Annotated in this window: 61 protein-coding genes, 1 tRNA gene and 1 pseudogene (2 of these 63 only partly in view); 35 read left to right on the forward strand and 28 right to left on the reverse strand. The window is 58.7% G+C overall.

What is annotated here, in order from left to right; all coding sequences use genetic code 11:
- A protein-coding gene (locus tag A7317_RS31385) for an alpha/beta hydrolase (RefSeq protein ID WP_420492574.1) crosses the window boundary here: on the reverse strand, positions 1-81 show its beginning. It extends 225 nt beyond the left edge of the window; the window shows 81 of its 306 coding nt (coding positions 1-81); its start codon is at positions 79-81; its stop codon lies off the left edge, out of view.
- A gap of 28 nt (positions 82-109) precedes the next feature.
- Between A7317_RS31385 and A7317_RS19715 the strand changes: the two genes are divergently transcribed.
- Positions 110-778 (forward strand): HAD-IA family hydrolase, encoded by a 669-nt coding sequence (locus A7317_RS19715; RefSeq protein ID WP_024076486.1) that lies wholly within the window; start codon positions 110-112, stop codon positions 776-778.
- A 36-nt stretch (positions 779-814) separates the two neighbouring features.
- On the opposite strand, the gene A7317_RS19720 is transcribed toward A7317_RS19715, so the two are convergent.
- The 3 genes from A7317_RS19720 to csrA form a co-directional block, all read right to left on the reverse strand.
- Positions 815-1,099, reverse strand: a complete 285-nt coding sequence (locus A7317_RS19720; protein WP_024076485.1) for a hypothetical protein — start codon at positions 1,097-1,099, stop codon at positions 815-817.
- A gap of 95 nt (positions 1,100-1,194) precedes the next feature.
- On the reverse strand, positions 1,195-1,458 hold the full coding sequence (locus A7317_RS19725; RefSeq protein WP_024076484.1) for a hypothetical protein: 264 nt from the start codon (positions 1,456-1,458) through the stop codon (positions 1,195-1,197).
- 205 nt (positions 1,459-1,663) lie between these two features.
- On the reverse strand, positions 1,664-1,858 hold the full coding sequence (gene csrA / locus A7317_RS19730) for a carbon storage regulator CsrA (protein ID WP_003192511.1): 195 nt from the start codon (positions 1,856-1,858) through the stop codon (positions 1,664-1,666).
- A 263-nt stretch (positions 1,859-2,121) separates the two neighbouring features.
- On the opposite strand from csrA, the gene A7317_RS19735 reads away from it, so the two are divergent.
- Positions 2,122-2,487, forward strand: a complete 366-nt coding sequence (locus A7317_RS19735; protein WP_069076650.1) for an SPOR domain-containing protein — start codon at positions 2,122-2,124, stop codon at positions 2,485-2,487.
- Between the two features lie 43 nt (positions 2,488-2,530).
- Here A7317_RS19735 and A7317_RS19740 read toward each other — a convergent pair whose 3' ends face one another.
- The 3 genes from A7317_RS19740 to A7317_RS19750 form a co-directional block, all read right to left on the reverse strand.
- Complete coding sequence (locus tag A7317_RS19740) at positions 2,531-3,220, reverse strand: endonuclease (RefSeq protein WP_024076482.1); 690 nt, start codon at positions 3,218-3,220, stop codon at positions 2,531-2,533.
- Positions 3,221-3,224: 4 nt separating this feature from the next.
- Positions 3,225-3,476, reverse strand: coding sequence for a DUF1654 domain-containing protein (locus A7317_RS19745; protein WP_172831355.1), 252 nt, complete (start codon positions 3,474-3,476; stop codon positions 3,225-3,227).
- Positions 3,477-3,725: 249 nt separating this feature from the next.
- Positions 3,726-4,814, reverse strand: a complete 1,089-nt coding sequence (locus tag A7317_RS19750) for an asparaginase (protein ID WP_024076480.1) — start codon at positions 4,812-4,814, stop codon at positions 3,726-3,728.
- Positions 4,815-5,379: 565 nt separating this feature from the next.
- Between A7317_RS19750 and A7317_RS19755 the strand changes: the two genes are divergently transcribed.
- Genes A7317_RS19755 through A7317_RS19785 form a run of 7 tightly spaced genes read left to right on the forward strand, consistent with a single transcriptional unit; the run spans position 5,380 to position 12,346 of the window.
- Positions 5,380-6,339, forward strand: coding sequence for a sugar ABC transporter substrate-binding protein (locus A7317_RS19755; protein ID WP_024076479.1), 960 nt, complete (start codon positions 5,380-5,382; stop codon positions 6,337-6,339).
- A gap of 56 nt (positions 6,340-6,395) precedes the next feature.
- Positions 6,396-7,949 (forward strand): sugar ABC transporter ATP-binding protein, encoded by a 1,554-nt coding sequence (locus A7317_RS19760; protein ID WP_024076478.1) that lies wholly within the window; start codon positions 6,396-6,398, stop codon positions 7,947-7,949.
- A complete protein-coding gene (locus tag A7317_RS19765) occupies positions 7,946-8,923 on the forward strand; it encodes an ABC transporter permease (protein ID WP_069076652.1) in 978 nt (325 codons plus the stop codon). Before A7317_RS19760 ends, A7317_RS19765 begins: the two co-directional genes overlap by 4 nt.
- A 3-nt stretch (positions 8,924-8,926) precedes the next feature.
- On the forward strand, positions 8,927-9,949 hold the full coding sequence (locus A7317_RS19770; RefSeq protein ID WP_024076476.1) for a LacI family DNA-binding transcriptional regulator: 1,023 nt from the start codon (positions 8,927-8,929) through the stop codon (positions 9,947-9,949).
- A gap of 23 nt (positions 9,950-9,972) precedes the next feature.
- Entirely contained in the window at positions 9,973-10,890 is a 918-nt protein-coding gene (gene rbsK / locus A7317_RS19775) for a ribokinase (protein ID WP_069076653.1), read from the forward strand.
- The gene (gene rbsD, locus A7317_RS19780) at positions 10,887-11,291 is read left to right on the forward strand and encodes a D-ribose pyranase (protein ID WP_024076474.1); all 405 of its coding nucleotides are present in this window, start codon (positions 10,887-10,889) and stop codon (positions 11,289-11,291) included. The genes rbsK and rbsD overlap by 4 nt, the downstream gene beginning before the upstream one ends.
- Before the next feature lie 26 nt (positions 11,292-11,317).
- Positions 11,318-12,346 carry a nucleoside hydrolase gene (locus A7317_RS19785; RefSeq protein WP_069076654.1) on the forward strand — a complete coding sequence of 343 codons (1,029 nt, stop codon included), beginning with the start codon at positions 11,318-11,320 and terminating at the stop codon, positions 12,344-12,346.
- Positions 12,347-12,379: 33 nt separating this feature from the next.
- Here A7317_RS19785 and A7317_RS19790 read toward each other — a convergent pair whose 3' ends face one another.
- Positions 12,380-12,592 carry a hypothetical protein gene (locus tag A7317_RS19790; protein ID WP_024076472.1) on the reverse strand — a complete coding sequence of 71 codons (213 nt, stop codon included), beginning with the start codon at positions 12,590-12,592 and terminating at the stop codon, positions 12,380-12,382.
- Between the two features lie 157 nt (positions 12,593-12,749).
- On the opposite strand from A7317_RS19790, the gene A7317_RS19795 reads away from it, so the two are divergent.
- Positions 12,750-13,058: a hypothetical protein gene (locus tag A7317_RS19795; RefSeq protein ID WP_024076471.1), complete on the forward strand. Its 309-nt coding sequence runs from the start codon at positions 12,750-12,752 to the stop codon at positions 13,056-13,058.
- Positions 13,059-13,202: 144 nt separating this feature from the next.
- The gene (locus A7317_RS19800) at positions 13,203-13,523 is read left to right on the forward strand and encodes an I78 family peptidase inhibitor (RefSeq protein WP_069076655.1); all 321 of its coding nucleotides are present in this window, start codon (positions 13,203-13,205) and stop codon (positions 13,521-13,523) included.
- A gap of 73 nt (positions 13,524-13,596) precedes the next feature.
- Here A7317_RS19800 and A7317_RS19805 read toward each other — a convergent pair whose 3' ends face one another.
- Together A7317_RS19805 and A7317_RS19810 are read right to left on the reverse strand one after the other, a co-directional pair.
- Positions 13,597-13,809, reverse strand: a complete 213-nt coding sequence (locus A7317_RS19805; RefSeq protein WP_003234260.1) for a cold-shock protein — start codon at positions 13,807-13,809, stop codon at positions 13,597-13,599.
- 289 nt (positions 13,810-14,098) lie between these two features.
- On the reverse strand, positions 14,099-14,413 hold the full coding sequence (locus A7317_RS19810) for a hypothetical protein (protein ID WP_081329233.1): 315 nt from the start codon (positions 14,411-14,413) through the stop codon (positions 14,099-14,101).
- A gap of 365 nt (positions 14,414-14,778) precedes the next feature.
- On the opposite strand from A7317_RS19810, the gene thrS reads away from it, so the two are divergent.
- The 9 genes from thrS (at position 14,779) to A7317_RS19855 (ending at position 22,234) form a co-directional block, all read left to right on the forward strand.
- Positions 14,779-16,701 (forward strand): threonine--tRNA ligase, encoded by a 1,923-nt coding sequence (gene thrS, locus A7317_RS19815; protein WP_024076468.1) that lies wholly within the window; start codon positions 14,779-14,781, stop codon positions 16,699-16,701.
- Complete coding sequence (gene infC / locus A7317_RS19820) at positions 16,701-17,252, forward strand: translation initiation factor IF-3 (protein ID WP_169850653.1); 552 nt, start codon at positions 16,701-16,703, stop codon at positions 17,250-17,252. The genes thrS and infC overlap by 1 nt, the downstream gene beginning before the upstream one ends.
- Before the next feature lie 60 nt (positions 17,253-17,312).
- Positions 17,313-17,507: a 50S ribosomal protein L35 gene (gene rpmI, locus A7317_RS19825; RefSeq protein WP_002553160.1), complete on the forward strand. Its 195-nt coding sequence runs from the start codon at positions 17,313-17,315 to the stop codon at positions 17,505-17,507.
- 30 nt (positions 17,508-17,537) lie between these two features.
- A complete protein-coding gene (gene rplT / locus A7317_RS19830; protein WP_002553161.1) occupies positions 17,538-17,894 on the forward strand; it encodes a 50S ribosomal protein L20 in 357 nt (118 codons plus the stop codon).
- A gap of 108 nt (positions 17,895-18,002) precedes the next feature.
- Complete coding sequence (pheS, locus tag A7317_RS19835) at positions 18,003-19,019, forward strand: phenylalanine--tRNA ligase subunit alpha (RefSeq protein ID WP_069076656.1); 1,017 nt, start codon at positions 18,003-18,005, stop codon at positions 19,017-19,019.
- Between the two features lie 26 nt (positions 19,020-19,045).
- Positions 19,046-21,424, forward strand: a complete 2,379-nt coding sequence (pheT, locus tag A7317_RS19840; RefSeq protein ID WP_069076657.1) for a phenylalanine--tRNA ligase subunit beta — start codon at positions 19,046-19,048, stop codon at positions 21,422-21,424.
- A 3-nt stretch (positions 21,425-21,427) separates the two neighbouring features.
- Positions 21,428-21,730, forward strand: coding sequence for an integration host factor subunit alpha (gene ihfA, locus A7317_RS19845; protein WP_002553164.1), 303 nt, complete (start codon positions 21,428-21,430; stop codon positions 21,728-21,730).
- Positions 21,711-22,067, forward strand: a complete 357-nt coding sequence (locus tag A7317_RS19850; RefSeq protein WP_003174972.1) for a MerR family transcriptional regulator — start codon at positions 21,711-21,713, stop codon at positions 22,065-22,067. The genes ihfA and A7317_RS19850 overlap by 20 nt, the downstream gene beginning before the upstream one ends.
- A 90-nt stretch (positions 22,068-22,157) precedes the next feature.
- Positions 22,158-22,234 (forward strand) — tRNA-Pro (locus A7317_RS19855).
- Between the two features lie 78 nt (positions 22,235-22,312).
- On the opposite strand, the pseudogene A7317_RS31175 reads toward A7317_RS19855, so the two are convergent.
- Positions 22,313-22,564, reverse strand: a pseudogene (locus A7317_RS31175) (integrase); the annotation flags it as partial.
- A gap of 240 nt (positions 22,565-22,804) precedes the next feature.
- Here A7317_RS31175 and A7317_RS19860 point away from each other — a divergent pair.
- On the forward strand, positions 22,805-24,037 hold the full coding sequence (locus A7317_RS19860; protein ID WP_024076460.1) for an MFS transporter: 1,233 nt from the start codon (positions 22,805-22,807) through the stop codon (positions 24,035-24,037).
- A 13-nt stretch (positions 24,038-24,050) separates the two neighbouring features.
- Complete coding sequence (locus tag A7317_RS19865; protein WP_069076658.1) at positions 24,051-24,983, forward strand: LysR family transcriptional regulator; 933 nt, start codon at positions 24,051-24,053, stop codon at positions 24,981-24,983.
- 237 nt (positions 24,984-25,220) lie between these two features.
- Here A7317_RS19865 and A7317_RS19870 read toward each other — a convergent pair whose 3' ends face one another.
- The 3 genes from A7317_RS19870 to A7317_RS19880 are packed head-to-tail and all read right to left on the reverse strand — an operon-like array spanning position 25,221 to position 29,208.
- The gene (locus A7317_RS19870) at positions 25,221-27,476 is read right to left on the reverse strand and encodes a xanthine dehydrogenase family protein molybdopterin-binding subunit (RefSeq protein WP_069076659.1); all 2,256 of its coding nucleotides are present in this window, start codon (positions 27,474-27,476) and stop codon (positions 25,221-25,223) included.
- Positions 27,473-27,937, reverse strand: a complete 465-nt coding sequence (locus A7317_RS19875; RefSeq protein WP_024076457.1) for a (2Fe-2S)-binding protein — start codon at positions 27,935-27,937, stop codon at positions 27,473-27,475. Before A7317_RS19875 ends, A7317_RS19870 begins: the two co-directional genes overlap by 4 nt.
- Positions 27,934-29,208: a c-type cytochrome gene (locus tag A7317_RS19880; protein ID WP_069076660.1), complete on the reverse strand. Its 1,275-nt coding sequence runs from the start codon at positions 29,206-29,208 to the stop codon at positions 27,934-27,936. The genes A7317_RS19875 and A7317_RS19880 overlap by 4 nt, the downstream gene beginning before the upstream one ends.
- 350 nt (positions 29,209-29,558) lie before the next feature.
- On the opposite strand from A7317_RS19880, the gene A7317_RS19885 reads away from it, so the two are divergent.
- The 8 genes from A7317_RS19885 (at position 29,559) to A7317_RS19920 (ending at position 37,446) form a co-directional block, all read left to right on the forward strand.
- A complete protein-coding gene (locus tag A7317_RS19885) occupies positions 29,559-30,203 on the forward strand; it encodes a DsbA family oxidoreductase (RefSeq protein ID WP_024076455.1) in 645 nt (214 codons plus the stop codon).
- 37 nt (positions 30,204-30,240) lie between these two features.
- Positions 30,241-31,353, forward strand: a complete 1,113-nt coding sequence (locus A7317_RS19890) for an alkene reductase (protein WP_069076661.1) — start codon at positions 30,241-30,243, stop codon at positions 31,351-31,353.
- A 52-nt stretch (positions 31,354-31,405) separates the two neighbouring features.
- On the forward strand, positions 31,406-32,548 hold the full coding sequence (locus A7317_RS19895) for an FAD binding domain-containing protein (protein ID WP_069076662.1): 1,143 nt from the start codon (positions 31,406-31,408) through the stop codon (positions 32,546-32,548).
- A 207-nt stretch (positions 32,549-32,755) separates the two neighbouring features.
- Complete coding sequence (locus tag A7317_RS19900) at positions 32,756-33,655, forward strand: LysR family transcriptional regulator (RefSeq protein ID WP_024076452.1); 900 nt, start codon at positions 32,756-32,758, stop codon at positions 33,653-33,655.
- A 479-nt stretch (positions 33,656-34,134) separates the two neighbouring features.
- Positions 34,135-35,466, forward strand: coding sequence for an ABC transporter ATP-binding protein (locus A7317_RS19905; protein WP_069076663.1), 1,332 nt, complete (start codon positions 34,135-34,137; stop codon positions 35,464-35,466).
- 4 nt (positions 35,467-35,470) lie between these two features.
- On the forward strand, positions 35,471-36,181 hold the full coding sequence (locus A7317_RS19910) for a sulfotransferase family protein (RefSeq protein ID WP_069076664.1): 711 nt from the start codon (positions 35,471-35,473) through the stop codon (positions 36,179-36,181).
- Positions 36,182-36,438: 257 nt separating this feature from the next.
- A complete protein-coding gene (locus tag A7317_RS19915) occupies positions 36,439-37,002 on the forward strand; it encodes a hypothetical protein (RefSeq protein WP_069076665.1) in 564 nt (187 codons plus the stop codon).
- Positions 37,003-37,086: 84 nt separating this feature from the next.
- Positions 37,087-37,446, forward strand: coding sequence for an NADPH-dependent F420 reductase (locus A7317_RS19920; protein ID WP_227496815.1), 360 nt, complete (start codon positions 37,087-37,089; stop codon positions 37,444-37,446).
- 142 nt (positions 37,447-37,588) lie between these two features.
- Here A7317_RS19920 and A7317_RS19925 read toward each other — a convergent pair whose 3' ends face one another.
- Together A7317_RS19925 and A7317_RS19930 are read right to left on the reverse strand one after the other, a co-directional pair.
- On the reverse strand, positions 37,589-38,326 hold the full coding sequence (locus A7317_RS19925; RefSeq protein WP_069076666.1) for an anti-sigma factor family protein: 738 nt from the start codon (positions 38,324-38,326) through the stop codon (positions 37,589-37,591).
- Positions 38,319-38,831: a sigma-70 family RNA polymerase sigma factor gene (locus A7317_RS19930; RefSeq protein ID WP_069076667.1), complete on the reverse strand. Its 513-nt coding sequence runs from the start codon at positions 38,829-38,831 to the stop codon at positions 38,319-38,321. The genes A7317_RS19925 and A7317_RS19930 overlap by 8 nt, the downstream gene beginning before the upstream one ends.
- 153 nt (positions 38,832-38,984) lie before the next feature.
- Here A7317_RS19930 and A7317_RS19935 point away from each other — a divergent pair, with 153 nt between their 5' ends.
- Together A7317_RS19935 and A7317_RS19940 are read left to right on the forward strand one after the other, a co-directional pair.
- Entirely contained in the window at positions 38,985-39,953 is a 969-nt protein-coding gene (locus A7317_RS19935; protein ID WP_069076668.1) for a metallophosphoesterase family protein, read from the forward strand.
- Between the two features lie 12 nt (positions 39,954-39,965).
- The gene (locus A7317_RS19940; protein WP_069076669.1) at positions 39,966-40,274 is read left to right on the forward strand and encodes a plastocyanin/azurin family copper-binding protein; all 309 of its coding nucleotides are present in this window, start codon (positions 39,966-39,968) and stop codon (positions 40,272-40,274) included.
- Position 40,275: 1 nt separating this feature from the next.
- On the opposite strand, the gene A7317_RS19945 is transcribed toward A7317_RS19940, so the two are convergent.
- The 12 genes from A7317_RS19945 to urtA form a co-directional block, all read right to left on the reverse strand.
- On the reverse strand, positions 40,276-40,563 hold the full coding sequence (locus A7317_RS19945) for a hypothetical protein (protein WP_219730552.1): 288 nt from the start codon (positions 40,561-40,563) through the stop codon (positions 40,276-40,278).
- A gap of 77 nt (positions 40,564-40,640) precedes the next feature.
- Positions 40,641-41,519 (reverse strand): urease accessory protein UreD, encoded by an 879-nt coding sequence (locus A7317_RS19950; RefSeq protein WP_081329234.1) that lies wholly within the window; start codon positions 41,517-41,519, stop codon positions 40,641-40,643.
- Positions 41,516-42,169 carry an urease accessory protein UreG gene (gene ureG, locus A7317_RS19955; RefSeq protein ID WP_069076670.1) on the reverse strand — a complete coding sequence of 218 codons (654 nt, stop codon included), beginning with the start codon at positions 42,167-42,169 and terminating at the stop codon, positions 41,516-41,518. The genes A7317_RS19950 and ureG overlap by 4 nt, the downstream gene beginning before the upstream one ends.
- A gap of 26 nt (positions 42,170-42,195) precedes the next feature.
- The gene (gene ureC / locus A7317_RS19960; RefSeq protein WP_069076671.1) at positions 42,196-43,908 is read right to left on the reverse strand and encodes an urease subunit alpha; all 1,713 of its coding nucleotides are present in this window, start codon (positions 43,906-43,908) and stop codon (positions 42,196-42,198) included.
- Between the two features lie 3 nt (positions 43,909-43,911).
- Positions 43,912-44,607 carry an urease subunit beta gene (locus tag A7317_RS19965; protein ID WP_069076672.1) on the reverse strand — a complete coding sequence of 232 codons (696 nt, stop codon included), beginning with the start codon at positions 44,605-44,607 and terminating at the stop codon, positions 43,912-43,914.
- Positions 44,608-44,652: 45 nt separating this feature from the next.
- Positions 44,653-45,408 carry an urease accessory protein UreF gene (locus A7317_RS19970; RefSeq protein WP_069076673.1) on the reverse strand — a complete coding sequence of 252 codons (756 nt, stop codon included), beginning with the start codon at positions 45,406-45,408 and terminating at the stop codon, positions 44,653-44,655.
- Positions 45,405-45,845, reverse strand: coding sequence for an urease accessory protein UreE (ureE, locus tag A7317_RS19975; protein ID WP_069076674.1), 441 nt, complete (start codon positions 45,843-45,845; stop codon positions 45,405-45,407). Before ureE ends, A7317_RS19970 begins: the two co-directional genes overlap by 4 nt.
- Positions 45,846-45,868: 23 nt before the next feature.
- Positions 45,869-46,558 (reverse strand): urea ABC transporter ATP-binding subunit UrtE, encoded by a 690-nt coding sequence (urtE, locus tag A7317_RS19980; RefSeq protein ID WP_069076675.1) that lies wholly within the window; start codon positions 46,556-46,558, stop codon positions 45,869-45,871.
- A 2-nt stretch (positions 46,559-46,560) separates the two neighbouring features.
- A complete protein-coding gene (gene urtD / locus A7317_RS19985; RefSeq protein ID WP_069076676.1) occupies positions 46,561-47,298 on the reverse strand; it encodes an urea ABC transporter ATP-binding protein UrtD in 738 nt (245 codons plus the stop codon).
- A complete protein-coding gene (gene urtC / locus A7317_RS19990; RefSeq protein ID WP_069076677.1) occupies positions 47,295-48,443 on the reverse strand; it encodes an urea ABC transporter permease subunit UrtC in 1,149 nt (382 codons plus the stop codon). The genes urtD and urtC overlap by 4 nt, the downstream gene beginning before the upstream one ends.
- 1 nt (position 48,444) lies before the next feature.
- Positions 48,445-49,347, reverse strand: a complete 903-nt coding sequence (gene urtB, locus A7317_RS19995; protein WP_069076678.1) for an urea ABC transporter permease subunit UrtB — start codon at positions 49,345-49,347, stop codon at positions 48,445-48,447.
- A 79-nt stretch (positions 49,348-49,426) separates the two neighbouring features.
- A complete protein-coding gene (gene urtA / locus A7317_RS20000) occupies positions 49,427-50,608 on the reverse strand; it encodes an urea ABC transporter substrate-binding protein (RefSeq protein ID WP_065926081.1) in 1,182 nt (393 codons plus the stop codon).
- Positions 50,609-51,261: 653 nt separating this feature from the next.
- Between urtA and A7317_RS20005 the strand changes: the two genes are divergently transcribed.
- The 3 genes from A7317_RS20005 to A7317_RS20015 all read left to right on the forward strand — a co-directional run.
- Positions 51,262-52,410 carry a transporter substrate-binding domain-containing protein gene (locus A7317_RS20005; RefSeq protein WP_069076679.1) on the forward strand — a complete coding sequence of 383 codons (1,149 nt, stop codon included), beginning with the start codon at positions 51,262-51,264 and terminating at the stop codon, positions 52,408-52,410.
- The gene (locus A7317_RS20010) at positions 52,407-53,039 is read left to right on the forward strand and encodes an ANTAR domain-containing response regulator (protein WP_069076680.1); all 633 of its coding nucleotides are present in this window, start codon (positions 52,407-52,409) and stop codon (positions 53,037-53,039) included. Before A7317_RS20005 ends, A7317_RS20010 begins: the two co-directional genes overlap by 4 nt.
- Positions 53,040-53,252: 213 nt before the next feature.
- Positions 53,253-54,300 carry the 5' portion of an amidase gene (locus tag A7317_RS20015; RefSeq protein ID WP_069076681.1) on the forward strand. Its footprint extends 488 nt past the window's final position, so only the first 1,048 of its 1,536 coding nucleotides appear in the window; the start codon lies at positions 53,253-53,255; the stop codon falls past the right edge of the window.

Genomic DNA, 54,300 nt, shown 5'->3' on the forward strand with positions numbered 1-54,300 from the left:
GGAACCATGAAATCGCTGGAGTGCTTGTCCGCCGCGTTTACAACTGCAGAGCTGACCCGTAGATTGCAACGGGCTCATCATTTGTCACCGTCCAAGAGGAAGCCCAGCAGTGTCCATCCGCGTCTTTACCCGGCCTTACCGCGCCTTCCTGTTCGATATGGACGGGACCCTGCTCAACTCCATTGCTGCCGCCGAGCGGGTCTGGAGTATGTGGGCTGAACGTCACGGCTTGGACGTGAAGGCCTTCCTGACTACCATTCATGGCGCTCGGGCCATCGATACCATTACCCGCCAGGCGTTGCCTGGGGTTGATCCTGAGGTGGAGGCGCAATGGATTACCGAGGCGGAGTTGAATGATGTCGAAGGCGTCGTGGCGATTCCCGGTGCCGTTGAGTTTTTGAACCGTCTGCCTGGCGACCAATGGGCGCTGGTGACGTCTGCCCCCCGGGAGTTGGCGTTGCGCCGGCTACAAGCGGCCGGCATCACTCCGCCTGCGGTGCTGGTGACGGCTGAAGATGTGGCCAGTGGTAAGCCTGACCCTGCCTGTTATGTGCTGGGCGCACAGCGCCTGGGGGCGGCGGTACAGGACTGCCTGGTGTTCGAAGATGCGACGGTAGGTATTCGGGCAGGCGAGGCCGCTGGCGCGGATGTGATGGTCGTGACCTCGACTCACCTGACGACCATGCACACTGCGCATGCCACCACCGATGGGTATGAACACTTGCACGTCGAGCACGACGGTGGCGGTTTGCTGCGCTTGCGGCGCCTGGCAGGTTGATGCGAAAAAGCCGAGCCCGGTTTGGCGGTCTCGGTCCTATTCGCAGGATGTATGACCAGGCGGCACCTGTTGCAGTCGGCTGCTTCTCATGCCCTGGCGTGACAGCACCATTTCCCTGAGGATTTCATTGGCCAGGCGGGCAATCGCTTCAGTCCCGCGATAATGCGCGCGCACAATGCCGGTAATCGCGAAGTGGTCGGTTTCCGGGCCGCTGAGGATGGCGGAGAGGGTGCCGTCGGCATGCAACGTGCAATTGACGGTATAGCTGGGCAGGCGGCTTGCCAGGGCAGATTCGATTTGGGATTTGCTGAGGGTGTCCATCTGCGTAAGCACCTTTCACTGATCGTGCAAGCCCAAGCATAGATCCTGTTGGAAGACTGTAAACACCGGTGATCTATTAGCGAAACTGCGACCTATCAACCCGCGTTTTTTGGGTGGGCGCGGTGGGTGGCTCGCTGGCACAACTTGCGCTGGATGGCCTTCTGGATCGGTTTGAGACAGAACATGAACAGGTAGCCGCACAAAAACAAAGCCAGATCCAGCCATGAAGGGGCGTCGGTGGCGTCTGTCCTTTCAATTTCGAACCTCAAACCATATTCCAGGCCGGCAAAGGCCAACCCGATCAGCACGGCGATCGCCCAGGAATAGGTGATAAAGCGTTGTGTTGAGGTGCGCCTCATCGGCGTGCTCCTGAGTGTGCTCAGATGTCGGCAGAGTGAGTCAGGAGTTTCGGCTGCGAATCGCGCGACAAGTTCCAGGGATGAAGACAGTTTCATCTGCCAATGCAGATGCAAGGGCAGTGCGCGGGACAAGAATAAGGCGCGAGCAGGTCTAGGCAGTTTTCGCCAGCCGTTACAGAGCGAAAAGGCTGGCTACTGGAGTGCTTCAAGGAGTCTGGTTTTTGTCCGGAGCTGTCAGGCCAGCCTGGATGCGCTGGTAGATCTCCTCGCGATGCACGGCAACGTCCTTGGGTGCGTTGATGCCGATTCGTACTTGCTGGCCGCTGACGCCCAGGATGGTGATCGTAATGTCATCACCGATGTTTATGCTTTCACCAACTTTGCGGGTGAGTATCAGCATGGACTTCTCCTTGATTACTTTTAAGGACACATGTTTCAGACAGGGCAGGTGTCGGATGTGTGTAGCTTACTGCTAAGCGCTTCCCTGTGACTGCCTCTTTTTAGGACGCATAGAGGCAACATTAATTCCCATGGCGGCATCATACAGGTCTGCGATACATCATTCGCATTGTTTAAGCCAACGTTTATGACGGCCAGAATAGACAGCGAATGATAAAGTTGCCTCTTTATCCTTTAAGGAGCAGGGCAGTGCGTAAAGTAGCGATGGCAATTGCGGTGTTGGCATTGGCCGGTTGCGGTGAAGGCAAACCTGTCGAAGCGCCCAAGGCCAAGCCTGCCGTGACTGAAAACCAGCCACAGACCGGCGCGATTGCTGCCCAGGAATGGGACGTTTGGGTAGGCCCGCCTGACCACAAGCTACAGGCGATCACCGACCTGACCGCGTGGTTGCTGGAGCATGGTTTCAATTTTTATATCGTGAAGGAAAACGGCAAGGACGAAGTGTACTTGGGGCCATTCGCAACCAAGGCCGATGCGGAAGCCAAGCAGGCCCTGCTCACGGAAAAGCTGGCCCGCGCCAAGAAAAGCGACACCGAATCGCAGGTTGTCGAGCACAAGACTGCGCAGTAACCGGCAGGTAGGGCGAGAGCACGCCGAGTGCTCCCGCCCGCGTTCAACCGCAGGCCTTGAGGTTCACCGGGCCGACAAACTCATTTCCACGCCCCATCACACAGGCCACGGTCTGGTTGCGCTGACGCTCCCAATGCTGCACAGGGTAGGTCTTGTCCCAGGCTTCATAAAGTTGCCGGTCCTGTTTCGACAGGCGCAAGCCGTATTGTTTGCTCATATAGAAATACGTCCGGGCAATCATTCCGCGTATGGACGGGCGCGGCATCACCTTCTTGGCCTTGAAGTCGACCTGGGTCAAGCATGAGCCGTACTGCCCGCTTTGCACCGGCAGCCAGCCAAAACTGAAGTTGTTACGATCGCCGTTGACCTCACCGATACTCGGCACCAGGTTGTGCAGGTCCGCCTCGGCACGCTTGAACACCTCATCATGGCGTGTGCAGTTCTTGCGTCCGCCATTCTGCCAGCACTGGCGCTGGTGCCCGATCTGCCAGGCCGGAACAATGTGTTCCCATTCGATGCGTGCAGCGCGGCTGGCGTTTTTACGAGGGATATAACCGCAGGCTTTCAAGTCCACGCGGTTACCGGTGTATTTGCAGCCGCAGTAGAACTCAGTGGATTGTGGGGCGTAGAGTTTCCAGGCGATTTTTTTGGCTTCGCTGAACGTTCGGGGCGCTTGGGCATGGGCGGTGACGGCAAAAAACAAGCAAAGCACAGCAATAAAACGGACACTCATTGAATCAGTCTTCCTTCGGCACAACCCAGAAAATCTGCACGCCACCGTCGTCCCGATAGGCGAGGGTAACGTTGTCGTTTTCTGCGATCTCTTCAAGCAAACGCGCCCACTCGTCCTCCGGCTCATCCGGCAAACGGAAGATCAAGGCCGCCTTGTTTTTTTGGGCATTGGTCGAATTGATGACTTTTTGCACGCGAACGGCCAGGCGTTGATAGGCATCGGGCAGGGTTGGTGCTGCGGAAGAGGACGTTGCCACGGAATATTCCTTAGTTAGCTGTACGTGCATACAGTATTTAACTGTAGGCAGTTTCGCAACTGCTTAAAGTTAAACAAGGCCGTCTGACAGTGATTTGGGATTTTTGTGTAGCGGCGGGGCGGGGGGCGAAGAGTTGTAGGGGCGGGCGTGCTCGCGAAAGACTTGAAGGCAATAGGTTAAGCCAGACGGACCGCGTCATCGTTAACCACTTTCGCGAGCAAGCTCGTCCCTACGGGGTATGGCTAGTAATCAGTATTCCCAGAACATCCGTTGCAGTTCCTTGCTGTCCTGGGTCTTGGTCAGTGCAACCATTGCCAGGATCCGCGCTTTCTGCGGGTTCAGGTCGTGGGCGGCGACCCAGTCATACTTGTCGTCAGGCTGTTCGGCATTGCGTAGTACGAAACCGCCGGCATTCACGTGGGACGAGCGAATGATTTGCACACCTTGCTTGCGCAGCTCCTGCAGGGCAGGAACAACCTTGGACGACACTGAGCCGTTGCCGGTACCGGCATAGATGATGGCTTTGGCGCCGGCCTGGGCCAGGGCCTTGGCGGCAGTGTCGCCTACGTTGCCGTAGCCGTAGGCGATTTCGACGTCGGGCAGGCTCTTGATGGTCTTGATATCGAATTCCGAATCCATGGTGTGACGCTTGGCCGGCAGGCGGAACCAGTAGGATTTACCCTCGACCACCATGCCCAGCGGACCCCATGGGCTCTTGAAGGCTTCGGTCTTGATGTTGACCATCTTGCTGACGTCGCGACCCGACTGGATCTCGTCATTCATGGTTACCAGCACGCCTTTGCCGCGGGCATCTTTGCTACCGGCAACGGCGACAGCGTTGTACAGGTTGAGCATGCCATCGGCTGACATGGCGGTGCCTGGACGCATGGAGCCGACGACCACGATAGGCTTGTCGGTTTTTTCCACCAGGTTCAGGAAGTAGGCGGTTTCCTCGAGGGTGTCGGTCCCGTGGGTGATCACGATGCCATCCACGTCCTTGCTGTCGGCCAGTTCGGCGACGCGGCGGCCCAGTTGCAGCAGGTTTTCGTTGTTGATGCTTTCCGATGCGATTTGCATCACTTGTTCGCCACGCACATTGGCAAGCTGGCTCAGTTCAGGAACACCGGCAATCAACTGCTCGATGCCGACCTTGGCTGCCTGGTAAGTAGCGCTGTTGGCCGTGCTGGCACCAGCGCCAGCAATGGTGCCACCGGTAGCGAGGATCACTACGTTGGAGAGTTTGGCCTTGGTTTCAACTTCCTTTGCCTGGGCGGCAACGGGGAACAGCAGCAGGAGGGCTAATGCGCCCGGAACAATGTTCTTCAATGCAGATTTCATTATTTTTCTCTCTGGTTTTTGATGAGTGCGGTAGCAAGTTCATCTAGAACACCCGGGCGGTTCTGAACGCCGCGAGGTGTTAGGGAAGAGCAGGATCTGTACCAGTCTGATTGTGGCCTTGTATATAAATTAAGCTATTGATTTAAAACGATTTATTTTCACTGTTTCGGACCGGTTGGCTGGCCCGTTGTCCGGCTTTCCGAACAACAGAGTGGGTTCGCGTTCGGTTGTCCGAAAGCAGTGACGAACTCTCCGGACACTCTGCGCGACGGAGGCGTCATGGCCTGTCGTTTTAGAGAACGACTGGGCGCAGGTGATGTTTACTGATCGGTGCGATCGAGCGGCAAGGCAGGGGATAGAGGGCCTGGATGAAAGGTTGTTTTCCAGCGTTGACAAATCTCGACAAGGTTCTCATAGTTTGAATAACGCAAACGTTTGCGAGATATTTCACGGGTGGCTCCCTGAGTCTCGTGAAAGCTCGTTTCAGCCACCCAGGTGGGAGGGCTGCCGAAGCGCTTTTCGGTGCAAGCGTTGCTCACAATAATCATAAGATCGGAGTGAACCCATGAAGCTGCCATTTGCTGGACGTCTTCTTGCTGTCGCTGTGCTTGCTGCCGCATCCGTCGCTTTACCACTCTCCTCTGCATTCGCTGACGATACTGCCGCCAAACCCAAGGTCGGCCTGGTGATGAAGTCCCTTGCCAACGAGTTTTTCGTGACGATGCAGGAGGGGGCGAAAGATTACCAAAAGGCGCACTCCGCTGATTTCGACATGATCACCAACGGTATCAAGAACGAAACCGATACCAGCGCGCAGATCGATATCGTCAATCAAATGATCCTTGCCAAGGTCAACGCTATCGTCATCGCCCCAGCCGATTCCAAGGCGCTGGTCACCGTGCTGAAGAAAGCCTCCGACGCCGGTATCAAAGTCGTCAACATCGACAATCGATTGGACCCGGACGTACTGAAAAGCAAAAACCTCAATATCCCATTCGTAGGCCCCGACAACCGCAAAGGCTCCAAGCTGGTGGGCGACTACCTGGCCAAGAAACTGGCCTCGGGTGACAAGGTCGGCATCATTGAAGGTGTGCCGACCACTACCAATGCCCAGCAGCGCACCGCAGGCTTCAAGGATGCGATGGACGCTGCCGGTATGAAAATCGTCTCCACCCAATCCGGTAACTGGGAAATCGACCAGGGCCAGAAAGTGGCGTCTGCGATGTTGAGCGAATACCCGGACATCAAGGCTCTGCTGGCGGGTAATGACAATATGGCCTTGGGCGCAGTGTCTGCGGTACGTGCAGCAGGCAAGGCGGGGAAAGTGATGGTGGTGGGCTACGACAACATCGAGGCCATCAAGCCGATGCTGCAGGACGGCCGAGTCTTGGCGACTGCTGACCAGGCTGCCGCCCAGCAAGCCGTGTTCGGTATCCAGAATGCCCTGAAGCTGGTCAAGGGTGAAAAAGTCGACGCCAAAGACGGTGTGATCGAAACTCCGGTCGAACTCGTTACCAAGCAGTAATCCTGGCAGCACCAACAGCGTCCGCTCGTCCTGAGCGGGCGCCTGGAGATTTTCCTATGTCATCTTCCGCCCCGAACGCTGTCCTCTCGGTCAGCGGTATCGGCAAGACCTATGCCCAACCGGTTCTGTCCGACATCACCCTGACGCTCAATCGCGGGGAAGTGCTGGCGTTGACCGGTGAAAATGGCGCAGGCAAAAGTACCTTGTCGAAGATCATCGGCGGTTTGGTCACACCGACCACCGGGCATATGCAGTTCAATGGCGAGGACTTCCGTCCAGGCAGTCGCACCCAGGCCGAAGGGTTGGGCGTACGTATGGTTATGCAGGAACTCAACCTGCTGCCAACGCTGACCGTGGCCGAAAACCTGTTCCTGGACAACCTGCCCAGCCACTGTGGCTGGATCAGCCGCAAGCAACTGCGTAAAGCCGCGATCGACGCCATGGCTCAGGTCGGCCTGGATGCAATCGACCCTGACACCTTGGTTGGCAGCCTGGGCATCGGCCATCAACAAATGGTCGAAATCGCGCGCAACCTGATCGGCGACTGCCATGTGCTGATCCTCGACGAACCTACGGCCATGCTGACCGCCCGTGAAGTCGAGATGCTGTTTGAACAAATCACTCGCCTGCAGGCCCGGGGCGTGGCGATCATTTATATTTCGCACCGGCTCGAAGAGTTGGCCCGTGTAGCCCAGCGCATTGCGGTACTGCGCGACGGCAAGTTGGTCTGTGTCGAGCCGATGGCCAATTACAACAGTGAGCAACTGGTCACCTTGATGGTCGGTCGCGAGCTCGGCGAGCACATCGATCTGGGCCCGCGGACAATCGGCGGTCCCGCCTTGACGGTGAAAAACCTGACGCGTTCGGACAAGGTTCGTGATGTGTCCTTTGAAGTGCGTGCTGGCGAGATCTATGGCATCTCCGGCCTGATCGGCGCTGGTCGTACCGAGTTGCTACGCCTCATTTTCGGTGCCGACCTCGCCGACAGCGGCACCGTGGCGCTGGGCTCCCCAGCCCAGGTTGTCAGCATTCGTTCACCTGTGGACGCGGTAGGCCACGGCATTGCCCTGATCACCGAAGACCGTAAGGGCGAAGGCCTGCTGCTGACCCAGTCCATCAGCGCCAATATTGCCTTGGGCAACATGCCGGAAATTTCTGGCGGCGGTGTAGTGAATCGCCGCGATGAAACCGCCTTGGCCAAGCGCCAGATCGATGCCATGCGCATCCGCAGTTCCAGCCCGGCGCAGTTGGTGTCCGAGCTCTCCGGCGGCAACCAGCAAAAGGTGGTAATAGGCCGCTGGCTGGAGCGCGACTGCTCGGTGATGCTGTTCGATGAGCCGACCCGCGGTATCGATGTGGGGGCCAAGTTCGATATTTATGCCTTGCTCGGCGAGTTGACTCGCCAGGGTAAAGCGCTGGTGGTGGTGTCCAGTGACCTGCGTGAGCTGATGCTGATCTGCGACCGCATCGGCGTGCTGTCCGCCGGGCGCCTGATCGAGACCTTCGAACGTGACAGCTGGACCCAGGACGAATTGCTCGCCGCCGCGTTTGCCGGCTATCAGAAACGTGATGCGCTGCTCAATGACGCCGCGCTTAGGGATACCCCATGAAAACAACAACTTCCCCCGGTAAAGCAGCTGGCAACTTCTACGGCCTGGGCACCTACCTGGGGCTGGCAGGTGCGTTGCTGGCGATGATTGCGCTGTTTTCGGTGCTCAGTGATCACTTCCTGTCCTACGACACCTTCAGCACCCTGGCCAACCAGATTCCAGACCTGATGGTGCTGGCAGTGGGCATGACCTTCATCCTGATTATCGGCGGTATCGACCTGTCAGTGGGCTCGGTGCTGGCACTGGCGGCATCGGCCGTCAGCGTGGCGATTCTTGGCTGGGGCTGGAGCGTGTTGCCGGCAGCCTTGCTCGGCATGGGCTGCGCCGCATTGGCTGGCACGATTACGGGTTCGATCACGGTGGCCTGGCGCATTCCGTCGTTCATCGTGTCCCTTGGCGTGCTGGAAATGGCACGCGGTGTGGCGTACCAGATGACCGGCTCGCGCACCGCCTATATCGGTGATTCCTTCGCCTGGTTGTCCAACCCGATTGCCTTCGGCATTTCGCCGTCATTTATCATCGCCTTGCTGGTGATCATCGTTGCCCAACTGGTGTTGACCCGTACCGTGTTTGGTCGTTACCTGATCGGCATCGGCACGAACGAGGAAGCCGTGCGCCTGGCAGGGATCAATCCCAAGCCCTACAAGATCCTGGTGTTCAGCCTCATGGGCCTGCTGGCTGGCGTGGCGGCGTTGTTCCAGATATCACGCCTGGAAGCGGCAGACCCGAACGCCGGTTCCGGCCTGGAACTGCAAGTGATCGCTGCGGTGGTGATCGGCGGCACCAGCTTGATGGGTGGGCGCGGCTCGGTCATCAGTACGTTCTTTGGTGTGTTGATTATTTCGGTGCTGGCCGCTGGCTTGGCGCAGATCGGTGCCACGGAGCCCACCAAGCGCATCATCACCGGTGCTGTGATCGTGATTGCCGTGGTCCTCGATACTTACCGCAGCCAACGCGCCAGTCGGCGAGGCTGAGCCATGGCAACGATCAAGGATGTGGCAGCGCTTGCCGGTATTTCCTACACCACCGTGTCTCATGTGGTGAACAAGACGCGTCCGGTCAGCGAGCCGGTGCGCATCAAGGTGGAAGCCGCGATCAAGCAGTTGGACTACGTGCCCAGCGCCGTCGCGCGCTCGCTCAAGGCCAAGACCACGGCGACTATTGGCCTGCTGGTACCCAACAGCCTCAACCCGTATTTTGCCGAGCTGGCCCGAGGCATCGAGGATTACTGCGAGCGCAATGGCTATTGCGTGATCCTGTGTAATTCCGACGACAATGCTGAAAAGCAACGCAGCTACCTGCGGGTGTTGCTGGAAAAACGTGTCGATGGCTTGATCGTGACCTCCGTGGGCGGTGACGACAGCGGCCTCGCCGCGGGCTTGAGCGCGGTGCGCACGCCCATGGTCATCGTCGACCGGGCATTGGACGGCATTGACGTTGACCTGGTGCGTATCGACCACGAGGAGGGCGCTTACCTGGCCACCCGGCACTTGCTTGAACTGGGTCACCGGGACATCGCCTGTATTGGCGGCCCAGTCCATACCCGCGTGGCGCAGATGCGCCTGGCGGGGTATCACCGTGCGCTGCGCGAGGCGGGTGTGGAGGTGGCGGCTGATCGCACCCGGGAAAGCGACTTCACCAGTACCGGTGGTTATGCTGCGGCTGTGCAGTTATTGGCAGAAAACCCGCCCAGCGCAATCTTCGCCAGCAACGACATGATCGGCTTTGGTGTGCTGCGCGCGGCGGCTGAGCGTAATCTCCGCGTGCCCGGCGAGCTGTCGGTGATTGGTTTCGACGATATTCAAATGGGCCGTTACGTCTACCCGGCGCTGACCACGGTCGGGCAATCGATCGTGCAACTGGGCGAGACGGCTGCCGAACTTTTACTGCGACGGATTGCGACACCCCAACTGCCGATCGATCAACGCATCGTGACGCCGAGCATCGTGTTGCGTGAGTCGACGGCGCCAATTGCCGGTGTGTTCGCCCAATACCGCTGAACCGAATTGATGAGTATTGATGTATGCCAGCAAAAGTAGTGGTAGTAGGCAGCTTGAACATGGACCTGGTGACCCGTGCCAGTCGCTTGCCCCGTGCCGGTGAAACCTTGATCGGCCAATCGTTTTCCACCGTTCCCGGCGGCAAGGGCGCCAACCAGGCCATGGCTTCGGCGCGGCTGGGGGCCGAGGTTGCGATGATCGGTTGTGTCGGCACTGATGCCTACGGCAGCCAGCTGCGCGATGCGCTGCGGGTGGAAGGCATCGATTGCGGGGCTGTGAGCACCGTTGCCGGCTCCAGCGGCGTGGCGCTGATTGTCGTAGATGACAGCAGCCAGAACGCCATTGTGATCGTCGCGGGCAGTAACGGTGAACTCACGCCGGCTTCATTGCAGGCGTCTGACGCGGTGCTGCAGGCCGCCGATGTGATCGTCTGCCAGCTTGAAGTGCCAATGGAGACTGTGGGGCATGCGCTCAAGCGCGGTCGTGAGCTGGGTAAGACGGTTATTCTTAACCCTGCGCCGGTCAGCGGTCCTTTGCCGACCGAGTGGTATGCCTCGATCGACTACCTGATTCCCAATGAAAGCGAGGCGACCGCGCTGAGCGGTGTGGCGGTCGACTCCCTCGACAGCGCCAGGCTGGCTGCGACCGAATTGATCAAGGCGGGCGCGGGTAAAGTCATCATTACACTTGGTGCCCAGGGCGCATTGTTCGCCGATGGTCATGGCTTTGAACACCTGGTGGCGCCCAAGGTCAAGGCGGTGGATACCACGGCGGCCGGTGATACTTTTGTGGGTGGCTTTGCCGCGGCATTGGCCAGCGGCAAGAGCGAAGCCGAGGCTATTCGATTCGGCCAAGTGGCGGCGGCGCTGTCGGTGACCCGTGACGGCGCCCAGCCTTCCATCCCTACGCTGCACGACGTACAAGGTTTTGTGCCCTCATGAAAAAGACACCCCTGCTCAATATTGCTCTGTCGCGCGTGATCGCCTCCCTGGGGCACGGCGATATTCTGGTCATCGGCGATGCTGGTCTGCCAGTACCGCCGGGTGTCGAGTTGATCGACCTGGCGCTGACCCAGGGCATTCCCGATTTCATCAGTACCTTGCGCATCGTGCTCAGTGAAATGCAGGTGGAAAGCCATGTGCTGGCCGAAGAAATCCTGCTTAAGCAGCCACCGGCGCTGACTGAGCTGAACAGTCTGAACGCACAGGCCCATCTCGGCGAGCGTCGCCTGGTCAGCCATGAAGCGTTCAAGCAGCTCAGCCGTAACGCGCGCGCCATTGTTCGCACCGGTGAGTGCCAGCCTTATTGCAATATCGCGCTGGTGTCCGGCGTCACGTTCTAGCGTTTCCCAACGACAAGGAGTGTTCCATGCAACGTAGTCTTCCCAACCTGAGAAATCTGTTCCGGAGTGTCCTGCTTTTGTCCGCACTCACTGCAGCAAGCGCCCAAGCGGCGGAAAAAATCGACCTGATCATCGACACCGACCCGGGCGCTGACGACGTGGTGGCCTTGCTGTTTGCCATGGCTTCCCCAGAGGAGTTGAATATTCGCGCGCTGACCACCGTCGCAGGTAACGTGCGCCTGGACAAGACATCGCGCAATGCGCGCCTGGCCCGCGAGTGGGCAGGGCGTGAGGACATCCCGGTGTACGCCGGTGCGCCAAAACCGCTGCTGCGTACGCCTATCTATGCCGAGAATATCCATGGCAAGGAAGGCATTTCCGGTGTGACGGTGCATGAGCCGAAAAAAGGCCTGGCCGAAGGCAATGCTGTCGACTACCTGATCAAGACCCTCAGCACCGCCAAGCCCCACAGCATCACCATCGCCATGCTCGGCCCACAGACCAACCTGGCGCTGGCATTGACCCAGGCTCCTGAAATTACCCAAGGCATCAAGGAAGTGGTGGTAATGGGCGGCGCGCACTTCAATGGCGGCAATATCACGCCGGTGGCTGAGTTCAACCTGTTCGCCGACCCGATAGCGGCCGAGATCGTGCTCAAGAGTGGCGTCAAGCTGACCTACCTGCCGCTGGACGTGACCCACAAGGTGCTGACCAGCGAGGCGCGCCTGAAAAAGATCGCGGACATCAAGAACAACGCGAGCAAGGTCGTCGGCGATATTCTCAATGAATACGTCAAGGGTGACATGGAGCACTACGGCATCCCAGGTGGCCCAGTGCACGACGCCACCGTGATTGCCTACCTGCTCAAGCCTTCTCTGTTCAGTGGGCGTCAGGCCAATATGGTGGTGGACAGCCGCGAAGGACCGACCTTCGGCCAGACCATCGTCGACTGGTATGACGGCCTGAAGCAGGAAAAGAATGTGTTCTGGGTTGAGAACGGCGATGCCCAGGGCTTCTTCGATCTGTTGACCGAGCGCTTGGCACGCCTGAAGTAATGCAGTTGCCGGTTGGCGCTCGCCGGCCGGTTCTTAATCGCGCTCGGGGTCGTGTGCACCCCGGTAATCGGTCGGGTATTTCTCGAATATCTGGCCGATGAATGCCTGTGCGGCTTGGGTGCCGAGTTCCTTGACCAGCAGGTCGATGCCAATGATCGCCAATTCTTCCGGGCTTCCGGGGCTGTAGGAGCTCTGTCCTTGGTGCCATTTGGCTTTGATATCGGCTTGAAGGGTTACGGTACTCATGGGCGGCTCACGATCTGAAAAGTGCTGGGCAGTGCGCTGAAATGGGGTTCTTGCGGGGGGCAGTTAACCATTTTGCGTAGGGTTTGGCACTGCTACTTAGGCATGAGGGGAAGGCTGTGCGACACTGGTCGCCTGTTTAACTGCCGGGGAACACCAGGTGCAGATCGATTTGAACAACCCCGAGAGCCTGACGCTGGTGGCCGTGCGCCAATTGATCGCCAGTGCCAGCGACGATGAACATACCCAGTTGCGCGTGACCAAGAGCGGTATCGCCTATATCTCATCGGGCAAAGCGGTGGGTGGCGTTGATATTGATGGGTTGCTGTTTCGTCTGGAAACGTGGGCCAAGGGCTCTGGGTATGTAGGCAATGTGGCGGCCAGCGACGAAGTCTGGGTCATGCAGATTTTCAATGCGCTGAAGGAGAACTGGCCGACGCCACGGTTTGACTACATTGATATCTACTGAGTACGTTCATATCTGGTCACGATTGGCCGGGCGAATGCCCGCGCTGAGTCAGGCAGACTTGCCCGCAGGCGATTTACGTCTTGAAACCAATCCGTCTGACGGCTGTCGCACGATCTCTGTTCATTTTTTATCATAGGAGGCTTCATGCCTTGGAAGCTCGCATCATTCGGTACTTTGTTGGCAGCACTCGCGTTGTCGGGTTGCAGCACCCCAGGTGCCTCTGAGCCAGCCAAAGACGCCGCCACGGCCGACACCGGCCATAGCCGCTGTGAGTCGAAGGCCGCCGAGTTCGCGATTGGCCAGAAAGCCTCGCCCCAACTGCTGGAGCAGGCCCGCGCCCGCGCCGGTGCGCAGAATGCGCGGATCCTCAAGCCCAACGATATGATCACCCTGGAATACCGCTCCGACCGCCTGAACCTGAACACCGACGACAACCTGGTGATCACGCGGGTCAATTGCGGCTGACAGCCTCCGGGTTTTTGCGCCACCCATAAAAAACCCCGTCACATGGACGGGGTTTTTTTAGCTCAGCGGAGAATTACTCGCCGCGAACCTGTGCAGCTTGCATACCCTTTTGGCCTTTCTCAGCCACGAAGGAAACGGTTTGGCCTTCTTTCAGGCTTTTGAAACCGTCGCTTTCGATAGCTTTGAAGTGTACGAACAGGTCGTCACCGCCACCTTGAGGAGTGATGAAGCCGAAGCCTTTTTCATCGTTGAACCATTTAACGGTGCCGGTTTGGCGATTAGACATGGTGTATCTCCAAGAAACATATATTTTCAGTAGTGCTGTGCTGCTCAGGCCAACTGGGCACACCGGGCTATCATAGTCGAAATGTTCGACTTGGGAGCCCCCCCAAGGCATTGTTTGCGAGTCAATAGCGTTGCGTTTACTACCTGAATCGGCTGAAAGCCCCGATCTACGGGGCTTTTGTGCGAAATATAAGCTGGTAAAAAAAGCCGTAAAAGCTGCGTAATTTGTGAGAAATGGCAGTTTTCGAGGTGTTTTTCCAGCAAAACGGCCGTCTGATCAGGGGTGAATATTACTTTTTCTTCACGACCTTGCAGGACGAAATAGCCGCGACCGCCTTGTTTTTAAGGTCCGGGCTGGCGTTCTGGTTGGTCATCAGCTCTTTGATCTCGGCCGTGCTCAATTCGGCGTTGATTTTGTTCGCGCCACATTCGCAATGGTCTTTGGCGGTTTTGACGTCCACATTTTGGCTGGCGGCAGAGGTGCAGTCTTTAACGAAGCTGTCACGGGCACCGGCTGGCCAGTTGGAAGGCGCAGCTGCTTGTGCGCCGAGGGAAAGGAGGCTCAGGGTAGCGGCGAGAGCGAGGGTCGAGGTAAAACGCATCATGGGATGCTCCTTTGGGTCGAGGACGAACAGCGATTCTCAGTGGGTTTGAGGCGTGGCGTACAGCTCAAGTTCACTTTTACCGCTATAAAGGCTGGAATTTGTCTTTACGTCGGATGGCGCCGGCGCGATGACCGTTCATCTGTGCTAGCATCAGCCACCTGGCTATTCCCGGGCGCGCCATTTGCCGCCTTGCCATGTTCCTTTTGTTCACTCCAGTCACTCTGGTTCGATTATCGGTTTGCCGAAAGGCTCCTGCCGCTGTAAGGCAGGCGTTCGTTGCTGAACGGCCTGGTGTTGGATCTTGTACTGGCTCATCCCAACCCACGTGACCTTTGGTAGGGGTCACCACTAGGAGAGGAGGCGCCATGCCAACTATTACTCTTCCCGATGGCAGTCAACGTTCATTCGATCATTCGGTTTCCGTCGCCGAGGTCGCCGCATCCATTGGTGCCGGCCTGGCCAAGGCCACCGTGGCCGGCAAGGTCGACGGCAAGCTGGTCGACGCCAGCGACCTGATTACCTCCGACGCCAGCCTGCAGATCATCACGCCCAAGGACCAAGAGGGGCTGGAGATCATTCGTCACTCTTGCGCGCACCTGATTGGCCACGCGGTCAAGCAGTTGTACCCCACCGCGAAAATGGTGATCGGCCCGGTCATTGACGAAGGTTTCTATTACGACATCGCCTACGAGCGTCCTTTTACGCCGGACGACCTGGCCGCCATCGAACAGCGCATGCACGCGCTGATCGAAAAAGATTACGACGTCATCAAAAAAGTCACCCCACGCGCCGAAGTGATCGACGTGTTTACTGCGCGTGGCGAAGACTACAAGCTGCGCCTGGTAGAAGACATGCCGGACGAACAGGCCATGGGCCTGTATTACCATGAAGAATACGTCGACATGTGCCGTGGCCCGCACGTACCGAATACGCGTTTCCTCAAGTCGTTCAAGCTGACCAAGCTGTCCGGTGCCTACTGGCGCGGCGATGCCAAGAACGAGCAACTGCAGCGGATCTACGGCACCGCCTGGGCTGACAAGAAGCAGCTGGCGGCCTACATCCAGCGCATCGAAGAAGCCGAGAAACGCGACCACCGCAAGATCGGCAAGCGCCTGAACCTGTTTCACCTCCAGGAAGAAGCGCCGGGCATGGTGTTCTGGCACCCGAACGGCTGGACCCTGTACCAGGTGCTTGAACAGTACATGCGCAAGGTGCAGCGTGAGAACGGCTACCTGGAGATCAAGACTCCTCAGGTTGTTGACCGTAGCCTGTGGGAGAAATCCGGGCACTGGGCCAACTACGCCGACAATATGTTCACCACCCAGTCGGAAAACCGCGACTACGCCATCAAACCGATGAACTGCCCTTGCCACGTGCAGGTGTTCAACCAGGGCTTGAAGAGCTACCGCGAGTTGCCGATGCGCCTGGCCGAGTTCGGTGCCTGCCACCGTAACGAGCCATCGGGTGCATTGCACGGCATCATGCGCGTACGCGGCTTCACCCAGGACGACGCACACATCTTCTGCACCGAAGAACAGATGCAGGCGGAGTCCGCTGCATTTATCAAGCTGACTATGGACGTTTATCGCGATTTCGGTTTTACCGAAGTCGAAATGAAGCTGTCCACTCGTCCGGAAAAGCGCGTCGGTTCCGACGAGCTATGGGACCGCGCCGAAGCGGCACTCGCCGCTGCGCTAGACAGCGCGGGCCTTGCGTACGATCTGCAACCGGGTGAGGGCGCGTTCTACGGGCCTAAAATCGAGTTCTCGCTGAAAGATTGCCTTGGCCGTGTCTGGCAATGTGGTACCTTGCAGCTCGATTTTAACCTGCCGATCCGTCTGGGAGCCGAATACGTCTCCGAAGACAACAGCCGTAAACACCCGGTCATGTTGCACCGGGCGATCCTTGGCTCGTTCGAACGGTTCGTCGGGATCCTGATCGAGCACTACGAGGGTGCGTTCCCCGCGTGGCTGGCTCCGACCCAGGCAGTGATCATGAATATCACTGATAAACAGGCAGATTTTGCCGCTGAAGTTGAAAAAACTCTCAACGAAAGCGGATTTCGTGCCAAGTCCGACTTGAGAAATGAAAAGATCGGCTTTAAAATCCGCGAGCATACTTTGCTCAAGGTTCCCTATCTTTTGGTTATCGGAGATCGGGAAGTCGAGATGCAGACTGTCGCTGTGCGTACTCGTGAAGGTGCTGACCTGGGCTCGATGCCCGTCGCCCAGTTCGCTGAGTTCCTCGCGCAAGCGGTTTCCCGGCGTGGTCGCCCAGATTCGGAGTAATTATTATTAAGCGTGAAATGAGACAAGATAAACGAGCTGCACCGAAAGCCCCGATCAACGAGAATATCTCGGCACGCGAGGTTCGGTTAATTGGCGCTGACGGCGAGCAGATTGGCATCGTCTCGATTGATGAAGCGCTTCGTATCGCTGAAGAGTCCAAATTGGACCTGGTGGAAATTTCCGCCGACGCAGTCCCGCCTGTTTGCCGGGTGATGGACTACGGCAAGTCGATCTTCGAAAAGAAGAAGCAGATTGCTGCGGCGAAGAAGAACCAGAAGCAGATTCAAGTAAAAGAAATCAAGTTTCGTCCAGGGACGGAGGAAGGGGATTACCAGGTAAAACTGCGCAACCTGGTACGTTTCCTGAGTGATGGGGACAGGGCCAAGGTATCCTTGCGATTCCGCGGCCGTGAGATGGCCCACCAGGAGCTGGGGATGGAACTCCTCAAGCGGGTTGAAGCTGACCTGCTCGAGTACGGTTCGGTCGAACAGCATCCTAAGATGGAAGGACGCCAGCTGATCATGGTCATCGCCCCGAAAAAGAAGAAGTAATCAACAGGGCACGGCAGGCCTTCTGATTATGTTTATCAACTGAATGCGGAGTATCCGAACATGCCAAAGATGAAGACTAAAAGTGGTGCTGCTAAGCGGTTTCTGAAAACTGCTAACGGTATCAAGCACAAGCACGCTTTCAAGAGCCACATCCTGACCAAAATGTCGACCAAGCGTAAGCGTCAACTGCGCGGTAGCAGCTTGCTGCATCCGTCTGACGTGGCAAAAGTCGAGCGCATGCTGCGCCTTCGTTAATTTTTGGATCAAGACTAGAGGAAGTAACTCATGGCTCGTGTAAAGCGTGGCGTCATTGCCCGTAAACGTCACAAAAAAATTCTGAAACTTGCTAAAGGCTACTACGGCGCACGCTCACGCGTATTCCGTGTTGCCAAGCAAGCGGTAATCAAGGCAGGCCAATACGCCTACCGTGACCGTCGTCAGAAAAAACGTCAGTTCCGCGCTCTGTGGATCGCTCGTATCAACGCTGGTGCTCGTGTTAACGGTCTGTCCTACAGCCGTTTCATTGCTGGCCTGAAAAAAGCGTCCATCGAGATCGACCGTAAGGTTCTGGCTGATCTGGCAGTGAACGAAAAAGCGGCGTTTGCTGCGATTGTCGAGAAAGCTAAAGCCACCTTGGCTTAAGTACCCCCGACAGTCACCCTGGGTTACTCTGTAGCCCAAGGTGTTAAACGTCTTAAATAGGGGAAGAGCCTTCAAGCTCTTCCCCTATTTTGTATCTGGAGTCTGTACATGGAAAACCTGGACGCGCTCGTCGCTCAAGCTCTTGAGGCTGTGCAAAGCGCTGAAGATATCAATGCCCTGGAGCAAATCCGGGTTCACTACCTTGGCAAGAAGGGTGAATTGACTCAGGTGATGAAGACCCTGGGAAATTTGCCGGCTGAAGAGCGTCCGCAAGTCGGTGCGCTGATCAACGTTGCCAAGGAGCGTGTCACAGAGGTTCTCAATGCGCGCAAGGCGTCGCTCGAGGAGGCCGATCTTGCGGCCAAGCTCGCCGCCGAGTCCATTGACGTGACCCTGCCTGGCCGTGGCCAGGCTTCGGGCGGTCTGCATCCGATTACCCGGACTCTGGAACGTATCGAGCAGTTCTTCACTCACATCGGCTACGGCATCGCCGAAGGCCCTGAGGTCGAAGACGACTATCACAACTTCGAGGCGCTCAACATCCCCGGCCATCACCCGGCCCGGTCGATGCACGACACCTTCTATTTCAATGCGAACATGCTGTTGCGCACCCATACCTCGCCGGTACAGGTCCGCACCATGGAAGCGCAGAAGCCGCCGATCCGCATCGTCTGCCCAGGCCGTGTGTACCGCAGCGACTCCGATATCACCCACTCGCCGATGTTCCACCAGGTCGAAGGCCTGCTGGTTGATCGCGATATCAACTTCGCCGACCTCAAGGGCACCATCGAAGAGTTCCTGCGGGTGTTCTTCGAGAAAGAGTTGGCGGTGCGTTTCCGTCCATCGTTCTTCCCGTTCACCGAGCCGTCCGCTGAAGTCGACATGGAATGTGTGATGTGCAGCGGTAAAGGCTGCCGCGTCTGCAAGCAGACGGGTTGGTTGGAAGTGATGGGCTGCGGCATGGTTCACCCCAACGTGCTGCGCATGTCCGGGATCGACCCGGAAGAGTTCTCGGGCTTTGCCTTCGGCATGGGCGTTGAGCGTCTGGCCATGCTGCGTTACGGCGTGAACGACTTGCGTCTGTTCTTCGACAACGACTTGCGGTTCCTCGCGCAATTTCGCTAGTCGTAACGAATCTTTAGGAGAGCAGGATGAAATTCAGTGAACAATGGCTGCGTGGCTGGGTAAGCCCGCAGGTAAATCGCGACGAGCTGGTTGCTCGTCTGTCGATGGCCGGTCTTGAGGTCGATAGTGTTACCCCGGCTGCTGGCGTATTCAGTGGCGTGGTTGTGGGCGAGGTGCTGAGCACCGAGCAGCATCCTGACGCCGACAAGTTGCGTGTATGCCAGGTCAGCAATGGCACGGAAACCTTCCAGGTCGTGTGCGGAGCGCCCAATGTGCGTCCGGGCCTGAAGATCCCGTTCGCCATGATCGGCGCCGAACTGCCAGGTGACTTCAAGATCAAGAAAGCCAAGCTGCGCGGTGTCGAGTCCAACGGAATGCTGTGCTCCCAGGCTGAACTGCAGGTAGGCGAGGGCAACGATGGCCTGATGGAGCTGCCGGCCGACGCGCCAGTGGGCCAGGACATTCGTGCCTATTTGGAACTGGAAGACGCCAGCATCGAGGTTGACCTGACCCCGAACCGTGGCGACTGCCTGTCCCTGGCGGGCCTGGCGCGTGAAGTGGGCGCGCTGTACGACGTCCCGGTCACCCGGCCCGTGATTACCGCCGTCCCTGCGGTGCACGACGAAGTCCGCCCGATTGAGGTGCTGGCGCCAAACGCGTGTCCTCGTTACCTGGGCCGTGTGATCCGCAACGTCGACCTGTCCAAGCCCACCCCGCTATGGATGGTTGAGCGCCTGCGTCGCGCTGACGTGCGCAGCATCGACGCTGCCGTCGACATCACCAACTATGTGATGATCGAGCTGGGCCAACCACTGCACGCGTTCGATCTCGCCGAAATCAATGGCGGCATCCGTGTGCGCATGGCAGAAGAAGGCGAGAAGCTGGTATTGCTTGACGGCCAGGAAGTAACGCTACGGGCTGACACCCTGGTAATCGCCGACCATTCCCGCGCCCTGGCGATTGCTGGCGTGATGGGGGGTGAGCACAGCGGCGTGTCCTCGACCACGCGTGACATCTTCCTTGAGAGCGCATTCTTCGACCAGATCGCCATCGCTGGCAAGGCCCGTTCCTACGGCCTGCATACCGATGCGTCGCACCGTTATGAGCGTGGCGTAGACTGGCAGCTCGCCCGTGAAGCCATGGAGCGCGCCACTGGCCTGCTGCTGGACATCACCGGTGGCGAAGCCGGCCCGATTACCGAGGCCGTGAGCGAACAGCATCTGCCGTCCGTTGCACCTATCACCCTGCGCGCCAAGAGCGTCGAGCAAATGCTCGGCCTGGTGATTGAGCCTGCTGAGATTGAGCGACTTCTGTCGGCTCTCGGCCTGGGTATTTCCGCAGGCGGGGAAGGGCAGTGGCGCGTTGAAGTGCCAAGCCATCGTTTCGATATCAGCCTGGAAGTCGACCTGATCGAAGAACTTGCCCGCCTGTACGGCTACAACCGTCTACCGGTTCGTTACCCGCAAGCACGCCTGGCACCGCAACCCAAGGCGGAGGCGCGTGCACACCTGCCTGAGCTGCGTCGTCTGCTGGTTGCCCGTGGTTACCAGGAAGCCGTGACCTACAGCTTCATCGATCCGAAGCAGTTCGAACTGTTCAACCCCGGTGTCGAGCCGTTGTTGTTGGCCAATCCGATTTCTAACGACATGGCCGCCATGCGTTCGTCCCTGTGGCCAGGCCTGGTGAAAGCGCTTTCCCACAACCTGAATCGTCAGCAGGATCGCGTGCGCATGTTCGAAAGCGGCCTGCGCTTTGTCGGCCAACTGGACGGCTTGAAGCAGGAACCGATGCTGGCCGGTGTAGTGTGCGGTAGCCGTCTGCCGGAAGGCTGGGCACAAGGTCGTGATGCGGTGGACTTCTTCGACGTCAAGGCTGACGTGGAAGCCGTATTGGGTTTTGCCGGTGCATTGGGTGATTTCACCTTCGTTCCAGGCAACCACCCGGCGCTGCACCCTGGCCAGACCGCGCGTATCGAGCGCGAAGGTCGCCTGGTAGGCTTCGTCGGCGCCATTCACCCGGAACTGTCGAAAACCCTCGGCCTTGACCGTCCGGTCTTCGTCTTTGAGTTGGTCCTGGCGGAAGTCGCTTCGGGCAAGATGCCTAAATTCAGCGAGCTGTCGCGCTTCCCTGAAGTGCGTCGAGACCTGGCCCTGATCGCCGACCGCGAAGTCGCCGCCACTGCCGTCCTGGATGTAATCCGTGAAAATGCAGGGGAATGGCTGACAGACCTCAGGCTATTTGACGTCTATCAGGGTAAAGGCATTGATCCGCATAGAAAAAGCCTTGCAGTTGGCTTGACCTGGCAGCATCCATCGCGCACTCTTAATGACGATGAGGTGAACACCACGACACAAAATATCCTCACCTCGCTCGAACAAAGGTTAAACGCCACGTTAAGGAAGTGACGTATGGGGGCTTTGACGAAAGCTGAGATGGCGGAACGTCTGTACGAAGAGTTGGGTCTGAACAAGCGCGAGGCCAAGGAATTGGTTGAGCTGTTTTTTGAAGAAATCAGACACGCTCTGGAAGACAATGAACAGGTCAAATTGTCCGGTTTCGGCAATTTTGACCTGCGGGACAAACGCCAGCGGCCTGGCCGCAATCCAAAAACGGGAGAAGAAATCCCGATCACGGCTCGCCGTGTGGTCACCTTTCGTCCAGGGCAGAAGTTGAAGGCCCGAGTTGAGGCTTATGCTGGAACCAAGTCATAACGACGAGCTACCCGTCATCCCAGGCAAACGCTACTTCACCATTGGTGAAGTCAGCGAGCTATGTGCGGTAAAACCGCACGTGCTGCGCTACTGGGAGCAGGAGTTTCCTCAACTCAACCCCGTCAAGCGTACCGGGAACCGTCGGTATTATCAGCGCCAGGATGTGCTGATGATCCGACAGATCCGTGCGTTGCTGTATGACCAGGGGTTCACCATCAGCGGCGCCCGCCAGCGCATGTCCGGTGATGAAGCCAAAGACGACACCACCCAATACAAGCAACTGATCCGCCAGATGATCTCCGAACTCGAAGATGTGCTGGTGGTGTTGAAGAAATGATTCAAGCTTTTAAAATACTTCCACATTTCAAAAGCTTGCGGTATATTCCTGATCGCTTCGTTGCGAAGCGAACCCAGTAACACGCCTAGTCGGGGCGTAGCGCAGTCCGGTAGCGCACTAGCATGGGGTGCTAGGGGTCGAGTGTTCGAATCACTCCGTCCCGACCATTATTCCTGAGTAAAATCAGACAATTGAGCCGATCTAACAGATCGGCTTTTTTGTGCCTGCGCAAAATCAACGCAAAACTACCCGGTGATTTCACTGATATTCAGGTCCGGGATTGCTTCTGCCCAGATGATTTCATCGTGGTCCCGCTGGTAGTTTTTGGTCATGCCCTCGCTCGCATGACCAGTGATCTTTTGCTCATCCTTTCCGGCTTTCTCTTACAGGTGCACCGACAGAGCTCGCACTTCGTGGAAGCCTGGCATCTCCTCTTCCTTCCATCCCGCGTAGCCGCTCGCCGCCTCGCTGACCGCCTTGAACGCTCGCGTCAGATATGAGCCGGCCTAATGAATTTGGACATATCAATAGGGCGCTCTGATGGCGTCCAAACCTGATGTGTGCAGTTGCTGTTATCGACCCAGCCCGGGCATCTCTTGCGCACGACGCAACGCGACGTTGCGTCCCGGCCATATTCTCTCGAGGTGCACTGCCGCCTATGTTGTTGGCCTGGCAAACATGAATGCGAGTGACCTTCGTTGGAAGGTCACCGCTGTCGAACCTCAGGAGTCTATGGCATGGGCCTTTCTACACGTGATACAGCAGCGACGATACAAAAAGCATCAATGACAAAGGGGCTGGTGCTTCTATTTGCTTTTTGTTGCGGTGCCATCGTGGCCAACATCTATTACGCACAACCGATTATTAGCTTGATCGCCCCGGATATCGGCATGTCGAGTGGGAGCGCGAGTTTCATCGTTTCGCTGACCCAGATTGGTTATGCGCTCGGATTGTTTTTCCTGGTGCCCTTGGCGGACCTGGTAGAAAACCGTCGGCTGATGATCGCGACGATCGTGATTACGATCTTCAGCCTGGTCGCCGCCGGTTTATCCAAGCAGCCGAGTGTATTTCTAGTGGTGTCGGCACTCATCGGTTTCAGCTCAGTCTCCGTGCAGATGCTTATTCCGTTAGCGGCACATCTGGCATCAGAAGAGTCTCGCGGTCGGGTGGTTGGCGGGATTATGGGGGGCTTGCTGCTAGGGATTCTGCTGGCGCGGCCGCTGTCGAGCCTGGTTGCCGATCATTTGGGCTGGCGGGTGGTGTTTGTCGGGGCCGCCGCCTTGATGCTCGTTATCGCCATCGTGATTGGCATGACCCTGCCTAAATGGCAACCGACCCATCGTGCCTCGTACGGCCAATTGCTGATGTCCCTTGGCCAACTGTTTTGCCGCGAGCCCGTGCTGCGTCAGCGCGCGCTCTATCAAGGGCTGATGTTTGCGGCGTTCAGTTTGTTCTGGACCGCTGTGCCATTGATATTGAGTCGTGAGTTCGGCCTCACGCAAAGTCAGATTGCGATTTTCTCTCTGGTTGGCGCCATCGGTGCCATTGCTGCACCTATCAGTGGCCGTCTTGCCGATGCAGGCCATACTCGACGAGCGTCGCAGGTGGCCATGGTGCTGGGTGTATTGAGTTTCCTTCCGGCCTTCATCAATCCCTTTTACGGTGTGATTGGGTTGGCCGTCACCGGGATAGCACTGGATTTTGCAGTGCAAATGAACATGGTGCTTGGCCAGCGAGCTGTCTATGCATTGGGCACTGCCAACAGAGGCCGTCTGAATGCGTTGTACATGATCAGTATCTTTATTGGGGGGGCAATCGGTTCTTCGGTAGCCAGTTTGCTTTATGAACATGCCGGCTGGCTGGCAATTGCTGCGGTGGGAAGCGCATTGTCGCTGGTAGCTCTAGTCGTCTTCTCGGTGGTTTCTCGTCGGACCCGAACTGGCACAATGCTCAATATGAACAACGGGTGAGTCAAGGAGTGTCATGGACAAGCTGCTCGCATTGAAGATGTTCGTCCAGGCTGTGGATTCGAAGGGCTTTTCTTCTGCCGCTCGACAGTTAGGCCTGGCGACGTCTTCTGTGACTCGGATGATCGATGGGCTTGAGGCGGAACTGGGCGCTGTCTTGCTTAATCGATCCACGCGTCAAATCTCATTGTCAGATGCCGGGGCCGCCTACTACTTGAAAGCGCGGGAAGTGCTGAATGCTGTCGCCGAGGCGGATGCCTCGGTCAGTGACCGCGGGGAACTCCCTGCGGGCCATCTTCGTATTTCCGTGCCCGTAGCGCTGGGGCGTCGTCTGATTGCACCTCATATTGCCTCGCTGTTGAAGCGATACCCTCAACTTGTGTTGGACATGACGCTCTCCGATGACATCGTTGAATTACTGGGGGAGCGCGTCGATCTGGCGATTCGATTGGGATCGGCAGCCGCCATGGATGGTGTCGTCAGTCGTCCCGTCGGTCATTTCAAGCGCCGGGTGGTGGCCAGTGCCGAGTACCTGAATGCACATGGCTTTCCTGAACATCCCATGGACCTCATGCAGTACGAGTGCCTGCGTTTCAGTTACGGCCCAAAGCAACAGGTGTGGACTTTCCTGAAGGAAGGTGAGGAGACTCGAGTACCGATTGAGGGCCGCTTCAAAAGCAACAATGCCGAGGTTTTGCGTGAGGTTGCGTTGGCGGGCGGTGGAGTGGCTCTGTTACCTGACTGGCTCGTCAACGACGATATTGGCAGCGGTGATTTGACTTCATTGTTCGAGTCTTTCGTTATCAATCCGAACGATGCCAGTTCGGCCATTTCCGCACTGTATCTTCCCAATCATCGTGGCTCCAAGCGCGTCAATGCGTTTATCGATTTCATCAGCGAATTGCTAGGGCCTGAAGGCTCGTTTTCGAACGATGCTGTCAGGAGATAGCATTGAAATGCTCAAGCGCCTGCAAAACTCTATCGATATTTCCCCAGCAAAGAGGCACTGATAGACCGCGTGTACGACGAGGTATATCAGTGGGATTCCTCGTGTTCGCGTTAACGGGTTGCTGCATGAGCGCCAGGCGCTCATGAGCGTGCGCGTGGCTACCGATTCAGACGTTTCGCCGGCATCGGCTGGCTGACTTGTGGCCGAAGGGCATAAAGTCGACACCGCCCGGATCGGTCATGACTCCAGCGCCTCCTGCCAGCCACGTCGCGCCAGCGGCAGATCGAGCAAGCGCTTGCCGGTGGCATCGTTGATGGCATTGCCCAGTGCTGCGGCCATGGGGCCCTGGACGATTTCCGCCGCACCAAGAAATGGCTGATCCGGCTGATCAATCAGGTGGACCTCGACCTGTTGCGGCAAATCCGGAAAACGCATGATCGGATAGCCGCTCCAGTCGAAGCTGTGTATGCCACTGGCGTCATAGAGGATTCGCTCATAGAGCGTCCAACTGGCGGACTGCACGATGCCACCCTGGATCTGATTGAGCAGCCCGTCGGGGCTGACAATTTGCCCCACGTCGACGGCGGCGACAACGCGATCAATCGTCACCTGTCCAGTCTGGCGCTGCACATGCAACTGCACGGCGATTGCGCAGTAACCCATGATGTTTTTGTAGCGGGCAAAGGCAAAGCCGACTCCGCTGCCGGGGCCCGTTGCTTTTTGCGGCCAGCGGAACTCAGCGGCCACGCGCTCCACCACCGCCCGTGCTCGCGGATCGCTCAAGTGATTCAGGCGAAATTGTACCGGGTCGACGGTGGCCCTGGCCGCCAGTTCATCGACGGTGCTCTCGATGGCGAAGATGTTGATATGGGCACCGAGCGAACGCATGGCCGAGGTCCTGAATGGCATGGTCAGTACAAAGTTAAGATCGACCTTCAGGTTGGGGATCTCATACAACGGAACGGCATTGCGGTCGCCGTCGCCTTCGGGCTGAGCGATCGGTACCGACGGTGCCGGGGTGAAGGGATTGGCCAACAGCCACGCCGGCAACAGGCGCCCGGCGTTGACGATACGTTCGTTGTGCGGCGTACTCCAGAGTTCGTATGTCCAGTCGCGAAGCCGCCCGCTGTCGTCCAGTCCTGCTTCCACTTCGGCAAGCATGGCCGAGCTGTAGGGCTCCCAGAGATTTTCCTGTTCGCGCATCCATTGCACCCGTATCGGCTTGCCGGGAATGGCCATGGCGATCAGCGCGGCGTCGGCGGCGGCGTCATCGGCGCCGTTGTGGCCATAGCAACCGGAGCCTTCAGCGTGGATGCACCGCACCTGAGCCACCGGCAGGCCGACCATCTCGGCGATACCCGCACGCAATGGATAGACACCTTGAGAGTGGGTCCACACGGTCAGTGTGCCATCCTTGAACCAGGCCACTGCGCAGGAGGGGCCGATGGAGCCGTGCATCAGGTATTGCTTGGTCACCCGGGCCTTGTAGGCGTGTGGTGTCGGTTGCGGGAGGTCACCCTTGGCACTCACCGGGTAGCGTCGCGCCGGCAATTCGGTGAGGAGTTGATGGATGTGTGTCGAGTCGGGCAGCGGGTTACCTGCTGTCCAGCGGGCCGTGGCATAGCCCTCGCGCATTGCTTTGACCGCCAGCCATTCATCGGTGGCGACCACGGCAAGGTAGCTGCCGTTGCGGATCAGTTTCACCTCGCCGGGCAGTTTCCCGAGGGCGGCCTCGTCAATCTCCAGAAGCTGACTGCCGCGCCGGGGTGGCCGTATCACGCGGGCATGCAGCATATCGGGCAGGCGCATATCCTGCACGTAGGCTGCACCGCCGCTGACTTTGGCCGGGATGTCCAGTCGAGGCAGTGATTGGCCGATCAGGGTGAAACGGCTGGCTGGCTTGAAGGGCGAGTTGGCCGATGCAAAACGATGCAGTTGGACCCCTGCCACGGCTTGTGCGTAGGTCATGCTGCGGCCTTGCGCATCGTAGATCACCGCGTCCCGCGTGGTCAGGCTGTCGACGTTGAGGTGCCATTGCCGTGCCGCGGACTCGAGCAATAATTGACGCACCTGGGCCGCGGCGTTGAACAGCGCGGTGCCGCTGTCGACGATCGTATGGCTGCCGGCGGTATACCCTTCATTGGGGGTCAGTGCGGTGTCGGCGGTGAGAAAACGGATGAGCGTGGGCGGTACTTCCAGCCGCTCGGCGGCGATCTGCAGGAGCGCAGTTTTGACGCCAGTGCCCAGTTCCACTTTGCCGGTGTAGACGGTGATGCCATCTTTCGCATCAATGCGGATCCAGGCGTCCAGGTGAGGAGTGGCGCGCAGGCTGCCCGGCAGGTCGGGGGCGAGGATCTCTGTCCCCAAGGTGTCTACTTCAGTGTCGGCGAAGGCGCGAGGAATGGCCGGGAGCAGTGCGAACCCCATCACCAATGCGCCATTTATCATGAAGGCGCGGCGGCTCAGATCGACTTTTTGCGTTGAGGTTTTCATACCTTGCCCCCTTGCGCGATGACCGACTTGATAGCGGCGAGGATTCGCACATGGGTGCCGCAGCGGCACAAGTTGGGTGCCATGTGGCGACGGATCGTTTCATCGTCCGGATGGGGGTTGGCTTCCAATAGCGCCTGTGCGCGGACGATCATTCCGGCGATGCAATAGCCGCACTGGGCCGCCTGTTCCTCGATAAAGGCTTTCTGCAAGGCACCCGGTTGGTCAGCGCTGCCGAGGCTCTCGACCGTGCGCACCGATTTGCCCGCCAGCGCACCGCAGGGCGTCAGGCAGGAAAACACCGGTTTGTCGTTCACTAGCACCGTGCAGGCGCCACATTGACCCAGACCGCAGCCGTATTTGGCGCCGTTGAGCCCCACTTGATTGCGCAAGGCATACAGCAGGGGCATGTCGTCCGCGATGTCCAGTTCGTGAGTCTTGCCGTTGATATCGAGTGTGATCACGGTTGCTGCTCCTGAGCCCGAATGCTTTTGATGGTCTTATCGAGATCCGTCCAGGGACGGTTCGCGCAACTTTGGTTGCGCAAGTACTCGGCAAGTGCAGCCACATGGGTGTCGTCCAGGCTAGGGGCGAAGGCAGGCATGTAGTGGCTGGAAGCGGCGCTGGACATGGGGATGCCCTGCAGGATGGTCTGGATCAAATTGCGTGGCGAGTCCTCCATCACCGCCGAGGTGTTCGCCAGCGCCGGCCGCGATTCAATGACGCGCATCGGCGCCGCGCCGCCGTGGCAACTCGCGCAGGCGCCGTCGAACAATGAGGCGCCCATAAGTGCTCTGGCGCTGGGCTTGACCCCAGAAGTGCAGGGCGGCGATGGGGCATCCGATGAGGTTTTCTTGAGGTCGAGAATGTACTGCGCGATGGCATGGGCATCTTCCGTCGGCAATTGCGCGATGCTCAGACTGACCGGCAACATCGGGCCCGCTGCTGCGCCGTGTCCTTCGGCGACCTCGCCCGTCAGATAGGCGACCAACTGGGCTTCGTTCCAGGGGTGTTGCGCCTCGGTCATTCCGCGCAGGGCAGGGGCTGTCCAGCCGTCGACGACACCACCGTTGAACCGTTCGCTGCTTTTTTCCCCGCCAATCAGATTCAGGGGCGAATGGCAGGATGAACAATGTCCCGCTCCCTCGACCAGGTAGCGTCCGCGGTTCCATTGTGCTGACTGGTTGGGAAGTGGCTCCAGCGGATCTCCATGCAGGAACAACAAGTTCCAGAAGGACACCAGCGGACGGAAGTTCATGGGGAAGACCATATGGTTCTGCGGCGCGGTGTATGTGATCGGGTCCACGCTCATCAGGTAGGCATAGGCGTCGGCGATATCGGCGTCGCTCATCTTTCGATAATGCACGTAGGGGAACGCCGGATAGAGGAAATGGCCGTCACGCGCGATGCCTTCACGCATGGCCCGTTCAAAGGCGTCCAGCGACCACTTTCCGATACCGGACTCCGGGTCCGGTGTAATGTTGGTGGTGAAGAGGGTTCCGAAAGGCGTTACCAGCGGCAAACCGCCGGCCATGTAGGCGCCTCCTGGCCGTGTGTGACAGACCGCACAGTCTCCGGCTTCGACGACGCGGCGGCCTCTGTCCAGGGTTTCGCGATCGGCATTCAGGGGCTGGCTGACCGTGGCAATTTCCGGCCTCCACATCATCCAGAACGCAAACCCTAACCCCACGACGCCGATCGCCAGAACGACACCGATGATCGTTTTGCGCTTCATCGCCTTACCTCTCGAGCTGAATTAACGACAGATTTTTCAATCCGCCGCGTGCGATGGGCGTACGGCGATTTTCCATGACGTGAGCTTAGAGAGGGCGCTTGTGATGGAGTACCCCATCAAGGCGCAACGCTACATTGCGCCAGGCGCAACGGTGACCGAATCAACAACCGTTAACTCGCGCAGCGTGCGCCTGTGTCCAAAGACAGGCGCTCAAGGACCGTGGCGCGCCGAAGGCGTGATCGGCGCATCGTTGCGTTTTGCGAAAAGCTACGTTGTGCAACCGACGGATTCTCTGGCGGCGCTCCGGCCCCTACCTTGGGGGGGGGAAACACTCAACCACGGAGACCGTCATGAGTTTGCACTCATCCACAATTCAAGTGACTTACGACTTCATCTGCCCATGGTGCTGGATCGGTGAGGAACATCTCGAACGCGCTCTGGCTGCTTCGGGTTTATCAACGGACCGCCCCATCGGCTTCCTGCCTTATCAGTTGAACCCTGACATGCCCGTTCAAGGCATGGATCGCAAAGTCTATCGCTCTGGCAAATTCGGCAGTTGGGCACGTAGCCAGGCGATGGACGCACAGGTCACCCACGCGGGTAAGGCGGTCGGGCTTGAGTTCGATTACGAGCGAGTCAAAAAAACGCCCAACACCCTGGCCGCGCATCGGTTGGTATGGCGCGAGCAACAGGCGGGTCGAGACGCGTCGACGCTGGTCAAGGCCATTTTCAAGGCGTACTTCGGCGAGGGGCGGGATATCGGCGACCTCACGATACTGGCCGACATCGCCGCCGAAACCGGGCAGGACCGAGCGGTTATTGTCGACTTTCTCAAGTCCGATGAAGGCACGGCTGAAGTCTTGAAGCTCGAAGCCCAAACCAAGGCATCCGGTGTGCGCTCGGTGCCCAGCATTCAGATCGCAGATGACGTGATCAGTGGCGCCCAGCCCGTCGAAATAATGACCCGGATACTGAAACGAAGCGAAGCCGCTTAAGGCGTTTTTCCAATCCCTATTCATTCAGGAAATCATCATGACTCATCACTTGTTCAGCCCGATCAAACTTGGCCAACTCACCCTCAAGCACCGCGTCGCCATGGCGCCTCTGACTCGTTCGCGGGCGGGGCAACCTGGCAACGTACCGACATCGATGAACGTCGAGTACTACCGTCAGCGTGCCAGTGCCGCATTGATCATTACCGAGGCTACGCAGATTTCGCAGCAGGGCCAGGGTTACGCCTGGACCCCCGGCATCCATAGCGACGAGCAGATCCAGGGCTGGAAGGCGGTCAGCGAGGCCGTGCACGCAGAAGGCGGGCGCATTTTCCTGCAGCTCTGGCATGTGGGGCGAGTGTCGCACCCGGTGTTCCAGCCCAACGGCGGCTTGCCGGTGGCGCCCACCGCGCAACCGGTACCCGGCAAGACCTTCATACTCAATGAAGAGGGCGAGGGCGTATGGGGTGATGTACCTGTCCCTCAAGCGCTGGACATTCCAGGAATCGAAGCGATCGTTGCCGACTTCCGCAAGGCCGCTCGCAACGCGATCCTGGCGGGTATGGACGGTGTGGAAATTCACGCCGGCAATGGTTACCTGCTCGACCAATTCATCAACAGCGCCAGCAATCAGCGAAGTGATCGCTACGGTGGAAGTATCGAAAACCGTGCCCGGTTGCTGCTTGAAGTCGTGGACGCCGTGACCGCGCAAGTAGGCGCCGAACGCGTAGCTGTCCGCCTGACACCGATGGGACGTTTCATGGGGATGGGCGATGACACCCCGGAACAAACCTTTGGCTACATCGCATCCCGGCTCAATCACTGGAATCTCGCGTACCTGCACCTGGTAGAACCGATGATGGTTGGCACAGTGCTCGATGAAAGTAACGACCCACGCTGGGACGCGATCATCAAGCAACTGCGTAATGACTTCCACGGCGTTCTGATGTTGGCGGGAGGCTACTCCGGCGAAACGGCCGAACAGGCCATTGCGCAGGGCCGTGCGGACCTCATCGCGTTTGGTCGCCCGTTCATTGCCAACCCCGACTTACCGGCTCGCTTGCGCGGTCGCAACGAACTCAACGTGGCTGACGGCAACAGCTTTTTTGGTGGCGACGCCAAGGGGTACATCGACTATCCGGTGTTGGCATAACGCAACGCTAAACCGCAGCCGGGGAAATCACCCGGCAACGAGGAGAAAGGTAATGAAGCGTTCAGGTGTTCCGAAGGCCTTGGTCATTGGTGGTTCCCTGGGAGGGCTGTTCGCCGCCACGGCGTTGCGCGCGATTGGTTGGCAGGTCGATATTTACGAGCGATCCCCTGCGGCGATGGACAGTCGTGGCGGGGGCATCGTTTTGCAGGCGGATGTCCTGCACCATTTTCGCTATGCGGGCATTCATCCGGCAGGTGCGCTCGGCGTCCGGTCCCATGATCGTCTCTATCTGGATCGAGTCGGTAGCATCGTGCATAAAGAGCCGATGCCGCAAACCCAGACGTCCTGGAATACGTTATACAGCGCATTATTTTCTGCGTTTCCTGCCGAGCATTATCACCGTGGCAAGACGTTGGTGGATCTGACCCAGAATGAGCACAGGGTGACTGCGACTTTTGCAGATGGCGGCAGTGCAGAGGGTGACCTGCTGATTGGTGCCGATGGCGCGGGTTCAACCGTACGAAGCATGGTGCTGCCTGGAGCGGTACCTACTTATTCGGGGTATGTGGTGTGGCGTGGGCTGGTCGATGAAGAGCAACTTCCAGACTTCGCCAAAACGCAGCTTTACGAGGACTTTGTTTTTCAACAGGACCCTGAATCGCTGATGCTGGAATACATGGTCCCGGGCGTGAATGGCTCCGTTAATCCTGGCGAGCGTCGGTTCAATTGGCTGTGGTATTTGAAAGCTGCACAAGGGCCGGAACTGGACGCTGTGCTCACTGACCGCAATGGCCATCGGCGTAGTCACTCCATTCCACCCGGGGCCTTGGCCACGGGGCAGGATGCTTACATTCGGGAAATGGGTGAGCGGCAGGCGAACCCGGCTTTTCGGGAACTGATTCGCCAGACCAAGGATATTTTTGTGCAGGCGATCCTTGATCTCAACGTCCCGCAAATGGTGTTTGGCCGTGTGCTGTTGACGGGGGATGCCGCTTTTGTGCCGCGTCCTCATACCGCCGGAAGCACGGCCAAGGCCGCCCGCAATGCACTGTCCCTGGCGCAAACAATCGATGACAGCGGCGACCTCGATCATGCACTGCTGGCCTGGCAGCGACAGCAACTTGCAGAAGGCAAGCGCATGGCGGATTGGGGAGTGAATATGGGCAATCGGATCATGGGCATCGCGCAAGCCTGATGGGTGCGGTTCACACCGGCCAACCTGTACCTGCCCCGGGATGCCACTCTATTGATCAATCGGTTATTTGTCGTTTTTTGATTGTCATCCGATCAATTGTAGGGTCGCAGGCCTCTTTAATCAGGCCATTGAGCACAGCCATGCAAGATTCCCATTGCCTGGTCATGCACAGTCGCCACCTTTACCTTTCGATTTCGGAGTCCGTTCATGGACAAGTTGCTTGCGCTGAAAATGTTTGTCGAAACGGTACGCTGTGGGGGGTACTCATCTGCAGCGCGTAAGCTCGGCATCTCCACGTCGTCGGTGACGCGGCAGGTCGCGGGGCTGGAAAGTGAGTTGGGCGCCAGCCTGCTCAACCGCACCACGCGCAATACGAGCGTCACAGTGGCGGGGCAGCACTATTTCGATAAGGCCGTGGCGATCCTGGAGGCCATCGATGAAGCGGATGCCGTCGTTGCCGATCGTGGCAGCGAAGCTCAGGGGCGTCTGCGGGTCAGTGTCCCGGTGGAGTTCGGCCGGCGAATCATCGCCCCGCACTTGGGGCGGCTGCTTGAACGCCATCCCGGTCTGGAAATCAGTCTCTTGCTGAGCGACGAGATCAGTGACCTGCTCAGCGAACAAATTGATGTGTCAGTACGTCTCGGTTCATCGGTTGTCAGTGACGACATCATCAGCAGGCAGTTGGGCGAGTTCCAGCGCTGGGTTGTGGCGAGTCCCGAATACCTGGCACGAACCGGACTGCCCCGACACCCTTGCGACTTGCTGGAGCACCAGTGCTTACGTTTCGATTACCGCATGGGCCACCACCAATGGACATTCCAGGGGGATGAGGACGTCATCCGCTTGAATGTGCAGGGACGGCTGCAAAGCAACAATGCCGACATTCTGCGCGAGGCTGCCTTGGCCGGTGGCGGGGTGACGCTGTTGGCCGATTGGCTGGTACGTGAGGATGTCAGTGCAGGTCGGCTGACGCGGGTGTTGGAGCAATATGAGGTCAACCCAGGCAGTGCAAGCACCTGCATCAATGCGCTGTATCTGCCCAACCATCGTGGCTCCAGTCGCATCAATGTATTCATAGCGTTTCTTCAGGAAATAATCACGCCCTAAGCGCGTCTCGTGCATCAGGCAAGACCGCGTTGCACATTTCCCCGCGTGCTTGAGTTCGTACAGTGGCATCCATCAACTGCCCCCGGTCGTCAACGCAGCATCCCGCGGCCACTGACAAAAAATTTCGTTTAGAACAGGACGTCAGCATGACGCAGTTGGCAGCTCAAACAGTCTTATCGGGGTGGGCAAGGGTGCTAGGGGGGCGAGTGTTCGAATCACTCCGTCCCGACCATATTTTTCAATGACTTAGGCCAATGTTCACAGCATTGGCCTTTTTCATGTGCGTGAGGCCTGCCAGCTTCCGTTCAGCCTCTGATCATGGCTAATCCTTTGACTTTTTGTGATTGAACAGGCGCGCGATGTTTTGATTTGGGGCAGAATGTCGGACTTCATCGGCTTGACAAAATACTTGGTGATCTCCTTGGTGTGTCTCTGGGCAGGATTTGCTTTCTTCCAAATCGCGCGTAAAGGTTTTGCAGATGTGTTCTGAGTTTTCAATACAGGTTAAAAGTGTTAGCAAGCATTTTCGAATATACGCCAGCCCGCGCGCGCGTCTGCTGCAGATGTTCAGTAGGGAAAAGCACTATAAGGAGTTTGTGGCGCTAGATGATGTTTCTTTTGTAATAAATAAAGGCGAGACAGTTGGCATTGTTGGTCGCAATGGGAGTGGAAAGTCTACGTTGTTGCAGATGATTTGCGGCACTCTGACCCCTACTTCCGGTGAGATAACTACACATGGCCGTATTGCCGCGCTGCTAGAGTTGGGGTCGGGTTTCAACCCCGAGTTCAGTGGGCGAGAGAATGTTTACATGAATGCTTCCATACTTGGACTTTCCAATGCGGAAACTGCAGCACGCTTTGAGTCCATACTCGCCTTTGCAGAGATTGAAGACTTCATAGATCAGCCGGTCAAGAATTACTCCAGTGGCATGATGGTGCGGCTGGCTTTTGCTGTGGCTATCAATGTCGACCCGCAGATCCTGATTGTCGATGAGGCGCTGGCTGTGGGGGATGAGCTCTTCCAGCGCAAATGCTATGCGCGGATCGAGGCTATCAAGGCCCAAGGTGCAACCATTTTGTTCGTTTCCCATGCAAGTAATACGGTTGTGAGCCTGTGTGACCGGGCGATTCTGCTGGATGGTGGTAAAAAGATTACTGAAGGCACGCCCAAATCAGTGGTTGGTAAGTATCAGCGGCTGCTGAACGCTCCTGCCGACAAAGCCAAGGTCATGCGCGAACAAATGTTGGCTGGTATCGAGGCGCCTCCGAGTCCCGAGTTGGCTGAGCCTGGAGAAGTGGATGAGCTATGTCAGGAAATGGCGGGATATTTCGATCCGCACCTTGTTTCCAAGACTGTGCTGTCTTATGAATCTCGTGGTGCATTGATCTCTGATCCTCAGTTACTCAACATCCAAGGGCAAAAGGTTAATTGTCTCAAGGCAGGAGAAACTTATCGCTATACCTACCGTGTGCGCTTTGATCGTGATGCTAGGAATGTCCGTTTTGGTATGCTGATCAAGACTCCCACTGGCGTGGAGTTGGGAGGGGCTACTTCAGCCAAGCAGATCGCAGAGGGAATCGTGGTTGTTTCATCCGGTTCCGTGCTGTCGGTGGAGTACAGTTTTGTCTGTCGCCTCAATGAAGGATTGTATTTTCTCAATGCTGGCGTATCCGGGGATTGTGGTGAGGGATTCCACCATCTTCATCGCGTCGTCGATGCGTTGTGCTTTCGCGTGAGTGCGGAAAGCAAGCAGTTCGGGCTTGGTCTCGTGGATTTCTCATGTGCGCCGGAATGGTCTTTGGTAGAGTGATTGGATGTTAAGGTTTATCGGAATTGGTGCCCAGAAAAGCGGCACTAGCTGGTTATACGAAGTGTTGAGCAAGCATCCAAGTGTAAGCTTTCCAGCTGGCAAGGAAGTTCACTTCTGGGATGCTCACTACCTGAATGGTGTTGGCTGGTACAGCAGTTTGTTCAGTGAGGAACGCTGCAATGGCGACATCACTCCTGCCTATGCAATTCTGCCACTCGACCGGATTCGTGAAGTGCACCAATACTTTCCCAGCTTACGTATCGTTTATCTGATGCGAAATCCGATTGAGCGAGCATGGTCTTCTGCCAGGATGGCACTGCGCCGAGCCGAAATGGAGTTTTGTGAAGCGTCTGATCAGTGGTTCATTGATCATTTCAAATCGCAGGGATCGTTGCAGCGTGGTGACTACGCCAACTGCTTGAGAAACTGGATGTCGGTCTATCCTCGTGAGAGCTTTTTGATTTCTCGCTACGAAACGATTGCGCACGACCCCGTTGGTTTCGCCAACAGGGTACTGAGTCACATTGGCTTGGGTGAGTTTTTCTCCGAGACTCATCGTCCCGAGTTATCTCGGCCGGTCTTCGAGGGCTACAAATCTGCTATCCGACCGGAATTGTTGCAAGTGTTGCATCGGCTCTATGCTGACAAGATCGACGCATTGAGCGAGCTGCTCGAGGCTGACTTCTCAGACTGGAAGAACAGGTGTTGGCGCTGACGGAAAGCTGACCCACCCAGCCGATTGATAATTGACCCAGGACGGATTGCTGATTTTTGCCCCAGCAATTGTGGATAAGTTTAGCAGCAGTGTTCTGGTTGACGACGCATCCAGCCCCACTGACCCGCTGATGTAGCGCACTATCGCTCCCGGATCAGCCGTCACTGGCATTCCATGCGCGCTGGATGCCTGGTTGGGTACTGGGTACAGTGCTTGGAGTCCAAGTTGCACTATCCGCCTGAATCGCAAGGATGCCCATGCGTAAAATCTTGATAGCGTTGTCGCTCGTTATTCCCTCGCTCCTGCTGCCTGGCTGCTCAGCTGTGTCGACTTTCGACAAGTATGCAACCTTGCGCTTTTATGAGTTCAGTCGAACGGACATTAAGTACAGTCACTTTGATGGTGAGTCAGGCATGCTGAGTTCTAATCCCAATTTTCGGAATACAATGCTGCCCGCACGGATAGCCGATAACAATCAATGGATCGACTTCACTGATGACATGGGGCAAGTTTGTAAGACGTTTGGAAATACCTTACATCGCGACACATTTCCAGCTGGGCTGGAGCCGATCAAAGAGTTTGTTGCCTGGAGTCAGCTTCCGCCAATGCAGCGCCTGATTATGCGCGATACGTTGAATGCCAAGCCTGAGTTCACATCTATTAACGCTCGACTGGTGCTTGAGCGCGGCACGAATGAGCCGCTGTTGGTTTTTACAGGCAGTTCGCTACCTTGGGAGACAGCCCCGCAGTATGCGATCGACAAAGTCAACGCAGTCAGAATGCTGGTGAATGCGCGGATCTGGTATGAGATTTTGAAGTAGCAGGCTTCCGAGAAGGCCAATGGCAGATCTGACAGCCCAGCCCCACGCTGGGCTTTTTGCATCTGGCGGGAAATATCGGTACTAATGAAAACCCAATCGAGCGTGATGTCGTTTTGCCTCTTCCCACTCGCGACCTATGGAATCAAGGCGGTCGATCTGGGTGGCAAGTATTCGAGCGAGGTATTCGCTCAGTTCGTCCCAGGCGCGCGGGTTGTCAAAGCCTTCAACCACCTTGATGTGGCAGTGCTGGCGGAGCCGGAAGTGGCGGGCGGCAAGCGCGTCTTGTTCTACTCAGGCGATGATGCAGCCGCAAAGGCAGACGTGCGTAAGATCATTGAAGAGACCGGCTTCTATCCCGTTGACCTGGGGTCGCTTGACGTTGGTGGGCATCTGGCATCGCTGCCTTTTGGCTCGCTGTCTGCGCAGAACTTCATCAAGATCTGATCGCACAACGCTGAATAACGCGCAGTATTTTCCCCGGGAGACCGGACTGCCGTTGACGAGTGATTCCCGGGACTGGCATCTGGCATTACGCGCGTGGGGTGTAGTGGTCATGCCCTCTCCCTATGGGCGTACTTATCTGTCTTCAGTTCTGGATGAGTTGGCCGAGGGTCTGCAGTTCGCCTTTTTCTACATCGGAAACAAGGACGTAGCGCATGTGCTTAGCTTGCCACGAGACGACGTTGAAGCCTCGGATTGATTGGGTTTGCTGAGGTTTGTCAGCTTCGGGGGTGGGCAGTATGAACACGTTGATAATGTGTTTCGCCCGGCCATAGCTCAGTGCTGCTATGGTCTGGTGTTGCAGATAATCAAGGCGTCCGCCCAGCAGCACAAACCCTTGCGCCGTGTAGTCGACCACCGGTGGCGAGAAGTCGAGTTTGCCGGCGAACCACGGTTTGACGGTGTGACGGTCGGAGGAAACGACGTCGTTGAGGTGTTCGCCCATCAGCGAGCGCACGTGGCTGGAGACGGCTTCGTCCATCAGCGGTTGTTCGCCGTCGGGCGTTGCGATGTAAAGCATCGCGGCCAGCGCCAACGTCGTCGCAGAGAACGCTGGGGCGAGCCATTTCCGCCAGCGTTCCATTAGGCCAATGGCAGGTGCTTCAGGCGCGAAGATACGGGTGGCTAACGCTGCCGGCGCCGGGTAATACGCAGCATGGCGCTTCACGCTGACCTTCAGCGCTTTTACTTCTTCACACACCCGCGCGCATTCCCTGCACAAAACCAGATGCGCAGACACATCCGCAGCCAAAGCAGGATCCAGTTCCTGATCCACATAACCTTGCAACCGAACCCGGCAAACCGGGCAATCAAGCTCATTCATGATCGTGCAACTTCAGTAATTCAATCTTGAGCATCGCGCGCGCCCGGGCCAGTCGCGACATGACGGTGCCCATCGGAATGTCGGCCACCAGGGCGATGTCTTTGTAGGGCAGGTCTTCGAGTTCTTTGAGCACGATCACCTCGCGATACGCTGGCGGCAGGGCGCTGAGGGCTTGCTGGAGCAACGCGACGTTTTCGGTGTGAATGGCCAGCAATTCCGGGGTCTGGCTGTGGCTGAGTGCGCCTTCATGCTCGCCGATGTCGTCTTCGATGGCCACCCAATGCCGCCCGGCCGAGGCTTTGAGCCAGGTGTAGCTTTCGTTGCGCACGATAGCCAGGAACCACGCCCTGGCATTGCCATCGGCAAAGCGCTGCAAAAACCTGAAGGCGCGCAACGCGCTTTCCTGCACAACGTCGCGCGCGGCGCTGTCGTTGCCGGTCAGCCAGCGCGCGAGGTTGTAGGCGGCGTCCAGATGGGGCGCTATCAGTTCCTCGAATTGCTTCATGGTCGGTTCCGCACCGTCACACCTCTATAACTGTGCTGCGCGGGCGTTTATTCCCGCAAAAGAATTTATTTTTTGGCTCGGAATAAACCGCCACCGCGCAAGGTTTCCCTCGTGTCAGCTACCTCACTGTAGTTCGCCCGCGAGGACACACCGATGGCCATGCACACAAAACCTCAACGCCGCACCGACGGCTTGCTCAACCCGGACCGGCGCACGCTGCTCAAGTGTTCGGCGTGGGCCGGGGCCGGCGTCATCTGGGCCTTGCATGGCGGCATTCCGAAAGCCTTTGCGCTGGATGCGGCGGGCAACGTTTCCGATCCCGAGGCGTTGGACAGCACCTTCCACTTCGTACAGATCAGCGACTCGCACATCGGCTTCAACAAGGAGGCCAATCCGGAGCCGGTGAAGACCCTGCAAGTGGCGATCGACAAAGTTATTGCGCTGCCGAAACGGCCTTCGCTGATCCTTCATACCGGCGACATTACCCACCTGTCCAAAGCCGAGGAATTCGACACGTCGGCGCAGTTGCTCAAGGCGCTGCCGTCCACCGTGCATTACGTGCCGGGCGAGCACGACACGCTCGATGCGGGCGGCGGCGCGCTCTATCTGGAGCGTTATGGCAAGGGCACCAAAGGCAATGGCTGGTATAGCTTCGACGATCACGGCGTGCATTTCATTGCGCTGGTGAATGTCTTCAATTTTCAAGCGGGGCGTGAGGCCAATCTCGGCGCCGATCAACTCGCCTGGCTGGCGGATGACTTGCGCGTGGTGTCGAGCAGTACACCCATCGTCGTCTTCACCCACATTCCGTTGTGGACGATTTATCAGCCATGGGGCTGGGGCACCGAGGACGGCGATCAGGCGATCGCGATGCTGCGCAAGTTTGGTTCGGTGACGGTGCTGAACGGGCATATTCACCAGGTCATTCAGAAGGTCGAAGGCAACATCACCTTCCACACCGCCCGTGGCACGGCGTATCCGCAACCTGCACCGGGTGCGGCACCTTCACCGGGGCCGATGACGGTGGCGGCGGATCAGTTGCGCAATTATCTGGGGGTTACCGAGGTGCGTGCCACGCAGGGCGATCACCCGTTGGCGCTGATTGACTCGACATTGGTTTAAGAGGGTGGACAAATGAAAACGCGACTGTTGGCGCTGCTGTGCCTGATGTTGTCGATGCCGGTGTGGGCGCAGGAAGTGAAGATCGACATCAAGCAATTCATGTTCGACCCCAAGGATCTGACCGTGGCCGTGGGCACCAAAGTGACGTGGGTGAACGACGATCAGGTCCCGCACACGGTCGCGGAAACCCACAAGGTGTTTCGCTCGGGAGCGCTGGATACGGACGATAGTTTTTCCTGGGTGTTCGATACCCCAGGGGAGTTTGAGTACTTCTGTGCGCTGCATCCGCAGATGATCGGGAGGATTATCGTGACTCAATAATCTAGCCGGAAAACGTCAGTACCGTTGTCTCTTCAGTTGCCGCGATGAAGGCCGCGACCTGCTCCTTCGGGGGCGGAGAGAGTTGGCAATATTCGTCTGCCAGGTATTCGATAACGGCTTGGTCATCCCAGGGGCCAAGCGATGTCAGGTAGTCAGGGTACTGATTCTGAATCTCTACCCATGAAGAGTAAGGTTTTTTGGAGAGCAGCATCTTTGTGTGGGTGTAAATAATGTGGATGTGCACGAGGCGGTTTTCCTTACGCTGCCTGGGGGTTGTGACTTCTTTCATGACTGTCCTTGCGCAAGGGCCGGCGCGGTGGAAGCGGGCGCGCCATCATCTACAAAGAGCTTGAGCAGCATCAGCACTCATTTGCGACGTACACGCGGTGCCACGCCGGTCAGATGCTCACGCACGCACGCCCAGGCTGTGTGAAGGCTGTTGCGCAGTGACACGGCATCAAGGGTCATGATGCGTAATGAAACCCCGCAATCGTTGGGCAACGCGCTGACACCCAGATAGCGGTCGGGGTGAGCGGGTAGGGCATTGCGCAAGGCTGTTTTCAACGCTTCGACAGGTAAGCCCTGGCCCACAAGCATAAATGTTGCCAGGGTCTGGAAGGCATGACTGACGCCCGGTAATTGCCGCAGCAGGTCTTGCCCGCTCAGCGCCAGGCGATCGCCGGCCAGTAAGCGGCCTGCCGGGCAGCGCACTTCCAGGTCGGCGCGGTAGAAATCGAAGAGGCCGGCACTGTCTTGAGGGGTGTGCAGGCAAAACGCGTCGCACAGCATCACCCTGGCGCCCGGGTGCAGATTCACCCTCACCTGGCTGTACAGGTTTGCCTGGGGAAACAGGATCGTCGCCATTGGCAGGTACTCCAGCAATGCTCCGCGTTCGGCGGTGAGGCTGACAGTCTGGCGTGCCGATTGCTCGAGCATGCTGTGCGCTACCGTCGCCGCGCCAGTGCTGACATGGACTTGAGTGTCCGGCCCGGCATGCAGGTGCATCCGCAAATCCTGCCCTGCGAAAATCCCGCCCGAGCACGACTGCACATACACGGCGGCCATGTCTTTCGGGTCGTCCGGCAGCTTCAGGGTGCGGCCCAGATGAAAGGGATAGCCCACGCGCTGCTCGCTGATATAACTGGCGCCGGACGGCGCTTTGCTGAAGGCGATCCGGGCCTGCACCGGTGACGATGCCTGGGGCGGGGCAATCAACGGGCGAAGCAGTTGCTGCGGCGCGTTCATGGTCGGTCAAACAATACGGCGCGGCTGATGGCTTCGACTACCGCGTCGACCCCGTCACCCGTCGCGCAGTTGGTGAACAGCACGGGCCGGCCGTTGCGGGCTTCGGCGGATTCGCGACGCATGCGTGGCAGATCAACGCCCACATAGGGCGCCAGATCATATTTGTTGACCACCAGCAGATCACAGCTCAACACGCCTGGCCCTCGTTTGCGCGGGATGTCATCGCCGCCAGCAACATCAATCACAAAGATCCAGTAATCCACCAAGTCCAACGAGAAGGTCGAGGCCAGGTTGTCGCCACCGGACTCAATCAGGATCAGGTCCAGGTTCTCGAATCGCGCTTCCAGTTCGTCGGCCATTTGCAGGTTCAGCGTCGGGTCTTCGCGGATCGCCGTGTGCGGGCAGGCGCCGGTTTCTACCGCGAGCACCCGTTGTGGGTCGATCAGGCCGCTGCGCTGCACCCGTTCGGCGTCCTCGCGGGTCGCCAGGTCGTTGGTGATGATGGCCAGTTCGGTGCCGCGCGCGATGAAGCGCGGAATCAGTTGCTCCAGCAGGCGAGTCTTGCCCGAACCGACCGGGCCGCCAATCCCGACTCGCGCGGCGCCGGGGTGGGCTTGCGGCTGCGGTACGGCGTGGAATGCAGTGCTCATTATCGGGTTCCTTTTATTGGCTGTGATCAGCGCAACATGTAGCGCTGGGCCAGGGGCACTTCGCTGACCGGCTCGCAGGTCAAGCGCTCACCGTCGGCGTACACATCGAAGGTCTGTGGGTCGACGCGAATGTCCGGGCAGGCGTCGTTGTGCAGCATGTCGGACTTGCGCAGGGTGCGGGTGCCGAAGGCCGGCAACAGGACTTTTTTCAGGCCCAGCTTCTCGGCGGTATTGGCCTCTACCGCGAGGCGGTTGACGAAATTCACCGACAGCGCCTGTTTGGCTTCACCGAAGGCACCCCATTGCGGGCGCATGATCAGCGGTTCGCAGGTGTACAGCGAGGCTGCCGAGTCGCCCATCACGCCGTGCACGATAAAACCGCCCTTGACCACCAGCTCCGGCTTGATGCCAAAAAAGGCAGGGCGCCACAGCACCAGGTCAGCGATCTTGCCCGGCTCCAGCGAGCCGATATAACTGTCGATTCCGAACACCCGCGCAGCATTGATCGTGTACTTGGCGATGTAACGCTTGATGCGTTCGTTGTCGCCCAATCCGGTTTTTTCTTCCGGCAAACGGCCGCGTTGGTCTTTCATCTTCGAGGCCAGTTGCCAGGTGCGACAGATCACCTCGTTGATGCGCCCCATGCCCTGGCTGTCGGAGCCCAGGATCGAAATCGCCCCGGTGTCGTGCAGGATGTCTTCGGCGGCGATGGTCTGCGGACGGACCCTGGACTCTGCGAATGCCACGTCTTCCGGCACGTCCGGATTGAGGTGATGGCAGACCATGATCATGTCCAGGTGCTCGTCGAAGGTGTTGACGGTGTACGGATTGGTCGGGTTGGTCGAGGAGGGGATGCAGTTGGATTTTCCTGCCACGCTGATGATGTCCGGGGCGTGGCCGCCGCCTGCACCTTCGGTGTGGTACATGTGGATCGTGCGGTCGCCGATGGCGGCCAGCGTGTCTTCGAGAAAGCCCGACTCATTCAGGGTGTCAGTGTGCAGTTGCACCTGAAAGTCGTATTCATCGGCCACCTTGAGGCAGGTATCGATCACGGCGGGCATCGCGCCCCAGTCCTCGTGGATCTTCAAACCCAGGCAGCCACCACGCAGTTGGCCGAGCAGCGATTCCGGCTTGCTGGAATTACCCCTGCCGAGAAAGCCGAAATTGATTGGCCAGGCTTCAGAGGCTTGCAGCATCTTGCCAACATTCCATTCGCCGCCGCAGTCGATCCCCACGGTAATCGGCCCAAGCGAGCCGCCGATCAGCGTCGTCAGGCCCGCGGCGAGCGCGTGGTCGCAGAGTTGCGCAGAATCGAAATGCACGTGCACGTCGATCCCGCCGGGCGTGACGATCAGGCCTTCAGCGTCGCGCACGGTGGTTGCGATGCCGCAGATCAGCAGCGGATGCACACCGTCCATGACCTGCGGATTGCCGGCCTTGCCGATGGCTACGATCTTGCCGTCCTTGATGCCGATGTCGCCTTTGACGATGCCGATCACCGGGTCGATGATCAGCGCGTTGCAGATCAGCATGTCCAGCGCGCCGTCTGCGCTGTCATGCCCCGGCATCAGGCCCATGCCGTCGCGCAGGGTCTTGCCGCCGCCGTGCAGGCATTCATCGCCGGGCACCGAGTGGTCGAATTCCACCTCGGCCAGCAGCGAAGTATCCCCCAGGCGCACGGCGTCGCCGGTGGTGGGGCCGTACATCGCGGCGTATTCCTTGCGAGTCATCGTTGCCATGGATCACGCCCCCTTGAACTGTTGAGCGCGCGCGCGATCGAGCGCGATGGCTTTGCAGGCCGGATCGTGCAGGTTGCCGTTGGTCAAACCGCTGAAACCGTGGATGTCACCCGTGCCGCCGAATTGCACCAGGTGCACTTCGCGCAGCTCCCCCGGCTCAAAACGCACGGCGGTGCCGGCGGGAATGTCCAGGTGCATGCCGAAGGCGGCGGCGCGGGGGAAATCCAGCGCCTTGTTGACTTCGAAAAAGTGGTAGTGACTGCCGATTTGCACCGGCCGGTCGCCGGTATTGATCGCCCGTACGGTGGTCGTGGGGCGACCGCTGTTGAGCTGTATATCGCACTCGGGCGAGATGATTTCGCCAGGCGTCGGCATGACGGCCAACGGCAACTGGCCGGGTCGAATCGGCTGATGCACGGTGACCAGTTTGGTGCCATCGGGGAACGTACCCTCCACTTGCAGCACCGGCAGCAGATCGGCCACGCCGGGCATGACATCGTCAGTGTTGAGGAGCGTTGAGCCGAAACTGATCAGCTCGGCCACGCTGCGCCCCTCACGGGCGCCTTCCAGTATTTCATCGGCAATCAGCGCCGAGGCTTCCGGAAAGTTCAGGCGCAGCCCTTTGGCGCGGCGTTTACGCGAGAGTTCGGCGGCGGTGTACAGCGTCAGCCGCTCAAGTTCGGTGGGCGTCAGCAGCATGTTCAAGCTCCTGTGTCGGCAGCAGGCGTTTTCGTGCCTGCCACCTCAATTGGCGAAAAGACGGAGGTCCTGGGTTTCGTGACGCATCACGGCAATCTCGGCCATGGGTGTGAAACCGCTGGCGTCGTCGGGGGCGAGCGGAGCCTCAGCCAGCAGTTGCAGGAGCAAGGGCTGGATATCGGTAAGCACCCGCTGCGCATCCACATGCCCCATTACGCCCAGGCGCACAGCGGCGCTGACCAGTCCGGTGCATAACCCATGGGCGGCAGCGAGTTGGCAGTGCTCGAGTGGCATGCCGAGACGTTTCCACAGCAGCCCTTGCAGCACCGGCAAATGCCCCGGCGTTGCTCGGGCGAGCACGTGTTGCTGGTAAGCGGCAGCGCCGGGTGTACCGAGCGCGACATGCACGCCCAGCAACGATTGGCCAACGCGACGTGAGCCTTGGCGCAGTTCCTCTGCCAGGGTCAGGGCCTCGATGTGACTGTCCAGGTCCATCAGGGTGGCGAGGTCAGCCGCCGCGTGCCAGGCGGCGCATAAAAACACCCGGTCAAAACTGTTCCAGCGATGGCGCAATTGCCCTTCGACGAAGGCCCGCACCTGAACGCTGCGATCATTCTGCAGCCCGCGCTGACGGCGCCTGACAGGGACGCGGTCGGTCATCGAGTCGTTCTGCCCCAGGCGTGCATCGGCCACCAGCGTTTCCAGCCCCCATGACCAGGCAACCGCGCCGCCGGGGAAAAAGCTGTCCGCCTGTTGCAGCGCCAGCAGGCTGCTGCGCAAATCGGCCGGTGCGGCGCTCATAGGCGCTGCACCCGGCCGTCCGCGAGCATCGGCGCCAGACGTTCGAGGTAATCGGCCTGCGGGCCATTCAGCGGGATCCGTAACGTCGTGCCTGCAAAGCGCACGGCCCAGTGCATGTTTCCGGCGAAATACCCCAGCTCCAGCGCTGCGGCAGCGTCCCTCGGTTGCAGGTCGAGAAACTGCACGTCCTGCATTTGCACGACGATGGCGCGCTGACCGTCGAGCATCAGCACCGAGCCGTTACGCAGTTGCTGATGGCGCTCCAGCCGAATCGCACAGTCGGTGCCGCGATCACTGGCCAGGCGCAGGCGATGACGCTGAATATCGCTGGCCGACAGGCTGAGGGTTTCGACCTGGCCTGCGTGGCTGAGGTCATGCAAACGGTCGGCGAGGGCAGGGTCGCTGGCCTGGCCCAGAATGCGGTCAAGGATCAACATGGTGTGCGCTCCCAGGTCCGGTTTCAGATGGTCAGGTAGCGCAGGATGCGCTCGCGGTCGACGGTTTCCCGGACCTCGCTGTGGACGAACTCGCCTTTCTCGATGATCAGGTAACGGTCGGCCACTGCCATCGCAAACGACAGCACCTGTTCGGAGACGATCAGCGAAAACCCCCGTTCTTTTTTCAGCAGGTTCAGGGCCCGGGCGATGTCCTTGATGATCGATGGCTGAATGCCCTCGGTCGGCTCATCCAGGATCAGCACTTTGGGGTTGGACACTAGCGCGCGGGCAATCGCCACGTGTTGTTGCTGGCCGCCGGAGAGGTTGCCGCCCTTGCGTCGACGCATCTCGAACAGCACCGGGAAGTACTCGTAGATGTAGTCGGGAATCGGCGCGGCTGGGGCGCCCTGCATGCCCGTGAGGATGTTTTCCTCAACCGTCAGGTACGGAAAAATCATCCGCCCCTGTGGCACGAAGCCCACCCCGGCGGCCACCCGCTCATAGCTCTTGCTGGCAGTGAGTTCCTGGCCCGCCAGCGTGATGCTGCCGCTACGTGTCGGCAGCATGCCCACCAGGCTTCTGAGCAGGGTGGTCTTGCCCATGCCGTTGCGACCCATGATCGCCAGGGACTCGGCGGGTGCGAGAGCCAGGTTGAGGTTGCGCAGCACATGGCTGTCGCCGTAATACACGTTCAGGTTATTGACGGTCAGCATGCTCAGTGCCCCAGATAGACGTCGATGACGCGAGGATCGTTTTGCACCTGATCCATCGAGCCGTAGGCCAGGGTTTTGCCCTGGTGCAGGACGGTGACTTTGTCAGCCACTGACTTCACGAACTCCATGTCGTGCTCGATGATCACCATGGCGCGGCCCTTGGCGATACGCTTGAGCAGGCCCGCGGTCTTTTCCCGTTCGCCTGCACTCATGCCGGCCACCGGCTCGTCCAGCAGCAACAGGTCCGGGCGCTGCATCAGCAACATGCCGATCTCCAGCCACTGCTTTTGCCCGTGGGACAACAGCCCGGCTTTGCGCCCCAGTTGGTCCTGGAGGAAAATCATCTCGGCGGTCTGCTCGATCTCTGCTTGCAGGGCCGCGTCTTTGCGGGCGAACAGGCAGTTAAAAATGCCGCGTTTGCCAGGCGATGAGATGTCGAGGTTCTCGCGCACGGTGAGGTCTTCATACACCGAAGGGTTCTGGAACTTGCGCCCAACGCCCGCGCGGGTGATCTGGTACTCGATCATGTTGGCCAGTTGCAGGTCCTTGAAACGGATGCTGCCGGCACTCGGGCGGGTTTTGCCGCAGATCATGTCAAGCAGGGTGGTCTTGCCCGCGCCGTTAGGGCCGATCACTACGTGCACCTGGTTTTCTTCGACATAGAAATTCAGGCTGTCCACTGCCTTGAACCCGTCGAACGACACCGTGAGGTCTTCGACACTCAGCAACAGGCCACTCATGACTGCACCTCCTGTTGGGCGTGGCCAAGGCGTTGCAGCAAACCGGCCAGCCCGGTCGGCAAGAACAGCACCACGCCCATGAACAGGAAACCGATGAAGTACTGCCAGAAGTTGACGAAATTTTCCGACAGGTAGGTTTTGGCCACGCCAATCAACAGCGTGCCGTACACCGCACCCACCAGCGACAGACGCCCGCCAAGGGCTGCGTAAATGACGATTTCGGTCGAGGGGATGATGCCCACCAGCGACGGCGACGCGAGGCCGACCTGCAGGGTGAACATCACTCCGCCGAGCGCCGAGATCAGTGCCGCCACGGCAAAGATGAACGCTTTGAACAGTGCTGTGTTGTAGCCGGAAAACCGCACGCGGTCCTCACGGTCACGGATCGCCACCACCACTTTGCCCAGTCGGCTGCGCAGGATGAACCCGCACAACGCCACGCAGCCCAGCAGCAACAGGGTGGTGATCAGGTACAGAATCCAGGGCGTTTGAGGCGTTTGCAGGCTCATGCCAAAGGCGGTCTTGAAGTCGGTCAGGCCATTGACGCCACCGGTGTAGCCTTGCTGGCCGATGATCATGATCGACATGATCGCCGCCAACGACAGGGTGATGATCGAAAAGTACACGCCGCCCACGCGCTTCTTGAAATACGCGTAGCTGAATACAAACGCGAGCAATGTCGGGAGGATGAGGATCGCCGCAAAGGTGAATGTCGCCGACTCGAAAGGCTTCCACCACCAGGGCAGCGCGTCGACGCTGTTCCAGATCATGAAGTCCGGCAACGCCGAGCCGTAGAAGGCGGCGAGTGCGCTCGCCGCTTCGTCGGTGGCCGTGGCTTCAAGTTTCAGGTACATCGCCATCATGTAGCTGCCAAGGCCAAAGAAGATGCCCTGGCCCAGGCTGAGTATCCCGCCGTACCCCCAGATCATCACCATGCCCACGGCGCAGAACGCCAGGCTCAAATATTTGCCGGCCAGGCCCAGGCGAAAGTCGCCCAGGCTCAGGGGCAATATCACCAGCAACAGCAGCGACAGCCAGGCCAGGCTGTGGCGCTCGAGCAACGGCAGCAACCCGGCGCGCAGCCAGCGCGTGGTCGGCGTCGAGGTGCTGGGGCGGGTGAGGGGCGTCTCAGTCATATCGTTCATCTCAGCGTCTCACTTTCGCGGCGAACAAGCCGTTGGGGCGGAAGAACAGCAGCACGATCACCACCAGCAGCGTGATGGCTTTGGCCATGGATCCGGTGGTGAGGTATTCCAGCGAAATCTGCGTCTGGCCGATGGCGAAGGCCGACAGGAAGGTGCCCAGCAAACTCTCCACCCCGCCAAACACCACGACGATGAAGGTGTCGACCAGGTACTGCTGGCCGCTCACCGGGCCGGTCGAGGCGAGCATGGTGAACGAGCTGCCGGCGATCCCGGCCAGCCCGCAGCCCAGGGCAAACGTGACCGCGTCGACGCGGGCGGTGTTGATGCCGGCCGCCCCGGCCATGGCGCGGTTCTGGGTCACCGCGCGAATGCGCAAACCCCAGCGGCTGCGGTACAAAAACAGAAACACGGCGCCGGCGATGACCAGTGTCAGGCCGATGATGAAAATCCGGTTGAGCGGCAGTTCCAGGCCATCGCTGATCTTCCAGGCGCCTTGCAGCCATTGCACGGTGGGCACGCTGACTTCCTTGGGCCCGAAGACTTGGCGGAACACCTGCTGCAGCACCAACGACAGGCCCCAGGTCGCCAGAAGCGTGTCGAGCGGGCGGTTGTACATGAAGCGAATAAAGCAGCGTTCGAGCAAGAAACCAAACGCGAAGGTCACGACGAAGGCCACGCCGATGCCGATCACGAAATACCAGCCCATGTAGTCGGGAAAGTAGCGCGCAAACACCACGGACGTGACGTAGGTCATGTAGGACCCCATCGCCATCAACTCGCCATGGGCCATGTTGATTACGCCCATCAGGCCGAACACGATGGTCAGCCCCAGGGCCATCAGTACCAACACCGAGAACAGCGAGAACCCGCTGAAGACCTGCATCACCAAAATATCGAAAGTCATTGCGTCGCTACCTGTCGCTGCACGTTGGCGGACCGCGTGGGCGGGAGAGGGCGCGAGTCAGATCGCGCCCGACCCTGCATCACAGTTTCGGGAAAGGGTTGGGCTCGATGGGCGCGGACTCGTAGATCACGTCAACCTGACCCTGGGCATTGAGGGTGCCGATACGCGCGCGCTTCCACAGGTGGTGGTTGTCCTTGTGGACTTTGACCTCGCCTTCAGGCGCGTCGAGGGTCAGTTCCGAGGACGCGGCGATCACGGCCGGGACGTCGAAACTGCCGGCTTTTTCCACGGCTTTCTTCCACAGGTACACGGCGGTGTACGCGGCAGCCATTGGGTCGCCGACCACGCGTTTGTCGCCATAGCGGGCCTTGAAGGCGGCGACGAATTTCTCGTTGACCGGGTTTTTCAGGCTCTGGAAGTAGCTCATGCAGGTGAGAAAACCGGTGAGGTTTTCGGCGCCGATGCCGGTGACTTCTTCTTCGGTGACGGCCAGCGCCATCAGCGTCTGGTTGCTGCTGTCGATGCCGGCGGCCTTGAGCTGTTTGTAGAACGCCACGTTTGAGCCACCGACGATGGTGGACAGCACGATGTCGGGCTTGGCGGCCTTGATTTTGTTGATCACCGAGGAGAACTCGATGTTGCCCAGGGGCAGGTAATCCTCACCGACGATGGATCCGCCCTGCTTGGTCACCGACGCCCGTGCCAGCTTATTGGTGGTGCGCGGCCAGATGTAGTCCGACCCCACGAGGTAGACGGTCTTGCCTTTGTTGGCCATCAACCAGCTGACGGCTGCCAGGGTTTGCTGCGACGCTTCGGCGCCGGTGTAGATGATGGCCGGGGATTTTTCCAGGCCTTCATAGAACGTCGGGTAATACAGCAACGCCTTGTTGCGTTCGAACACCGGCAACACCGCTTTACGCGACGCCGAGGTGAAGGCGCCGAACGTAGCGACAACGTGATCGTTTTCCAACAGCTTGCGCGCCTTCTCGGCGAAGGTCGGCCAATCGCTGGCACCGTCCTCGACGATCGGTTCGATGGTCTTGCCGAGCACGCCACCGCTGGCGTTGATTTCGTCGATGGCGAGTTTTTCCGCATCCACCACCGAGGCCTCACTGATGGCCATGGTGCCGGTCAGCGAGTGGATGATGCCGACCTTCACGGTCTCGGCTGCCTGCACCTGGCTGACCAGGGAAAACGGCAACAGGCTGAAGGCGCCCAGCAACAGGGCATGCTTGATCAAACGGCGTTTGTCGTTGTGCATTCACTTCTCTCCAGGAATAAAAAAAGCCCGACATCCCGGCTAAATCAATAGTCGGGAAATCAGGCTTCTTGTGCCGAATCTGGCGGGACAGCTGTGTCCGATCCAGTCGTACGCGAGGTGCTTCCCTACTTGCCAAGGGGGCGTAGGGCAAACAGCTGGCGCGATGTCTCTGGAGAGTTATAGCAAGGGCAGTGCCAATTGCGACCAGGGCGTTTTCCGGGCAGTTGAGGGGAGGGGGCGAGTGACTCCTGCATCTATTGCCGCGTGTCACTGGCCTGCGCTGCTTTGGCGCGAATGCATGATAAATGCACCAATACCGTGAGCATGTGGGCGGCATGGGTTGGCTCCAAGGCAAGGATTGAAACCGGCTGGCGCCAGGCGAGCAGGTTGCCCGTTGTGTGTGGCCCACTATCTGCATGAGTGACAGGCAACACCCTCGCAGGGTCCCTTGTCACACGCCCATCCTCGGCAGGTGTGGAAGGCCCCTCGCATGACTGGCCCTGACAGCGTTGTCGCGCCAGCCCCAGGCACAACCCGCCTGAGAGCAGCCGTTGCGTTTACACGGCGTCTCGTTCAATCATTTTTTTGCACAGGCCTCCAGACCCCCATCCACGAGCGGGTGTCTTTTCTCACGTTGAACAAGGTTTATAGGCATGGTTGACCAGTCGATCCGCATAGGCGGTCTGTTTTCCGATACCGGTGTCACGGCGGCTGCCGAGGGCTCGACGATGCGCGGCGCGCAGTTCGCGATTGCGCAGATCAATGCGGCCGGCGGGGTCGATGGTCGCCCGCTGCAGTTGATCACCCGCAACCCCGATTCAACGCCTGCGCTGTACGCCATGCACATCGAATCGCTGATCCGCGAAGAACACCTGCGGTTTTTCTTTGGTTGCTACACCTCGGCTGCACGCAAGGCGGCACTGCCGATTGTCGAGCGCTACGACGCCCTGTTGCTGTACCCGGTGTATTACGAAGGTTTCGAGTATTCGCGCAACATCATCTACACCGGCGCCACACCGAATCACAATGCCTTGCCGCTGGGTAATTACATGCTGGACAACTTCGGCAATCGCGTGTTGATGATCGGTTCCGAATACGTCTACCCGTACGAAACCAATCGCTTGATGAGCGACCTGTTGTACGAGCGTGGCGGCACCAAGCTGGGCGAGTATTACCTGCCGCTGAAAAATGCGCGGCCGGAAGATTTCGCCAAGCTGATGGTCAAGGCCAAGGAACTCAAGCCCTCGTTTATTTTCTCGACAGTCGTCGGTGAAACCATGGGGCATTTGTACCAGGCCTACGCCGACGCAGGCTTTGATCCGGCAGTGATGCCGATTGCCAGCCTGACGACCAGCGAAACCGACATTCAGCAAATGGGTGTTCACCTGGGCGCGGGGCATATTTCGGCGGCTACGTATTTTCAGTCGGTGGACACGCCGACCAACCGCCAATGCATTGCCCAATACCGCGAGCTGTTTGGTCAGCATCAGGTCACTGACCGTTGCTGGGAGGCGGCCTACTTCCAGGTGCATTTGCTGGCCAAGGCGATCGTTCGAGCGGGCAGCACTGAAGTGGAGGCTGTGCTGCAGGCCATGCGCGGGCTGGAATTCGAAGCGCCACAAGGACGCATTCGGATCGATGCCAACAATCACCATACGTACCTGTTTTCGCGGATCGGCCGGGCCAATGTCGAGGGTCAATTCGACATCCTTTACGAAAGCCAGCGTGCACTCAAGCCTGACCCATATGCCATTGCACCCAATTTCAATGAATGGTCCGGCTCGGTGGGGAGACGTCTATGACCGTGCGCGCCGCCAAGAAACGCCTGCGCAACGACGGTGCCGGTGGCATCAAGGACCTGCGCGACGTCAGCGTATTGGTGATGCACCCGGATGACGAGGATGGACGCAACCTGATCGAACAGTTGCAGCGCATCGGTTGTCAGGTGCGTGTGCAATGGCCGATTCCGGAGCGCTTGAGCGCTGAGGCGGACGTGATCGTGTTGGCGGTGTCGCCGGAAAGCCTGTCGACCAACACACCATGGCTGCTGCACGCCAGCACGCCGCCGATCATTCCGGTGATTGCCTATGAGAACCCGATCATTGTCGAGGCATTGGTGCAATTGAACGCTTGCTCTGTCATTCCTTCGCCCGTGAAGTCGTTCGGTTTGCTGACCGCGTTGGCGATCACGCTCAGTCAGTCACGCAAGGCCCGCGAACGGGAAAGGCACGTCAAGCGCCTGGAAGGGCGCATGGCGGTCATGCGCACCGTGCAGCAGGCGAAAATAATCCTCATCGAAACCAAGGGCATGTCGGAGACCGATGCCTACAACGCCTTGCGAGATCAAGCCATGGCCAAACGCGAACCGGTGGAAAAAATCGCCGAAGCACTGGTCAAGGCCCACGAGTTGTTCCGACAAGCCTGTTCCTGAACAGTCTTTGAGCATCAAGCTTGTGAAGGCTTGATCCTCTTCTGCGTGGACGTTTGCCATACGCCTCACTTGGCAGGTATGGATCACCGCGTGGCGACCGGCATGGACAATGGAGTCCTCCGGAGCGAGCCGTAACCTGTGCATTGGGCACGGCCGGTTCGAGTCAATGATCACCCGATATCGGGTGGTTCTTAACGTCACTTGGAGAACACCATGTCCGTAAAACGCCCCAGCAAAGCCGATTTTCTGATGGCCGCCGAAGACCACGGTTATCACCTGACAGATAGCCAGATGGAGGCCTTCCTCAATCTGGCCGACGAAACGTTGAACGCCTATGAAGCCATCGATGCGCTGTACGCCGCCAACGTCGCGCAGCAACCGCCTGAACGCGAATACAACAAAGCCGCCGAGGCAGACAACCTGCACGGCGCCTGGTACGTGAAAACCCGCATCGTTGGAGCGGCGCAAGGGCCATTGGCCGGCAGGACTGTGGTCATCAAGGACAACGTGTCGGTGGCTGGCGTCCCCATGGCTAACGGTTCATTGAGCCTGGACGGGTATATCCCGTCCGAAGACGCCACTGTGGTCAAACGCTTGCTGGCGGCCGGGGCCACGGTGGTCGGCAAGTCGGTGTGTGAAGACTTGTGTTTCTCCGGGGCCAGTTTCACCTCCGCCAGCGGCCCGGTTAAAAACCCGTGGGACCTGACGCGCAATGCAGGCGGCTCGTCCAGCGGAAGCGCGGTGCTGGTGGCGCTTGGCCAAGTAGACATGGCCATCGGCGGCGATCAGGGCGGTTCGATCCGGATGCCGTCGGCCTGGAGCGGCATCGTCGGGCACAAACCGACTTACGGCCTGGTGCCTTACACCGGGGCGTTCCCGATTGAGCGAACCATCGATCACGTGGGCCCGATGGCCAATAACGTGCGCGATGTGGCAGTGATGCTCGATGTCATTGCGGGAGCCGATGGGCTTGATTCCAGGCAAAAGAGTCCACCCGCGGTCAACTGCCTCGCGACGCTGGACCAGGGCGTTGCCGGCTTGAAGATCGGCTTGCTGCGAGAGGGGTTTGCGATCCCGGGGATGTCCGAGCCGCAGGTGGATGCGCTGGTCAAGGCGGCGGTTGCCCAGCTTGAAAGCCTGGGCGCCAGTGTCGGCGAAGCGAGTGCTCCGTGGCACACGGGCGTGGCATTGGATCTGTGGAACGTGATTGCCACTGACGGCGCGGCGTATCAGATGTTGCAGGGCAATGGTTACGGCATGA

The sequence above is a fragment of the Pseudomonas fluorescens genome (genome assembly GCF_001708445.1).
Classification (GTDB): domain Bacteria; phylum Pseudomonadota; class Gammaproteobacteria; order Pseudomonadales; family Pseudomonadaceae; genus Aquipseudomonas; species Aquipseudomonas gorinensis.

What these genes read in the sequence shown, in the direction of transcription:
- A7317_RS19720 (WP_024076485.1), bottom strand. Translation starts at nt 1,099, where the DNA reads ATGGACACCCTCAGCAAATCCCAAATCGAATCTGCCCTGGCAAGCCGC.
- A7317_RS19725 (WP_024076484.1), bottom strand. Translation starts at nt 1,458, where the DNA reads ATGAGGCGCACCTCAACACAACGCTTTATCACCTATTCCTGGGCGATC.
- csrA (WP_003192511.1), bottom strand. Translation starts at nt 1,858, where the DNA reads ATGCTGATACTCACCCGCAAAGTTGGTGAAAGCATAAACATCGGTGAT.
- A7317_RS19735 (WP_069076650.1), top strand. Translation starts at nt 2,122, where the DNA reads ATGGCAATTGCGGTGTTGGCATTGGCCGGTTGCGGTGAAGGCAAACCT.
- A7317_RS19740 (WP_024076482.1), bottom strand. Translation starts at nt 3,220, where the DNA reads ATGAGTGTCCGTTTTATTGCTGTGCTTTGCTTGTTTTTTGCCGTCACC.
- A7317_RS19750 (WP_024076480.1), bottom strand. Translation starts at nt 4,814, where the DNA reads ATGAAATCTGCATTGAAGAACATTGTTCCGGGCGCATTAGCCCTCCTG.
- A7317_RS19755 (WP_024076479.1), top strand. Translation starts at nt 5,380, where the DNA reads ATGAAGCTGCCATTTGCTGGACGTCTTCTTGCTGTCGCTGTGCTTGCT.
- A7317_RS19760 (WP_024076478.1), top strand. Translation starts at nt 6,396, where the DNA reads ATGTCATCTTCCGCCCCGAACGCTGTCCTCTCGGTCAGCGGTATCGGC.
- A7317_RS19765 (WP_069076652.1), top strand. Translation starts at nt 7,946, where the DNA reads ATGAAAACAACAACTTCCCCCGGTAAAGCAGCTGGCAACTTCTACGGC.
- A7317_RS19770 (WP_024076476.1), top strand. Translation starts at nt 8,927, where the DNA reads ATGGCAACGATCAAGGATGTGGCAGCGCTTGCCGGTATTTCCTACACC.
- rbsK (WP_069076653.1), top strand. Translation starts at nt 9,973, where the DNA reads ATGCCAGCAAAAGTAGTGGTAGTAGGCAGCTTGAACATGGACCTGGTG.
- rbsD (WP_024076474.1), top strand. Translation starts at nt 10,887, where the DNA reads ATGAAAAAGACACCCCTGCTCAATATTGCTCTGTCGCGCGTGATCGCC.
- A7317_RS19785 (WP_069076654.1), top strand. Translation starts at nt 11,318, where the DNA reads ATGCAACGTAGTCTTCCCAACCTGAGAAATCTGTTCCGGAGTGTCCTG.
- A7317_RS19790 (WP_024076472.1), bottom strand. Translation starts at nt 12,592, where the DNA reads ATGAGTACCGTAACCCTTCAAGCCGATATCAAAGCCAAATGGCACCAA.
- A7317_RS19800 (WP_069076655.1), top strand. Translation starts at nt 13,203, where the DNA reads ATGCCTTGGAAGCTCGCATCATTCGGTACTTTGTTGGCAGCACTCGCG.
- A7317_RS19805 (WP_003234260.1), bottom strand. Translation starts at nt 13,809, where the DNA reads ATGTCTAATCGCCAAACCGGCACCGTTAAATGGTTCAACGATGAAAAA.
- A7317_RS19810 (WP_081329233.1), bottom strand. Translation starts at nt 14,413, where the DNA reads ATGATGCGTTTTACCTCGACCCTCGCTCTCGCCGCTACCCTGAGCCTC.
- thrS (WP_024076468.1), top strand. Translation starts at nt 14,779, where the DNA reads ATGCCAACTATTACTCTTCCCGATGGCAGTCAACGTTCATTCGATCAT.
- rpmI (WP_002553160.1), top strand. Translation starts at nt 17,313, where the DNA reads ATGCCAAAGATGAAGACTAAAAGTGGTGCTGCTAAGCGGTTTCTGAAA.
- rplT (WP_002553161.1), top strand. Translation starts at nt 17,538, where the DNA reads ATGGCTCGTGTAAAGCGTGGCGTCATTGCCCGTAAACGTCACAAAAAA.
- pheS (WP_069076656.1), top strand. Translation starts at nt 18,003, where the DNA reads ATGGAAAACCTGGACGCGCTCGTCGCTCAAGCTCTTGAGGCTGTGCAA.
- pheT (WP_069076657.1), top strand. Translation starts at nt 19,046, where the DNA reads ATGAAATTCAGTGAACAATGGCTGCGTGGCTGGGTAAGCCCGCAGGTA.
- ihfA (WP_002553164.1), top strand. Translation starts at nt 21,428, where the DNA reads ATGGGGGCTTTGACGAAAGCTGAGATGGCGGAACGTCTGTACGAAGAG.
- A7317_RS19850 (WP_003174972.1), top strand. Translation starts at nt 21,711, where the DNA reads ATGCTGGAACCAAGTCATAACGACGAGCTACCCGTCATCCCAGGCAAA.
- A7317_RS19860 (WP_024076460.1), top strand. Translation starts at nt 22,805, where the DNA reads ATGGGCCTTTCTACACGTGATACAGCAGCGACGATACAAAAAGCATCA.
- A7317_RS19865 (WP_069076658.1), top strand. Translation starts at nt 24,051, where the DNA reads ATGGACAAGCTGCTCGCATTGAAGATGTTCGTCCAGGCTGTGGATTCG.
- A7317_RS19870 (WP_069076659.1), bottom strand. Translation starts at nt 27,476, where the DNA reads ATGAAAACCTCAACGCAAAAAGTCGATCTGAGCCGCCGCGCCTTCATG.
- A7317_RS19880 (WP_069076660.1), bottom strand. Translation starts at nt 29,208, where the DNA reads ATGAAGCGCAAAACGATCATCGGTGTCGTTCTGGCGATCGGCGTCGTG.
- A7317_RS19885 (WP_024076455.1), top strand. Translation starts at nt 29,559, where the DNA reads ATGAGTTTGCACTCATCCACAATTCAAGTGACTTACGACTTCATCTGC.
- A7317_RS19890 (WP_069076661.1), top strand. Translation starts at nt 30,241, where the DNA reads ATGACTCATCACTTGTTCAGCCCGATCAAACTTGGCCAACTCACCCTC.
- A7317_RS19895 (WP_069076662.1), top strand. Translation starts at nt 31,406, where the DNA reads ATGAAGCGTTCAGGTGTTCCGAAGGCCTTGGTCATTGGTGGTTCCCTG.
- A7317_RS19900 (WP_024076452.1), top strand. Translation starts at nt 32,756, where the DNA reads ATGGACAAGTTGCTTGCGCTGAAAATGTTTGTCGAAACGGTACGCTGT.
- A7317_RS19905 (WP_069076663.1), top strand. Translation starts at nt 34,135, where the DNA reads ATGTGTTCTGAGTTTTCAATACAGGTTAAAAGTGTTAGCAAGCATTTT.
- A7317_RS19910 (WP_069076664.1), top strand. Translation starts at nt 35,471, where the DNA reads ATGTTAAGGTTTATCGGAATTGGTGCCCAGAAAAGCGGCACTAGCTGG.
- A7317_RS19915 (WP_069076665.1), top strand. Translation starts at nt 36,439, where the DNA reads ATGCGTAAAATCTTGATAGCGTTGTCGCTCGTTATTCCCTCGCTCCTG.
- A7317_RS19920 (WP_227496815.1), top strand. Translation starts at nt 37,087, where the DNA reads ATGAAAACCCAATCGAGCGTGATGTCGTTTTGCCTCTTCCCACTCGCG.
- A7317_RS19925 (WP_069076666.1), bottom strand. Translation starts at nt 38,326, where the DNA reads ATGAATGAGCTTGATTGCCCGGTTTGCCGGGTTCGGTTGCAAGGTTAT.
- A7317_RS19930 (WP_069076667.1), bottom strand. Translation starts at nt 38,831, where the DNA reads ATGAAGCAATTCGAGGAACTGATAGCGCCCCATCTGGACGCCGCCTAC.
- A7317_RS19935 (WP_069076668.1), top strand. Translation starts at nt 38,985, where the DNA reads ATGGCCATGCACACAAAACCTCAACGCCGCACCGACGGCTTGCTCAAC.
- A7317_RS19940 (WP_069076669.1), top strand. Translation starts at nt 39,966, where the DNA reads ATGAAAACGCGACTGTTGGCGCTGCTGTGCCTGATGTTGTCGATGCCG.
- A7317_RS19945 (WP_219730552.1), bottom strand. Translation starts at nt 40,563, where the DNA reads ATGAAAGAAGTCACAACCCCCAGGCAGCGTAAGGAAAACCGCCTCGTG.
- A7317_RS19950 (WP_081329234.1), bottom strand. Translation starts at nt 41,519, where the DNA reads ATGAACGCGCCGCAGCAACTGCTTCGCCCGTTGATTGCCCCGCCCCAG.
- ureG (WP_069076670.1), bottom strand. Translation starts at nt 42,169, where the DNA reads ATGAGCACTGCATTCCACGCCGTACCGCAGCCGCAAGCCCACCCCGGC.
- ureC (WP_069076671.1), bottom strand. Translation starts at nt 43,908, where the DNA reads ATGGCAACGATGACTCGCAAGGAATACGCCGCGATGTACGGCCCCACC.
- A7317_RS19965 (WP_069076672.1), bottom strand. Translation starts at nt 44,607, where the DNA reads ATGCTGCTGACGCCCACCGAACTTGAGCGGCTGACGCTGTACACCGCC.
- A7317_RS19970 (WP_069076673.1), bottom strand. Translation starts at nt 45,408, where the DNA reads ATGAGCGCCGCACCGGCCGATTTGCGCAGCAGCCTGCTGGCGCTGCAA.
- ureE (WP_069076674.1), bottom strand. Translation starts at nt 45,845, where the DNA reads ATGTTGATCCTTGACCGCATTCTGGGCCAGGCCAGCGACCCTGCCCTC.
- urtE (WP_069076675.1), bottom strand. Translation starts at nt 46,558, where the DNA reads ATGCTGACCGTCAATAACCTGAACGTGTATTACGGCGACAGCCATGTG.
- urtD (WP_069076676.1), bottom strand. Translation starts at nt 47,298, where the DNA reads ATGAGTGGCCTGTTGCTGAGTGTCGAAGACCTCACGGTGTCGTTCGAC.
- urtC (WP_069076677.1), bottom strand. Translation starts at nt 48,443, where the DNA reads ATGAACGATATGACTGAGACGCCCCTCACCCGCCCCAGCACCTCGACG.
- urtB (WP_069076678.1), bottom strand. Translation starts at nt 49,347, where the DNA reads ATGACTTTCGATATTTTGGTGATGCAGGTCTTCAGCGGGTTCTCGCTG.
- urtA (WP_065926081.1), bottom strand. Translation starts at nt 50,608, where the DNA reads ATGCACAACGACAAACGCCGTTTGATCAAGCATGCCCTGTTGCTGGGC.
- A7317_RS20005 (WP_069076679.1), top strand. Translation starts at nt 51,262, where the DNA reads ATGGTTGACCAGTCGATCCGCATAGGCGGTCTGTTTTCCGATACCGGT.
- A7317_RS20010 (WP_069076680.1), top strand. Translation starts at nt 52,407, where the DNA reads ATGACCGTGCGCGCCGCCAAGAAACGCCTGCGCAACGACGGTGCCGGT.